63 protein-coding genes and 2 pseudogenes (1 of these 65 cut by a window edge) are annotated in these 57671 nt (G+C 34.2%); 5 read left to right on the top strand and 60 right to left on the bottom strand.

Annotated features, from left to right (window positions below):
- Positions 1 to 300 precede the first annotated feature (300 nt).
- Positions 301 to 1005, bottom strand: coding sequence for a cytochrome c biogenesis CcdA family protein (locus BN986_RS12790; protein WP_040980515.1), 705 nt, complete (start codon positions 1003 to 1005; stop codon positions 301 to 303).
- Between the two features lie 249 nt (positions 1006 to 1254).
- The gene (locus BN986_RS27650; protein ID WP_244444994.1) at positions 1255 to 1458 is read right to left on the bottom strand and encodes a redoxin domain-containing protein; all 204 of its coding nucleotides are present in this window, start codon (positions 1456 to 1458) and stop codon (positions 1255 to 1257) included.
- A 542-nt stretch (positions 1459 to 2000) separates the two neighbouring features.
- On the opposite strand from BN986_RS27650, the gene BN986_RS12780 reads away from it, so the two are divergent.
- The 3 genes from BN986_RS12780 (at position 2001) to BN986_RS12770 (ending at position 4438) form a co-directional block, all read left to right on the top strand.
- Positions 2001 to 2600, top strand: a complete 600-nt coding sequence (locus BN986_RS12780) for a YdhK family protein (protein ID WP_040980513.1) — start codon at positions 2001 to 2003, stop codon at positions 2598 to 2600.
- Between the two features lie 272 nt (positions 2601 to 2872).
- Positions 2873 to 3217: an AbrB/MazE/SpoVT family DNA-binding domain-containing protein gene (locus BN986_RS12775; RefSeq protein WP_040980510.1), complete on the top strand. Its 345-nt coding sequence runs from the start codon at positions 2873 to 2875 to the stop codon at positions 3215 to 3217.
- A 306-nt stretch (positions 3218 to 3523) separates the two neighbouring features.
- Positions 3524 to 4438 (top strand): C40 family peptidase, encoded by a 915-nt coding sequence (locus BN986_RS12770; protein WP_040980508.1) that lies wholly within the window; start codon positions 3524 to 3526, stop codon positions 4436 to 4438.
- Positions 4439 to 4666: 228 nt separating this feature from the next.
- Here the strand turns inward: BN986_RS12770 and BN986_RS12765 are convergent, their stop codons facing one another.
- The 21 genes and pseudogenes from BN986_RS12765 to BN986_RS12675 all read right to left on the bottom strand — a co-directional run bounded on the left by BN986_RS12765 (position 4667) and on the right by BN986_RS12675 (position 24231).
- Entirely contained in the window at positions 4667 to 5692 is a 1026-nt protein-coding gene (locus tag BN986_RS12765) for a flavin-containing monooxygenase (RefSeq protein ID WP_040980507.1), read from the bottom strand.
- Between the two features lie 34 nt (positions 5693 to 5726).
- Positions 5727 to 6344, bottom strand: coding sequence for a CadD family cadmium resistance transporter (locus BN986_RS12760; protein WP_040980891.1), 618 nt, complete (start codon positions 6342 to 6344; stop codon positions 5727 to 5729).
- Between the two features lie 117 nt (positions 6345 to 6461).
- Positions 6462 to 8633: a heavy metal translocating P-type ATPase gene (locus BN986_RS12755; protein ID WP_040980506.1), complete on the bottom strand. Its 2172-nt coding sequence runs from the start codon at positions 8631 to 8633 to the stop codon at positions 6462 to 6464.
- Positions 8626 to 8994 carry an ArsR/SmtB family transcription factor gene (locus BN986_RS12750; RefSeq protein ID WP_040980504.1) on the bottom strand — a complete coding sequence of 123 codons (369 nt, stop codon included), beginning with the start codon at positions 8992 to 8994 and terminating at the stop codon, positions 8626 to 8628. The genes BN986_RS12755 and BN986_RS12750 overlap by 8 nt, the downstream gene beginning before the upstream one ends.
- Before the next feature lie 494 nt (positions 8995 to 9488).
- Complete coding sequence (locus tag BN986_RS27035) at positions 9489 to 9626, bottom strand: hypothetical protein (RefSeq protein WP_157037079.1); 138 nt, start codon at positions 9624 to 9626, stop codon at positions 9489 to 9491.
- Between the two features lie 126 nt (positions 9627 to 9752).
- A complete protein-coding gene (gene ctaG, locus BN986_RS12745) occupies positions 9753 to 10655 on the bottom strand; it encodes a cytochrome c oxidase assembly factor CtaG (protein WP_040980502.1) in 903 nt (300 codons plus the stop codon).
- Between the two features lie 191 nt (positions 10656 to 10846).
- The gene (locus tag BN986_RS12740; protein ID WP_040980500.1) at positions 10847 to 11053 is read right to left on the bottom strand and encodes a hypothetical protein; all 207 of its coding nucleotides are present in this window, start codon (positions 11051 to 11053) and stop codon (positions 10847 to 10849) included.
- Positions 11054 to 11060: 7 nt separating this feature from the next.
- A complete protein-coding gene (locus BN986_RS12735) occupies positions 11061 to 12437 on the bottom strand; it encodes a HAMP domain-containing sensor histidine kinase (protein WP_040980498.1) in 1377 nt (458 codons plus the stop codon).
- The gene (locus BN986_RS12730) at positions 12430 to 13143 is read right to left on the bottom strand and encodes a response regulator transcription factor (RefSeq protein ID WP_040980497.1); all 714 of its coding nucleotides are present in this window, start codon (positions 13141 to 13143) and stop codon (positions 12430 to 12432) included. The genes BN986_RS12735 and BN986_RS12730 overlap by 8 nt, the downstream gene beginning before the upstream one ends.
- Positions 13144 to 13275: 132 nt before the next feature.
- On the bottom strand, positions 13276 to 14469 hold the full coding sequence (gene ccsA / locus BN986_RS12725; RefSeq protein WP_040980494.1) for a cytochrome c biogenesis protein CcsA: 1194 nt from the start codon (positions 14467 to 14469) through the stop codon (positions 13276 to 13278).
- Positions 14470 to 14520: 51 nt separating this feature from the next.
- Positions 14521 to 16161 carry a cytochrome c biogenesis protein ResB gene (resB, locus tag BN986_RS12720; protein WP_040980492.1) on the bottom strand — a complete coding sequence of 547 codons (1641 nt, stop codon included), beginning with the start codon at positions 16159 to 16161 and terminating at the stop codon, positions 14521 to 14523.
- A 31-nt stretch (positions 16162 to 16192) separates the two neighbouring features.
- Positions 16193 to 16768, bottom strand: coding sequence for a thiol-disulfide oxidoreductase ResA (resA, locus tag BN986_RS12715; protein ID WP_040980490.1), 576 nt, complete (start codon positions 16766 to 16768; stop codon positions 16193 to 16195).
- Between the two features lie 565 nt (positions 16769 to 17333).
- A complete protein-coding gene (locus BN986_RS26175) occupies positions 17334 to 18056 on the bottom strand; it encodes a ZIP family metal transporter (protein ID WP_040980487.1) in 723 nt (240 codons plus the stop codon).
- Between the two features lie 456 nt (positions 18057 to 18512).
- The gene (locus BN986_RS12705) at positions 18513 to 18926 is read right to left on the bottom strand and encodes a FixH family protein (protein WP_040980486.1); all 414 of its coding nucleotides are present in this window, start codon (positions 18924 to 18926) and stop codon (positions 18513 to 18515) included.
- 44 nt (positions 18927 to 18970) lie between these two features.
- Positions 18971 to 19297: a hypothetical protein gene (locus BN986_RS12700; protein ID WP_040980484.1), complete on the bottom strand. Its 327-nt coding sequence runs from the start codon at positions 19295 to 19297 to the stop codon at positions 18971 to 18973.
- A 23-nt stretch (positions 19298 to 19320) separates the two neighbouring features.
- On the bottom strand, positions 19321 to 19890 hold the full coding sequence (locus BN986_RS12695; RefSeq protein ID WP_040980482.1) for an SCO family protein: 570 nt from the start codon (positions 19888 to 19890) through the stop codon (positions 19321 to 19323).
- A gap of 301 nt (positions 19891 to 20191) precedes the next feature.
- Complete coding sequence (locus BN986_RS12690) at positions 20192 to 20761, bottom strand: SCO family protein (protein WP_040980480.1); 570 nt, start codon at positions 20759 to 20761, stop codon at positions 20192 to 20194.
- Positions 20762 to 20902: 141 nt separating this feature from the next.
- Complete coding sequence (locus tag BN986_RS12685; RefSeq protein WP_040980478.1) at positions 20903 to 21607, bottom strand: cytochrome c biogenesis CcdA family protein; 705 nt, start codon at positions 21605 to 21607, stop codon at positions 20903 to 20905.
- A gap of 217 nt (positions 21608 to 21824) precedes the next feature.
- Positions 21825 to 23482: pseudogene (locus BN986_RS12680) on the bottom strand (heavy metal translocating P-type ATPase).
- A gap of 66 nt (positions 23483 to 23548) precedes the next feature.
- Positions 23549 to 23896 (bottom strand): annotated as a pseudogene (locus tag BN986_RS28090) (cation transporter); the annotation flags it as partial.
- A 14-nt stretch (positions 23897 to 23910) separates the two neighbouring features.
- Entirely contained in the window at positions 23911 to 24231 is a 321-nt protein-coding gene (locus BN986_RS12675; RefSeq protein WP_040980476.1) for an ArsR/SmtB family transcription factor, read from the bottom strand.
- Positions 24232 to 24390: 159 nt separating this feature from the next.
- Here BN986_RS12675 and BN986_RS12670 point away from each other — a divergent pair, with 159 nt between their 5' ends.
- Positions 24391 to 25059: a DsbA family protein gene (locus tag BN986_RS12670; RefSeq protein ID WP_040980474.1), complete on the top strand. Its 669-nt coding sequence runs from the start codon at positions 24391 to 24393 to the stop codon at positions 25057 to 25059.
- Positions 25060 to 25277: 218 nt separating this feature from the next.
- On the opposite strand, the gene BN986_RS12665 is transcribed toward BN986_RS12670, so the two are convergent.
- The 12 genes from BN986_RS12665 to BN986_RS12615 all read right to left on the bottom strand — a co-directional run bounded on the left by BN986_RS12665 (position 25278) and on the right by BN986_RS12615 (position 34329).
- On the bottom strand, positions 25278 to 25553 hold the full coding sequence (locus tag BN986_RS12665) for an iron-sulfur cluster assembly accessory protein (RefSeq protein ID WP_040980472.1): 276 nt from the start codon (positions 25551 to 25553) through the stop codon (positions 25278 to 25280).
- Between the two features lie 66 nt (positions 25554 to 25619).
- Positions 25620 to 27389, bottom strand: coding sequence for an arsenical pump-driving ATPase (arsA, locus tag BN986_RS12660; RefSeq protein ID WP_040980470.1), 1770 nt, complete (start codon positions 27387 to 27389; stop codon positions 25620 to 25622).
- 18 nt (positions 27390 to 27407) lie between these two features.
- Positions 27408 to 27770 (bottom strand): arsenite efflux transporter metallochaperone ArsD, encoded by a 363-nt coding sequence (arsD, locus tag BN986_RS12655; protein ID WP_040980467.1) that lies wholly within the window; start codon positions 27768 to 27770, stop codon positions 27408 to 27410.
- A 41-nt stretch (positions 27771 to 27811) separates the two neighbouring features.
- Positions 27812 to 28231 carry an arsenate reductase (thioredoxin) gene (gene arsC / locus BN986_RS12650; protein WP_040980465.1) on the bottom strand — a complete coding sequence of 140 codons (420 nt, stop codon included), beginning with the start codon at positions 28229 to 28231 and terminating at the stop codon, positions 27812 to 27814.
- A 14-nt stretch (positions 28232 to 28245) separates the two neighbouring features.
- Positions 28246 to 29544 (bottom strand): arsenic transporter, encoded by a 1299-nt coding sequence (locus BN986_RS12645; RefSeq protein ID WP_040980463.1) that lies wholly within the window; start codon positions 29542 to 29544, stop codon positions 28246 to 28248.
- Between the two features lie 16 nt (positions 29545 to 29560).
- Entirely contained in the window at positions 29561 to 29905 is a 345-nt protein-coding gene (locus BN986_RS12640) for an ArsR/SmtB family transcription factor (RefSeq protein WP_040980461.1), read from the bottom strand.
- Between the two features lie 92 nt (positions 29906 to 29997).
- Positions 29998 to 30195, bottom strand: a complete 198-nt coding sequence (locus BN986_RS12635; RefSeq protein WP_040980459.1) for a hypothetical protein — start codon at positions 30193 to 30195, stop codon at positions 29998 to 30000.
- 56 nt (positions 30196 to 30251) lie between these two features.
- Positions 30252 to 31607, bottom strand: coding sequence for an NAD(P)-binding domain-containing protein (locus BN986_RS12630; protein ID WP_040980457.1), 1356 nt, complete (start codon positions 31605 to 31607; stop codon positions 30252 to 30254).
- Between the two features lie 39 nt (positions 31608 to 31646).
- Complete coding sequence (locus BN986_RS12625; RefSeq protein WP_040980455.1) at positions 31647 to 32693, bottom strand: flavin-containing monooxygenase; 1047 nt, start codon at positions 32691 to 32693, stop codon at positions 31647 to 31649.
- 52 nt (positions 32694 to 32745) lie between these two features.
- Positions 32746 to 33189, bottom strand: a complete 444-nt coding sequence (locus BN986_RS12620; RefSeq protein ID WP_040980454.1) for a MarR family winged helix-turn-helix transcriptional regulator — start codon at positions 33187 to 33189, stop codon at positions 32746 to 32748.
- A 220-nt stretch (positions 33190 to 33409) separates the two neighbouring features.
- Positions 33410 to 33508 carry a hypothetical protein gene (locus BN986_RS28190; protein WP_476739073.1) on the bottom strand — a complete coding sequence of 33 codons (99 nt, stop codon included), beginning with the start codon at positions 33506 to 33508 and terminating at the stop codon, positions 33410 to 33412.
- 263 nt (positions 33509 to 33771) lie between these two features.
- Positions 33772 to 34329 (bottom strand): Ada metal-binding domain-containing protein, encoded by a 558-nt coding sequence (locus BN986_RS12615; RefSeq protein ID WP_040980452.1) that lies wholly within the window; start codon positions 34327 to 34329, stop codon positions 33772 to 33774.
- 123 nt (positions 34330 to 34452) lie between these two features.
- Here BN986_RS12615 and BN986_RS12610 point away from each other — a divergent pair, with 123 nt between their 5' ends.
- The gene (locus BN986_RS12610) at positions 34453 to 35406 is read left to right on the top strand and encodes an arsenic resistance protein (RefSeq protein WP_040980450.1); all 954 of its coding nucleotides are present in this window, start codon (positions 34453 to 34455) and stop codon (positions 35404 to 35406) included.
- A 318-nt stretch (positions 35407 to 35724) separates the two neighbouring features.
- On the opposite strand, the gene BN986_RS12605 is transcribed toward BN986_RS12610, so the two are convergent.
- The 25 genes from BN986_RS12605 to BN986_RS12485 form a co-directional block, all read right to left on the bottom strand.
- On the bottom strand, positions 35725 to 35928 hold the full coding sequence (locus BN986_RS12605) for a hypothetical protein (protein ID WP_040980448.1): 204 nt from the start codon (positions 35926 to 35928) through the stop codon (positions 35725 to 35727).
- 375 nt (positions 35929 to 36303) lie between these two features.
- On the bottom strand, positions 36304 to 37314 hold the full coding sequence (locus BN986_RS12600; RefSeq protein ID WP_052400767.1) for a DNA primase: 1011 nt from the start codon (positions 37312 to 37314) through the stop codon (positions 36304 to 36306).
- A 114-nt stretch (positions 37315 to 37428) separates the two neighbouring features.
- Positions 37429 to 37833, bottom strand: a complete 405-nt coding sequence (locus BN986_RS12595; protein WP_040980446.1) for a hypothetical protein — start codon at positions 37831 to 37833, stop codon at positions 37429 to 37431.
- 133 nt (positions 37834 to 37966) lie between these two features.
- On the bottom strand, positions 37967 to 38116 hold the full coding sequence (locus BN986_RS27030; RefSeq protein ID WP_157037078.1) for a hypothetical protein: 150 nt from the start codon (positions 38114 to 38116) through the stop codon (positions 37967 to 37969).
- Between the two features lie 42 nt (positions 38117 to 38158).
- Positions 38159 to 38854 (bottom strand): PD-(D/E)XK nuclease family protein, encoded by a 696-nt coding sequence (locus BN986_RS12590; RefSeq protein ID WP_040980444.1) that lies wholly within the window; start codon positions 38852 to 38854, stop codon positions 38159 to 38161.
- Positions 38855 to 38902: 48 nt separating this feature from the next.
- Positions 38903 to 39457, bottom strand: coding sequence for a hypothetical protein (locus BN986_RS12585; RefSeq protein ID WP_040980442.1), 555 nt, complete (start codon positions 39455 to 39457; stop codon positions 38903 to 38905).
- A gap of 97 nt (positions 39458 to 39554) precedes the next feature.
- Positions 39555 to 40028 (bottom strand): single-stranded DNA-binding protein, encoded by a 474-nt coding sequence (gene ssb / locus BN986_RS12580; protein WP_040980887.1) that lies wholly within the window; start codon positions 40026 to 40028, stop codon positions 39555 to 39557.
- A gap of 55 nt (positions 40029 to 40083) precedes the next feature.
- On the bottom strand, positions 40084 to 40836 hold the full coding sequence (locus tag BN986_RS12575; protein ID WP_040980440.1) for a CHC2 zinc finger domain-containing protein: 753 nt from the start codon (positions 40834 to 40836) through the stop codon (positions 40084 to 40086).
- Positions 40837 to 40840: 4 nt separating this feature from the next.
- Positions 40841 to 42136, bottom strand: coding sequence for a recombinase RecT (locus BN986_RS12570; protein WP_040980439.1), 1296 nt, complete (start codon positions 42134 to 42136; stop codon positions 40841 to 40843).
- A 145-nt stretch (positions 42137 to 42281) separates the two neighbouring features.
- Positions 42282 to 42491: a type II toxin-antitoxin system HicB family antitoxin gene (locus BN986_RS12565; RefSeq protein WP_040980437.1), complete on the bottom strand. Its 210-nt coding sequence runs from the start codon at positions 42489 to 42491 to the stop codon at positions 42282 to 42284.
- A gap of 126 nt (positions 42492 to 42617) precedes the next feature.
- Entirely contained in the window at positions 42618 to 42887 is a 270-nt protein-coding gene (locus BN986_RS12560) for a type II toxin-antitoxin system RelE family toxin (protein WP_040980435.1), read from the bottom strand.
- Entirely contained in the window at positions 42871 to 43131 is a 261-nt protein-coding gene (locus tag BN986_RS12555; protein WP_040980433.1) for a hypothetical protein, read from the bottom strand. The genes BN986_RS12560 and BN986_RS12555 overlap by 17 nt, the downstream gene beginning before the upstream one ends.
- 1253 nt (positions 43132 to 44384) lie before the next feature.
- Positions 44385 to 45089: a hypothetical protein gene (locus BN986_RS12550; protein WP_040980431.1), complete on the bottom strand. Its 705-nt coding sequence runs from the start codon at positions 45087 to 45089 to the stop codon at positions 44385 to 44387.
- A gap of 10 nt (positions 45090 to 45099) precedes the next feature.
- The gene (locus BN986_RS12545; RefSeq protein WP_052400766.1) at positions 45100 to 45978 is read right to left on the bottom strand and encodes a S1 RNA-binding domain-containing protein; all 879 of its coding nucleotides are present in this window, start codon (positions 45976 to 45978) and stop codon (positions 45100 to 45102) included.
- Between the two features lie 68 nt (positions 45979 to 46046).
- Complete coding sequence (locus tag BN986_RS12540) at positions 46047 to 46283, bottom strand: hypothetical protein (RefSeq protein WP_040980429.1); 237 nt, start codon at positions 46281 to 46283, stop codon at positions 46047 to 46049.
- Between the two features lie 80 nt (positions 46284 to 46363).
- Positions 46364 to 48571 (bottom strand): type IV secretory system conjugative DNA transfer family protein, encoded by a 2208-nt coding sequence (locus tag BN986_RS25740; RefSeq protein WP_052400765.1) that lies wholly within the window; start codon positions 48569 to 48571, stop codon positions 46364 to 46366.
- Positions 48572 to 48779: 208 nt separating this feature from the next.
- Positions 48780 to 49100, bottom strand: a complete 321-nt coding sequence (locus BN986_RS12530; RefSeq protein WP_211198897.1) for a hypothetical protein — start codon at positions 49098 to 49100, stop codon at positions 48780 to 48782.
- 514 nt (positions 49101 to 49614) lie between these two features.
- On the bottom strand, positions 49615 to 50709 hold the full coding sequence (locus BN986_RS12520; protein WP_040980423.1) for a replication-relaxation family protein: 1095 nt from the start codon (positions 50707 to 50709) through the stop codon (positions 49615 to 49617).
- 275 nt (positions 50710 to 50984) lie between these two features.
- Positions 50985 to 51629 carry a hypothetical protein gene (locus BN986_RS12515; protein WP_148417115.1) on the bottom strand — a complete coding sequence of 215 codons (645 nt, stop codon included), beginning with the start codon at positions 51627 to 51629 and terminating at the stop codon, positions 50985 to 50987.
- Positions 51630 to 52010: 381 nt separating this feature from the next.
- Positions 52011 to 53150, bottom strand: coding sequence for a peptidoglycan DD-metalloendopeptidase family protein (locus tag BN986_RS27365; RefSeq protein ID WP_052400764.1), 1140 nt, complete (start codon positions 53148 to 53150; stop codon positions 52011 to 52013).
- Positions 53151 to 53231: 81 nt separating this feature from the next.
- Entirely contained in the window at positions 53232 to 53996 is a 765-nt protein-coding gene (locus BN986_RS12505) for a hypothetical protein (protein ID WP_040980419.1), read from the bottom strand.
- Positions 53997 to 54018: 22 nt separating this feature from the next.
- Positions 54019 to 54249 (bottom strand): hypothetical protein, encoded by a 231-nt coding sequence (locus BN986_RS12500; RefSeq protein ID WP_040980417.1) that lies wholly within the window; start codon positions 54247 to 54249, stop codon positions 54019 to 54021.
- 1 nt (position 54250) lies between these two features.
- Positions 54251 to 56632 (bottom strand): UbiA family prenyltransferase, encoded by a 2382-nt coding sequence (locus BN986_RS12495; RefSeq protein ID WP_040980415.1) that lies wholly within the window; start codon positions 56630 to 56632, stop codon positions 54251 to 54253.
- A 66-nt stretch (positions 56633 to 56698) separates the two neighbouring features.
- Positions 56699 to 57430, bottom strand: coding sequence for a hypothetical protein (locus BN986_RS12490; protein ID WP_040980413.1), 732 nt, complete (start codon positions 57428 to 57430; stop codon positions 56699 to 56701).
- A 23-nt stretch (positions 57431 to 57453) separates the two neighbouring features.
- Positions 57454 to 57671, bottom strand: the final stretch of a protein-coding gene (locus BN986_RS12485; RefSeq protein ID WP_040980411.1) for an ATP-binding protein. The gene runs 2374 nt beyond the window's last position; only the last 218 of its 2592 coding nucleotides appear in the window; its start codon lies beyond the right edge, outside the window — the gene reads right to left on this strand; its stop codon occupies positions 57454 to 57456.

Below are 57671 nucleotides of genomic sequence, written 5' to 3'. Positions count from 1 at the left end.
AATTCGGCTGAAGAAAATGCTTCTGAAGAGAAATCTTCTCAAGAAGCCGTAATGTAATAGCAAAAGATACAAAAGGAAAAAGTGAATGTGTTAAATCTGGTTGTACAAGAAATGGAGTGGAATTTGGGATCAGACAACACGATAGCTGCTTCGGACTTACAATGGCACCGTTCCGGGAGAAGAACTCTGTGTGTGAATGAAGGTGAAGTTTTTAAAGTCAACTTAACAAAAAATAGAAACAGTCACCAAGACGCAATGGGTGACTGTTTCTTTTTGACATTCTCAATTCTCGGAAAGACTTTAGAACCCTGAAAAACCAAACCATCCTGCTAAGAAGGCAGTTAACTTGGTCATCCAATCAAAAAATAGTGCGATTCCCATGAAAATCATAATGTACCCACCAACCTTAATTATCCGGACACTATGTTTTTTAATCCATTTTAATCTGCCTATAAAGAATGATAATACAAGAAACGGAATAGAGAATCCTAATATATAACTAATCATCATTATCATTCCAATATCTGGATTGGTTGCAGCCAGTGATAACACAATTGCCAAAATGGGGCCTGGACACGGTGTCCATCCTAATGCAAATGCCATCCCTATAAGAAAGGAACCAAAAAATCCTCCTGGGCGATTTTTAAATTTAATCTTTTTATCCTGCATTAGGAACTTAAAATTAAATACTCCCACAATGACAAGACCAAAGAAAATGATTAAAACAGCTCCAATTTGCCTGATGGAATCCTGATAGATTAATAGGAATTCAGATATAAATGATGCAGTAAAACCAATCATGATAAAGATACTTGAAAATCCGATTAAAAAGAAAATGGTATGTAAAAGTGCCCTTTTATTCATCCTTTTGTTTTCCTCTTTTATCTCACTAATGCTCATTCCAGTTATGTAAGATAGGAACGCTGGATATAGCGGTAACGTACAAGGTGAAATAAAGGATAAAAAACCAGCACCAAAGGCTAAAAATATGTTTATTTCATTCAAGACTTATCCTCCATTCTAAAATTATTACCTATTGTATTGGTTAGATATCATTCAGATATCCTTTTAGACTCTCCAATAATAGTGCCTCAGTTACAATGTGTTTAACTTTCCCATCAGGATTGATAAAAAGGTACTTAGTATGAGGCCGATTTTATATAGGTTGTCTCTGATTTCTCCGTTTTTGTCGTGTGAGATTGGAAATGTTAAATCATATTTATCGATCTACCACAAGCTCTGTGCTGTCAACACTTACAGCAACAATTTCAATACCTTCTCTTTGTATTCCGGATAGAGTTCCTGCATATATGGCATCTCTGCCTCACATGGCTTGCACCAAGTTGCCCAGAAATTCAACATGACACCTTTTCCCTCTAGATCGCTGAGCTGTATTGTTTCAGCATTATTGTTGTTACTGATCTGATTTAATTGGAAGTCAGGAGCTTTATCACCCACGCGATAAACAGTCTGATCAACCTACAAATTTAAGATAAGCGCCACTACAACTGCCCCCATTAATACAGATAAAATGGCTGTCTAAAAATTAAGCGATTTCTTTTTTGTTTTTCTTGTTTCTCCTGTGTTCCAAACTCATATCGTTACCTCATAAACAAGTGAAAAACCAACAAAAAAGGTGTGAAACGTTGACCACTATATATTTGATATTTTAGTACATACACTTTAAGTATAGAACAATAATGTGCAGAAACTGTGAAGAATGGCTGACATTCACTATAATGCAGAACTGAAAAGCTGATTTCCAATTTAGGAAATCAGCCTTCTAGATAATTCATATTAAGCGGCTACATCATAACCTTGTTCTTCTACAGCTTCGCGCATCGAATCTGCTGTTACTTTAGATTCGTCGTACGAGTCTTTTACATTACCTGCACTTAGGTCTACGTCTACAAATGATAACTTTAAACAATCTGCACATAATCTGCAAAAAAATAGGGTACTGTAACAATGAATCAGAATAATGAAAGGAGGAACATAAAATGGCGAATAAAAAAATGATAATAGGGTTAGTTTCTTTACTTTTAATCTTCATACTCTCTGCATGTGCGGAACAAACGGAAGATACAAATAACGATAATGACACAGAACAAAACCCTGAGGAAAGTACACAAGATGATATGGAAGGCATGGACCATTCTGAAATGCATATGTCTGGCTCTGGAGAGGTACCAGAAGATTTAAAGGAAGCTGACAATCCAACTTATGAAGTTGGCAGTCAAGCTATCATTGAAGCTAGTCATATGGAAGGTATGAAAGGTGCTGAGGCAACAATAGTCGGCGCCTATGATACCACTGTTTATACAGTTTCTTATACGCCTACAACAGGCGGTGAGAAAGTAACCGATCATAAGTGGGTCATCCAGGAAGAATTGGAAAACCCAAGCGAAACACCGTTAGAACCTGGTGATGAAGCTGTTATAAATGCTGATCATATGGAAGGCATGGACGGTGCGACTGCTGAAATTGATTCAGCCGAAGAAACCACAGTATATATGGTTGATTTTGTTTTAACTACAAGCGGAGAAGAAGTCACGAATCATAAATGGGTCACCGAAGATGAATTATCTCCAGTGGAATAAAATCAACATTAACTAGCATAGAGTTTCTAGTTCACTTTTCCATAGACAATCACCCTATTTAAGGACGGGCTACTCCTCCTTTTGGTGTATCATTAGAATAAATTAGAGAAGAAATCTTCTACAAAAGATATCTTCTCTAATTTTTTTCTTCATTTATTGAATCTGATAACTAAGTTGCTATTTGATAAGAAAGTTATTTTTTTATTCTGCAAAGAATCTCCATAAATTCCTGTTACTATTAAAAAAATCTATTCAAATGGAGTGTTCAAATAATGTATGATTCATACCTTCTAAATGAAAAAATTCTCCAAATAAGATCAACTGGTTTACTTTGTACGATAACCAATAGTTATTCTATTACCATTCCAAAACCTATTAGAGATATTTTAAATTTAAGTCCTGGGGATGAGGTTGTAATTTCAAAATCTCAATCTAATGAATTAGTAGTTCAAAAATTTAGTGGTAGTTCATTAGAAAATATAATGATATTGAATGAAAGAGGTTCATTCAGAGTACCAAAAGAATTTATTAGATTTTTATATTTAGAAAAAGGGGATACCTTTAATCTATATCTTAATAGCGAAAAACAAATCGTTTTATTAAGAAAACGATCATAAACATTTTGTTCAATCGTCAAGATAAAGACAACAATTTTAAAATACCCCCTCCTTTCATCCATTTTAGAAATTTACAAACCACATACAGAAAACGTTTTTACAAAAAATACTGTCGATTATTGTAATAAAACTTATTCAATCCTGTAATATTTAATCACATTCTGTAACCACTTTGTAAATTTATTATGATTTCTATTGTGATATCAACATGCTAAACTCTATCTAAGAGCGAAAAATCTATTACATAGAATTTTAATCTTATCTGTAAAACAACTAGCATTTTGAACATTAAAAGGAGGAACACTTATGGCAACATCCAATCTTAAAATGAAAAAATATGTACTTTCAAGTGCATTTACTGCTTCTATTGCATTAACTCCATTTTTAGGAGATAGTGTATTTGCAAGCGCAGGTGAAGGCTCTTCTATTGGTGATATCTCCATTGAAGAAAGCAACTTATCCAATCTTCAAGTAGAGCAACAAACACCAACTACAACTGAAAATGTAATCACATCCCTTCTCCGACAAGGCAGTACAGGACCTGAGGTAGAGAATTTACAAAGTACTCTACAAGCACTTGGTTACTATTCTTATAATGCGGATGGTATTTTTGGTGATATTACTGCACAAGCAGTGAGAGATTTTCAAGCAGATCAAGGGTTGCAAGAGGATGGTATTGTCGGGTCAAATACAAAGAACGCATTAGCATTACCCGCTGATACACCTTCTTTACCTCAAGACTCCTTATCTGAAACGAATGATGAAGAAATTGTTCTTGAAGAGACTGGAAATTCAAATGAATTAAATAGCACGAACATATCTAGTGAATCAAGCGAATCTGCAGCCATTTCCCCTAGTCAAGATAATATTGTTTCTGCAGCAGAGAGTGTTCTTGGAACACCTTATGTATGGGGAGGAACTACTGCTTCCGGATTAGATAGTAGCGGTTTTATTCAATATGTATTTAATCAAGTAGGTATTGATGTTGCTCGAACGCACCGTGATAATTGGGTAAATACTGGCGTGCGTGTTGACTCTCCTAATATTGGTGATGTTGTATTCTTTGAAGGTACTTATGATGTTCAAGGTGCCTCCCACAGTGGTGTCTATATTGGAAATAATCAAATGATTCATTCAGGAGATAATGGGGTTGTCGTAGCAGATATAAGCATTGATTACTGGCAAAGACACTATATTGGTGCAAAATCTTATACACCATAAATAACAATAAAAGTAAGCTAAGTCATCATAAAACAATACAATTCTATTCAAAAGGAGGAGCTATTCCCTCCTTTTGCATAACATCAACAGATAAAAAATAAGAAATCTGGCAAGAGCTGCTAAGGTGCAATCAAAAGCACCACACACATACATACTACTGTAAGTAGAGGAACAAAAAGATTGATCAAGAATAGATTCTTTATTTGTTAAGTATTGTTCTAATTTTGCTCATTTTCCACCTGTGATTTTTTCTGTAATCGTATTAGCATCATCACTTACCCCATAAATCAAAGCTGAACTTCTTTTATTTTGCCAACTTAATCCAAGAAAAAAGAGACCCTGTACATTCGTTACTCCAAATTTATGAATAGGTCTACCTCTATCATTTAAAACCCCTTTAATATCAAACCAAGAATAATTATTATGATAGCCCGTTGCCCAAATAATTGACTTTATATTCTTGGAAGGCGAATCTTGAAAGGTTGCAGTACCATCCTTGATCACTTCGACTCGACTAACTACTTCAACATGTTTTTTGACAGTTTCATAATCATCACCAATAATTGGATCTCTCTTTTGAATAAACTTTCCTGCCAATGAGTCCGGTTTTACTCTAGATACTCCTAAAGTTTCTAACCACCAAAATAAACTTTTCCCCGCAATTCTTTGTGGAATTCTTCTAATTGATTTACTTTTTGAAAGAGTAACTTCGTGTGTACCACTCAACTCAGCTGCAATTTGGGTACCAGTATTCCCAGCCCCGACAATCAACACATCACCTTTAGGAACTTGTTGCGGATTTTGATAATCCGAAGCATGAATCATAAAAGGAATGGAATCATCATAAATAGGCGGGATAAAAGGATGATGGAAAGCACCCGTAGCCACAACAACATAACAGGCAGTATAACATTGATTTTGCGTAACAATCCGGAATTTCTGATTACTTTCTTTTGATAGGTTTATGACTTTTTGGTTATAAATAACGGGTAAATTATTCACTGATTTGAATTTTTGCAAATACGAAACGACTTCATCTTTATGAGGAAACCCATTAGGATCACCTTCAAAAGGAAAATTATGCAATTGACTATAATTTCTAGGAGTAAACAACCTTAATGAATCATAACGTTTTTTCCAAGCTGCTCCTGTTTCATCATTTTCATCGAGAATAATGAAACTTATGTTATGTTGCTTGAGTGCAAATCCCATTGCTAAACCAGCCTGTCCACCACCAATTATAACAACATCCATAAAAATATCTCCTCTATGTTTAGGATTTAGCAATTCATGAAAGTAAAGTAATCAAAGCATGGAATGTACCATTCTCAGCCATTATATAAATCCCTAACCCTATAAATACAATTGGTACAATCCAGCGTTCATATTTCTCCATTTTTTCCGATATATATTTCATAGAAGCTAAGCGATAGCTGATATAGCATAAGACACCAACCATAATTAAAAAGACAATTATAGCAATCACTATTTCAATAGCATTTAATGCTGTGAAGTACGGTATATAAATCGAAAAATCATCTGCACTGGAAGCCAATACGATAAACGCAACTGTCAAATATAATTGCTTAAACCGATTGGATGAAAATAGTGATAAAATATTACTTTCGTCTGCATCCTCTTCTTCCTTAACCCAAATTTTAATTCCTAGATAAAGTGGAAGAAGTCCAAGTAATCCTATAACCCATTCTTGAGGAATTAAATTCGCCACCCCAAGAGCAACTAATAAGCTTACCGTTATAATAATTACAGTACCGATATATTGTCCTATCCAAACATGTTTTGCTTGTCCTTTTTTCAATTGTGAAAACAAAATTATTAATATAACAAGATAATCAATCCCTGTTGCCACATAAATAGCAGCAGCTGTTAATATAGTTACAATCATTTTTCCATCTCCAATGTTTTGTAGTAAGGGCTTTTCTTCCAATTGAAAAGCCCTTAGATTAAATCATCTATTAGGTTAGAAATTCTTGGTAGATGTGTTTTTAAAATTTCCTTTTAGTTATTCATCTTCCTTTACTCGCATAAGCCGCAGCCCATTTAAAGCAACTAAAAGGGTTGCCCCCATATCTGATAAGATTGCGATCCAAAGTGTTAACCAGCCAGGAATAACCAACAGTAGGGCCACTATTTTAATGGCAATAGCAAAAGTAATGTTCGCTTTGATGATATTTAAAGTTTTACGGCTGAGTTTAACAGTAAACGGAAGCTTTCTTAAATCATCGCCCATTAGAGCAACGTCTGCTGTTTCTAACGCTGTATCTGTACCAGCACCGCCCATTGCAATGCCAACAGAAGATGCAGCAAGTGCTGGAGCATCATTGACTCCATCACCAACCATAGATACATTACCATGCTCCGATCTCAATTGTTTAATATAGTCCAATTTATCCTGTGGCATTAATTCTGATTGAATATCAGATACGCCTACGTGAGTACCGATTGCAGCGGCTGTACCTTTATTATCACCAGTCAACATAATTGTCTTTTTGATACCTAACTGATGTAACTTTTGAATCACATGTTTGCTTGTTTCCCTTACTTCATCAGCAACTGCAATAATGGCAAGTATATTTTGTTCCGTTCCAATAATCATGGCTGTTTTCCCTTGATTTTGAAGGTTTTTAACCTTATCTTCAAACGCTTGGCTAAAATCAGGAACAAATAATTCCTTGAAGAGTTTAGGGCTTCCTATATAATAGGTTACTCCATTTACAATACCTTTTATACCCCGACCCGTAATAGAAGAGAAGTCATCCACTTGTACATCTGAATAGGGGATATTCTCTTGTTCTGCTTTTTTCATAATTGCTGAAGCAAGAGGGTGTTGCGAACGGTATTCAAGTGCTGTAATAATGGAAAGCAGCTCTTTTTCTTCTACCTGTTTATTTAATAAGTTAAAATCTGTTACAATGGGAACGCCTTTTGTGAGTGTTCCCGTTTTATCAAATGCAATGGCTTTTAAAGCCCCCATTTCTTCTAAATAAATACCACCTTTGATCAGAACACCTTTTTTTGCAGCATTCCCGATTGCTGAAACAATCGAAATTGGGGTCGAAATAACCAATGCACAAGGACATCCAACAACCAGCGTGGCTAAACCTAGGTACACCCAGTTCCCCCAACTTCCATCAAAGAATAAAGGCGGCACGATAGCCACTAATGCTGCAATGACCATAATGCTTGGCGTATAATATTTAGCAAATTTATCAACAAAAGCTTGAGACGGTGCACGTTCACCTTGTGCTTCCTCTACTAAATGGATAATTTTTGATATCGTTGTGTCTTCAACAAGCTTTGTAATTTTGACCTCAAGCATTCCCTCTTCATTAAGCGTTCCTGCAAACACTTCATCGTCAACAGCTTTTTCAACAGGAACCGATTCACCTGTTATCGCAGCTTGGTTAATAGACGAATATCCATTTACAATGACCCCATCCATGGCAATTTTTTGCCCGGGTTTAACCAGCATAATGTCCCCAATTGCAATATCATTTACATGAATAGTTATTTCTTGTCCATTCCGTCTGACAGTAGCTTCCTTTGGTGCAATATCCATTAACGAACTTATTGATTGCCTTGCTCTATCCATGGAAAACCGTTCCAATGCTTCACTAATGGCAAAGAGTATAACAACAATCGCAACCTCTGCCCATTCCCCAATAATAACACCACCGATTACAGCAACTGTCATAAGGGTTCTCATGTCAAACTCAAATCGAACTAAATTCTGTAACCCTGTTTTAAAGAGTGACAGCCCTCCAACAATCATAGATATAATAAATAGTAACGCTGTAACAACATTTTCATTTCCATTTACAAACATGGACAGAAAACCAAGTGCTATAAATAATAGCGAGTAAAGCAGGGTACTATGCTTTTTATAAAACGGCACTTTTTCTTTAAGTTCCTTTTTACCCTCATTGACTTTTTCTGAAGATTTCTCAGGCATTACTTTAAGATTTTCAAACGATCCTGCTTTTTCTAATTCTTCAATGGTTGTTTCACCATAAACGGAAATTTTAGATGCACCGAAATTAACTTTTGCATCCTGAATACCTGGAAGTTTTTTTACATTACTTTCGAATTTTCCGGCACAGTTTGCACATGAAAATCCTTGAACTCGATAGACATTTTTGTCTTCTGTAATTTGTTTTGCTTGTTGCTCAGACATTTACTTTCACTTCTTTCTGATGAACTAATGCTATCTTCATTATTTGCTTGATATGTTCATTATCTAACGAATAAAAAGCGAGTTTTCCTTCTTTTCTAAACTTGACAATCCCCTGCTTATGAAGTGTCCGTAAGTGATGAGAAGCATTTGCTACCGTAACCCCTATTATATTTGCTACATCACAAACACACAGTTCCTCTTCTTGACACAAAGCATAGGCAATTTTTGCTCTCCTATCGTCAGCAATAGCTTTTAAAAAATGGGCAACACTAGAAATATCAATTGTTTCTAAATCCTCTTGTATTCGATTTACCTTCTCTTCGTCATAACAAAAAGTTTCACAAGTATCTTTCTTATTCATTTGCCTTCACCTCAGTTTCATTCAAATTTTTATTTGAATATAGTATAACAAATTCTTCATTTTCATTCAAGTATTTATTTGAATAAAGAAACCAGTAATTCTTCTCCTTATCTGTAAATGATGAAGTGATTTACGATATTTACCGTTTCTACTCAAGCTTCTCACAATCTTTTTTCATACTGAGTAGTGCCTCTACAAGACTGGGACACAACTAACCAAAAATAAAGAAAAGAGGATTTCGCATCGAGTTTTGATGTGAAATTCCTCTTTTCTAAATCATCTATACATATATACGTAAAAAGACTGGTAAAGAGAGCTTTACTTTGGTCTAGATTATTGGACAATTATCTTCTGTGTCATTGCATCGTGATATTTATAGATGATTGCTTTAAAATCTCAAAATCAATCTTATAAGAAGCATGATTGAAAATATCAATGTCTCCTATTGAAAGATTAGCAACTCTATTCTTTTTTAAGCAATGCAGTTATTTTCTTCAATGGAGTCCATTAATTATATTGGCAGGACGCTCTAAGTCATACTTCACCATGATATCTTGAATCCAAAACCAGCCAACAGCTAAAACAACGATAGTAAAAATAGTCATAATAATTACCACTGTTTTCCCTTTCATCTTATGTACCTCCATACTTTATTAGACTATATAAGTTGAACGAAAGATTTTAACCTTGATTTTATGGTAACTATATGTGTTGCAAGTTGATAAAGTGAGAAATTTATATTCACTTATATAAATGAATTATTTTTTAACATTATCAGGTAAGGGATCAATTTTACGAATTTCCTTCTTATTAAACCATTTAAAGAAAATAGTTGTATAAATTGCTCCAAATATAACTTCCTGCATAATCTTCATGATGATTCCGCCTAATTGTTGATCTACAAGAGTTGTCATAGTTGTAAACATCTCTGGTCCTGATAGATTACTAGAAATATTCTGTAATACATTGTTGGGTACACATAAACTCAGTGCTTGTAACCATGCGCCATTTTGAGTATAAGCAGCATATAGCGGTACATCTGCAAAAATTATTATGACACATGCTGGTGTTATTAAAACACTGCCAGCTAAAATATATACAATTTTAAGCAAAGGGCTAAGTTTGTCCAATTCTTTTATAGGAGGGACAATCGGTAAAAGTAGAATAAATGCAGCTGTCAATAATATAATAGATATGGATGTATGTGCAGCCGGTACTGATTTAGAAAAATTAAAAATTACTGGGATATGATAAATAGAAAAAAGCGCGTTAAATAACACTAATGAAATAACAGGCCTTGTCAATAAATGAATAATCGATTTTAATACTGGTGTATAAATGATTTTTTTCCAAATCCATTTGGGTATCCCTTTTATAATAAGAATTGGGAATACAAATAAATAAACAGCCATTTGAATCATATGGGCAGTTAAAGTAATATGTGTCATTAAATCTACTGGAGACCCCTTAACAATATAGAGTAAGACCAAAGCAGAATAAAAGTAGATTTTTTGCTTTATACTAGGTGAACTAGTCCCGCCAAATTTATGTCTAAATGGTCCTGTTATTAAAAAGTAGAATAACCCCAGTATAAACACATACATCAGAAAATAAGGACTCCACAATGCCTGAAACCCAAATATTTGTAATTCTAACCACATAGTTATTCCCCCCTTTTACATTTTTTCAGTTTTTGCTAAAAGATTGTAACAAAAATCAAAATTCAACTTTTCTACTTTTCATCTCTCTTTTTGTATTATCTATTCATAAACCCTGTAGAAATAAAAAATACAGAGTTCAAAAACTTAACTTAAATTGCAGAGAAGATAGAGTTATATCAATACAATTAAAGCTAATCATTTTTTCTTTTTAAAAGAATTATTACATATAATATTCCGATTACTATTCCTGGTAAGCATGTCCAGAAACATACTTGTATAAGTGTTGTCATATACTGCTTAACTGTAACGTCTCCCAGCAGTGCTCCTCCAGAAACAGTTAAGCAAATTAATCCAATGATTATCAAAGATACAGCTAACAGCCATTCAATTTTTTTCATATCACATCTACCCCGCTTCTGGGAAGCTTAGGACAAACTTCGTACCCTTATTTAACTCACTGCTTACTGAAATCGTGCCATGTTGAATTTCAACTAGATTCTTTACAATAGCTAACCCCAAACCTGTTCCTCCCAGATCTCTTGAACGTGATTTTTCAACACGATGGAATCGTTCGAAAATTAATGGTAGTTCTTCTTTAGGAATTCCAATTCCAGTATCTTCAATACTTACATATACATTATTTTTCTTACTCCATAGCTTAAGATAAATGGAGCCTTTTTCCGTATATCTAATGGCATTCATTAATAAATTGATAATAATCTGATTTAAACGATTACCATCAGCTTCAATGAACGGGATGTGCCCATCTATCTCCGTCACTAATGTCAAACCTTTTTTTTCAATCTCTAAATTAACTTTTAAAACGGCAGTTTCTATCACTTCTGCAAGATCAACAGCTTCCATCTGAAGATCTATTTTACCTTCCTCCATTTTTGCTAGATCAAATAGTTCATTAATCAATCTCATCACACGTTCTGTTTCATCTTCAATTATAGTTAGATAATGTTGTTTTTCTTTTTCCGTTTCAAAAAGATCATTTTTTAATACATTTGAATATCCTTTTATATAAGAGATTGGTGTCCGTAATTCATGTGAAATATTTGCAAAAAGTTCTCTTCGATTGGTTCTATATCGATTTGTTTCTACAGCAAGATTATTGATTGCTGAACCTAGTGAGCCTAATTCATCATTAGGGAGAGTATTGACACGTACATCAAGGTTTCCTTTTGCTATTTCTTTTGTTGCTCGTTCCATTTCTAGTAAAGGATTTGACATTTTTCTAGCTAATAAAAACGTAAAGCCTAGTCCTAAAAAAAACGCTCCGACTGCTGACAAAAATAATAAATCTCGTATTTTATGAACTGGTGCGTGAGCATCCTCTACAGGTGCAAAAACAAAGAAGGAACCCTGAAACGTATCAGAAAACATTATAGGATAACCAGAACCAATGTAGGTCTCATTTGTTATCCTATCTTCAATGTTTTTTTGGATTGGGTTACCTTCAGATAATTGCTTAAGTTCTTCGGTACTTAAGGGATTGGTTTGAATATCCGTATCAGCGATGACCCTGCCGCTTTCATCTGTAATATAAATCTCTTTGTTCATAAAATAAGCCAAATTCTTATACATATTTAGTACCGTTTCATCATTCAATGACATTATTGAGTTTGCATATTTTTGAGATAGTTCCTGAATCTCTTCTTGAATTTGATTATAATAAAATTGGGTTAATATCCTATCAGCTACAAAGCCTAAAGGTAATAATACAGCCAATATCAAACTCATCATAACTACACCAAGCTTCAAGACAATTCTATTCATAGGAGGTTCTATCCTCTTCTGTATTGAAAAATCTATACCCCACTCCCCAAACTGTTTTAATAGGGCTTTGGTCTAATCCCGACTTACGAAGTTTTTCACGAAGGTTCTTTACGTGAGAATCAATTGCTCTCAGATCTCGAAATTCATTAGTCGACCAGATTTTATCCAATATAATATCACGCGTAAATACTCTCCTTGGTTGACTTGCAAATAAATAAAGAATATCGAACTCTTTCGGAGTTAATTCGATTGGGATTCCTTTTACCATTGCAGTCCTGCTTTCCAGGTCAATAGAGAGGTCTTTATAATTTAATATTGAAGTATTCATTTCTTTTTCAAACAATTTTTTCCGGCGAATCAAAGCTGTGACTCTAGCGACCAATTCTTCAGGAGCAAATGGTTTAGTTAAATAATCATCTGCTCCAATATTCAGCCCATATACTCTATCTTTAATTTCATCACGAGCTGTTAACATAAGAATTGGTAAGTTTTTTGTCTCTCGAACTGTTGCACAAACTTCCCAGCCATCAATATCCGGTAACATGATATCTAGAATCATGATGTTAAAAGAAATTTCATCTATCATCTGAAGGGCTTCTTTTCCTGTCTTAGCCTCCTCTATATCAAAATTCAATTTAGATAAATGAATCTTGATCAAATTTCTCATATTCCATTCATCATCAACTACCAAAATTTTATTCTTCATATACAAACCTCATTACATTAGTGGGAATTTTTAATTTTATTCAAAATGGTCTTAAGTACATTATTAACAGTCTTTGTCAGCTTTATATCTTTTCCTTTGTACCAGTAATCTTTTAACAGGTTTTATAATCAATTAGGCGTACGAATGAAGTCCAGCCAATACTAAGTTCACAACAATTAGATTAAACATAATAATAGCATATCCAATTACAGCTAACCACGCAGATTTTTCACCATGCCATCCTCTTGAGAGCCTTAAATGTAAGAAAGCGGCATAGAAAAACCAAGTTATTAACGCCCAAACTTCTTTGGGATCCCATCCCCAAAAACGTCCCCATGCTTCTTGTGCCCATATTGAAGCAAATATTAATCCTCCCAATGTAAATATCGGAAATCCAATCGCTACGGAACGATACATAATTTCATCCAACAAATCAGGTTTCACATTTTTTAATAATGGCTGTATTATCGCTCCAATTCGTTTCCGAAAAGCTAATCGAACAATTGCATAAAAGACTGTACCTGTAATGAATGACCAAATTACAGTATTAAATTTCCTCCCTGCATCAGCTCCCTGCATCCAAGTTGGTGCCTCGAACCATGGTTCCATGACATCTTCTGTTAAAAGAATTCCTTCATTTGGGCCAACAATCGGCGGAAGAAGGTAATCGGTTGTTATTCCAACTTCATTTCCTTCCGAAAACTCAAAAGATGCGTTGTAATTTACTCCGTTAAATATAGTTGTAATAGCTATAAACCCTATGAATAAAAAACTCGTATAAAGTATAATCTCAAGCCATATGTTTTTTGCAGTATGTCGAGTTTGATTTAGCTGTCTAATCAAATACATTAAGCCGGCCACCAAACTAATGAATAATATCCCTTGCCCGAGAGCAACAGTTGTTACATGAATGGATAACCAATGACTTTGCAAAGAAGGTACTAAAGGCGGTATATCCGTTGGAAACATACTTGCATACGCAATAATAATAAGTGTAATTGGAAGAGCAAATAATCCTAAGGACGGTAGATTATAATAAAAGTATATAATGATAAAACCTAACACCATACAAATTGAAAGAAATGTAATGAATTCAAACATATTACTTACTGGTGGATTCCCGCTTGCCATCCATCTTGTAATAAGGTATATAAGCTGAGCTATGAATCCGATAATGGTAAAGGATATACCTACTGTACCAATCTTTGTTTTAATTCTACGCTCACTTTGTTTCTGTCTAATTGTTGCACTAAATATAAAAGTAGCAATCAAGTATAAAATAAAAGCTGAATAGAGCATGGTACTGCTCACATTATATAATTCCATAATATGTTCTCCTCCTTATGATGAATAAATCCAGCTCTCTTGCATGAAGATTCATCTATCAAGTTCTTTCTGATCAACAACCATTTTTATTGATGTATTTTCAATAGATTTTTCAATATCTTTTTTGATACCAAACCAGTTTTTATTTGTATGAGCAGCTATTAATATTCCGTTTCCTTTAGCGTGAATCCATATTCTTCTGTGTTGCCAATACATCCCTTGAATAACCCCTATCATAAATATAGCGGAACCAAGTCCAAAAAGTGGTAAAGTATAATCTCTGCGCACTTGTAATCCACTTACATCATGCGATTCATAATCTTGTAAACCAATCGTGTAGTCATTTTCACCTGTTGCATCAATATTCATACCTATACCTATAAAACTGACTTCAGCAGAATCGCTATCAGGAGGAGAGACTGAAAAAACAAAAGCCGGATTTCTGGGATAATTTGTTTCAGAGGTTGGTGTTCCATCATCATTTAAAATATAGTCTGGATAATATTGTTCAACGTCAACTTTAAATCCGTTTTCCAAAACGTAATTTGATTCAGGATTTGTTAAATCAATCGTGAAAGAACCCAAAGAGGTTTCATCAGGATCATCTGACTCAAAAACCTTAAACTCCATATTGGTAAACTCGTTTAATTGATAGCCTGATTGATACAGCGTATATCCGTCAAATTTAGCAGGGTTATTCATTTGAATTGAACTCTCTAATATTGGTTCCAACTCTGGTTCTGCACCAGGAACATTATTATCATTATCTTTATAAATAACAACATCAGTCTGATAATTACTGGGTACCATACCTTCTTTTTCAATTGCATCTTTAAATCGTTCATCATTTTCATCATGCATTTCCATAATAAAATCTTGATTTTTAATGTAGTACTCCCCGTCTGTACCTGGAATAACCTTTTGTTCTCCTTCTCTAACCCATATGTATTCGTCTAAGTAAAGAAGAGGCGATAAACGTAAAACCGCTGCAAGTAAAATAATGATAAGACCAATATGATTGACATAAGGTCCCCATCTTGAGAACCTCCCCTTCTCGGCTAAAATATGACCATTTTCATCACGGACTTTATATCGCTGTTTTCGCAATTCTTTCTTCACTTTTTCTATCTCTTCTTGTGTAATGTGTTTTGTTTCATTGTATAATCGTTGTCTACTTAAAAAAGTTTCATGGCGTTTTGCTTTCTGTTTTTTCAGAGCCTTATAAAGAGGTACAAATCGATCCAAACTACAAATCACTAATGAAATACCTATAAGTCCAAGCAATATCATATACCACCAGGAACTATATAACTCGTATAAGCCTAACTGATAATACATTAGACCCAATATACCGAATTGATCTTCATAATATACAGCCGGATCACGTGATACTGCATTTTGTGGTATGAATTGAGCTTGCGGAAAAATTGTTCCAAGTATTGAAGCAAGCAAAGCAATGACAATTAACCAAATCCCTACTTTTACAGACGAAAAAAAACTCCATATTTTATCAATAATAGACGTCGTATATGTTTGAGAGCGACGTGCAATACCGTCATAACGCATGTTAAGTAACTTCTTTCCTTCATTACCATCAATATGTTGATTCTCGTCAATTGGCTTACCACATGCTTCACATAATACTGTTCCCTCTGGATTGACATGTCCACATTCACATTTTATTTTTTTCATTAAGCTCCCTCACAATCAAGATTTTACTCTTTTATTCCTGTGGCATAATATCCTGTAAGTAGCCTTCAAGGCTCTCTAAACTTAATGCCCCACTCACATATTCTTCAATTTCCCCATCAGGATTTATAAAAAAAGTACTTGGTAATGGTCCTACTTTATATAAATCTCTTATTTCCCCGGCCTGATCATGTGGAATAGGGAACGTTAAATCATATTTATCAACAAAACGATCAACGACTAGTTCGGTACTATCTAAACTAACAGCTACAATTTCAACACCTTTATCCTTATATTCTGGATACAATTCTTGCATATAAGGCATTTCTTCTTCACATGGTTTACACCAAGTGGCCCAAAAATTTAACATAACCCCCTTCCCTTCTAAATCACTTAATTGAACCGTTTCCAATTGATTATTTTCACTAATTTGCGTTAGTTTAAAATCGGGAGCCTTATCTCCAACCCGATATACCATATTATCATCCTTAGAATTTGAAATAAGTGCAAATACCACAGCTCCTACTAGTATAATTAATATAATCGATCTAAAAATCAGCCGATTTCTTTTCCTACTGCTCTTCACTTTTCTTTTCTGATTTAAACTCACTTATATCACTCCTCGAATACTAGTTAAGATAAAGATAATGAATAAAAGACTCGAATCCTTCCAAGGATATTAACCATGGGATAATTATTGTCATCATAGAAAAACGCAAAAGTATAAACACAACTACCTACCAATATGTACATCTAAGAGGACATTTTCACATTAAAAAAAGTCAAGTATTCTAAATGGATTTAAAAATTATATGTATAAATTTTTCCTTATTAATACTGCTTCCTAAAATATCTGGATTAAATATAGCAACAGATACAAGAAGACTTTTAGTGAAAAATCTTACCCCATGCCAAATATAAGGAATTTAGATTACCTGCATAAACTCCCTATTTAAATATTCCAACGTTAGTATAAATTATTTTTTTGTAGAAAGTATGTAGATTAATGGATTTAAAGTATAAACTAATTGACTTATACGTTTATTTCCTTTACAGCCCATATCATTTTCCTATTATCTTTAAAGTCTAAGAAAATTAAAAACCACTGATGTATTTAACATATCAGTGGTTTTATAAAAATCAGGAAATAAACGATTTTGAGTTTAGTTTGACGCTTATATCAAATTCAAATATAGATAAATAATTCCTAACCCTAATCCTCCAATAGCCAAACATGATATAACTGATGAATGCTTTACTGCTTCTCCAGATAACTCTTTTACTGCAACCATAAAAATAATTGAAATTGCAATATTTAAAATGAAAGCTAGTAGATATGAAGATTCTATTTCAAACAATTGTCCTAATAATGATCCTGCCGCTATAGGAATGCTAACTAATGTTGTGAATAGCAACCAAGAAAAAATGCCAAAACCAGCAAGCAGTAAAGGTGTAAAAATAATAATTCCTTCAGGGATATTATGAAGTAACAGTGTGGTTAGCATAATATTTTCAGTCTCTGTACCTACTGTGGATCCAAGGGCAATGCCAACTGGAAAGTTATGAATAGCTATGCTGATGGTTAACAGTACACCTGATCGAACAAAAATGTCTTTTTGATGATTATCTGTAATGATTGTAATTTTTCCCATCAATTTATGAATGTATTGAAATAACAGCCCTCCTATTCCTACACCAATGACGAAAGTTATCCAACCACCTAACTCCATACTCTCAGGAATCATTTCAAAAAAAAGTAATCCTATTATCATTCCCATACACAATGCATAAATAAATGCAAATCCTCGTTGAATATGTTTCAATACCCAAGCTAACCCACAGCCGATACTAATACCAAAAGCTGAAACTATTGCTCCAATCATCCACCCAATGGACATACCATCGCTCCTAAAAAACATTGTCCATATTATATATTATTAACAAAGATTAATTATACATTTTATTTATTATCATCAATACCTACACTATTTGTCCTTCTTTTTAATTAAAAGATATCTTGATCAACCAACAACAATAGAAATTTTAATATACATAATTGTTTAATATTAAACAAAATTTATGGATAAGCTCTGAAGTAAAGCCATTACTTATTCCAGCTACGATTTTTTATCTAGCAGGGGTTGGGATAGCTATATTATTCCATGAAGGTTCAATGCTGGTTATTGTCTTTAACGCTTTACGCCTTTTAATATTTAAACAGCGTACCCAATAAGCAGAAAGAAAGCAGGATAAAGATGATAAAATCCTATCCCGCTTTTTCGAGTGCCCAAAGTTGTTGATTTTGCTATTAAATTAATTATCATAATTAGATTGCCATTGATAGTAAATAAATGTTATTCAGAACCACTTGTTTCTGCCTCTACAGTCTTCAATGGCATTGTATGAAGTCCCTCAGCCGTTGTATGTGCATAAATGGAATATACACCTTCTTGTTCTAAAGTTATTTCAGCTGTATATGTACCATCTCCGTTATTTGTAGATTCTATTTCGGTACTGTTATCTTCATTTTCATCCAGCCAATATTCGAAACTTACATCATTAGCATCTTCTACTTTTTCATCACCATATGTAACTGTTGCTTCAAGCAGAATCGTTTCACCGACTTCTGCTGTTTCGGGTACTTCAAATACAACGCTCAATTCTTCTAATTCATCAAGATCATCTGATTCTGCATCACTATTTTCATTACACGCAGTCAAAATAAAAATTGCTAAAATCAATAAAAATACGGAAATCTTTTTTGTCATACACTTACCCACTTTCTATTATTAAAATATATATTTATTGTAACTCACCAATTATCCCATTTTTTATCTAAGACTCCAACGTCTTTTAATAAGCTGATAATAAGCGAATCTTTTTCATTTTTTAAACGGTCAATCGTACATGAATCATGAGCATCATAGTTTAAATTTTGAGCTTCTCCCAAGGTGGAATCCTGAAGAAAATTTGTTGGGTTTGACTGTTCAAAACACCCTGGCGCAATATATGTCTTATACGTATGTTCCAGTATAATTCTTGTATCAGAAGATGGTTTAGTTTCTTTCGGTATCATAAAGCCGATTACAACCAAAACCATAATAACAATAAGAATTTTAAGTAATCTTTTCTTTATCATAGGCCGATCCTCTCTTTGATTGTCTATAGCACTTTCTTTAAATCATCAATAATTGTTTCTACCTCATTCATATCAATACCATAATAATTTTTGATAACTTCACCTTCAGGGCTTACCAAAAAGAATCTAATTCCATGTGTTATTTGATCTGAACCAGGATCTTCATGAAGTTCAGAACGGAATGAGCCTTCCGAAAATTCTTTAATCGTTTCATAATCATAACCAGTTAAATAAGACCAGTTACTTAACTCGGCACCGTTTGATTCTGCATATTTTTTCAGCACTTCAGGAGAATCATTTTCAGGATCTACTGTAAAAGAAATTAATTGAACATCCATTCCTTCTTCTTGCAGTAAGTCTTGTAATTGTGACATATTTGAAGTCATAGGCAAACATACTGTTGTACAGTTTGTAAAGATAAAATCAGCAATCCACCACTTCCCCTCTAGATCATTTAAGCCCAATTTTTCATTATCTTGAGTGGTAAATTCAAAATCCGCAACATTTTCTGACATATTTGTCTCAATTTCATTATTACCGCAAGCAGCAAGAAATACGGTGAATATTAATAGACACCATTTAATATGTTTCACTTATTATTTCCTCCAATGCACTGAATTACCTTTAAAAGGTGAAAATTCTATAATTAGTTTTTTAGTATTATTATGTATAAGCTTATAATACTGTTCTCATTTAGCTTAGTTTATTAGAAATAATATTTACTATATATATCGTTTTATTTTTATCTTCTATAACCTTTACTTACTTTCATTTATTTTTCTATTGAATACATTCAACTTATTAAAGCATAGCATTTAATTTTGTAGAAAATGTGTAGATTTGTAATGTGCCCGCTTGTCTTATACTTCTATTAACCCGGACAAGATATGGTAACTAATTTACAATTTTAAGATCGTCAATTATCTCTTCTATGGACTGTGAATCTACACCACTGTATCGTTTTATAATCTTTCCTTCCGGGTCAATCAGGTAGAAGCTGGTACCATGCGTTACTTGATTAGAGTCTTCCGGTGGCGGCTCTACAATAGAGCGAAAAGAATTAACCGAAAACCCTTTGATGGTCTCAGGAGCATAACCGGTTAAAAATGTCCAATTACTAAAATCAGCTCCATAGGAGGATGCATATGCTTTTAGTACTTCCGGAGTATCAATATCTGGATCAACTGTGAAAGACACAAGGCTGGCATTAATATCTTCTTCTTTCATTTTCCGTTGAAGCTCAGCCATATTGGATGTCATAGGCAAGCAAACAGTGGTACAATTTGTAAAAATAAAATCGGCAACCCACCAGCTTCCTTTTAAATCTTCTAAAGAAAGTGTCTGGTTATCTTGCGTTATAAATTCAAAGTTTTCAACTTCTTCATCCATATTTGTTTCAATTTCTTTTCCACAAGCAGCGAGCAAAAACGTTAGTATGAGTAATAAAAACAATGATCGTTTCATTAAGATTCATTCCTTTAAATAAATTAGTAAAGTTTATATAACATGATGCAATTGTTTTGTGGCAGATTAATTTAGGCAAAATATTGATTAAATTCTTTGGTGAAGCAAAACTAGATCTGGTCATAATAAAATGGAAAATGCCTAGAATCCATAAAATCCAAACCATCCTGCCAAAAAGGCTGTGAGTTTTGTTAACCAATCAAAGAATAGGGCTACTCCCATGAAAATCATGACGTAACCGCCAATTTTTACAATTCGCGCACTATACTTTCTAATCCATTTTAACTTGCCAATAAAAATAGAAAGAATAAAAAATGGAATAGAAAAACCTAAGATATAACTAATCATCATGAGCATACCAACCTCTGGATTGGACACAGCTAACGATAGTACAATTGCCAATATAGGACCTGTACATGGAGTCCAGCCTAATGAAAATGCCATCCCTATAATAAATGAACCAAAAAAACCACTTGGTCTATTTTTAAACGTAATCTTTTTATCTTTCATTAAAAAATCAAAATGGAGTATTCCTACAATTACAAGTCCGAAGAAAATAATTAAAATAGCTCCAATTTGTCTTATTGTATCTTGATAGTTTAAAAGAAATTCAGAAATAGCGGATGTCGTAAAACCTATCATAATAAAAATACTGGAAAAACCGATTAAAAAGAAAATAGTATGTAGCATAGCTTTTTTATTGATTTTCTTATCCTCATCTTGCAATTCATTAACGCTCATTCCAGTAATATAAGATAAAAATACTGGATATAGCGGTAAACAGCAAGGTGAAATAAATGATAAAAACCCGGCTCCAAATGCTATAAATATATTAATTTCATCCATTGTTAATCCTCCTTATGTCTATCGAGTCCTCTACCATTCTTTAAAATCTCCTGCAGTTAATTTTCTAGGTTGTCTAATGGCAGAGAACTAACAACAACCCACTCAATAGTTCCTCCTTTACACTCTGGATATAACAGTTCCATATTTTTAAGGCAGATAAAAATCGAGAGCTGCCCTATTTAGGGAAATGCGTTCCAAATGGGCAACTCTCTATCAACTAGTCTTTGATTTTTAAAAGACGCAGTGCATTTAAAATAACAATTACTGCTGCTCCTGTATCACTTAGGACGGCCATCCAAAGTGTCAGCCACTCCGGAATTATTAATGTCAGTGCTACAAGCTTAATAAGTAAAGAGAACCAGATATTTTGTTTAATAATAGTTAATGCTTTTCTGCTCAATTTTACTGTATGTGGTAATTTTTCCAGGTTATCAGCCATTAAAACAATATCTGCTGTTTCCATTGCCGTATCTGTACCTGCACCGCCCATGGCAATGCCTAAATCCGAGGTAGCGAGCGCAGGCGCATCATTGATTCCATCGCCAACCATGGCTACCTTGTTACCCTCGTTTTGTAATTGCTTAATGGCGTCTACTTTATCCTCCGGTAATAGTTCTGAAAAATACCGGTTCACATTGGTATCTTTGGCAATCATTTTTGCTGTTCCTTCATTATCTCCGGTTAACATAACCAACTGTTTGACCCCTGTTCGTTTTAAACCTTCTAACGCTTTAGCAGTTGTTGTACGGATGGTATCAGCCACAGAAATAATTCCGGTAATTTCTGATTCTGTTCCGATAATGATAACCGTTTTTCCTTCTCCTTGCATTTTTTTAACAGAAGCTTTTACATGATGGTTCAAATCAGCATGTATATCTTCAAATAATTTGAGATTACCGCCATAATAAATTTCACCGTCAATGCTTGCCTGAACACCTTTCCCAGTAATATTTTTAAAGGCTTCTCCTATTTTCAATGGAATACCGTGTTCTTTCGCATAATGAACAATGGTTTTTGCTATCGGATGCGTAGAATACTCTTCTAACGTATAGACAATCGAAAGTAATTCCTGCTCTGTCGTTGTGAATGGGGTGATTTCAGAAACTTTCGGCTTTCCTTCTGTTAATGTGCCGGTTTTATCGAATGCAATCGCATTAATAACGCCAGCCTTTTCCAAGAAAGTGCCACCTTTGATAAGAACGCCGTTTTTTGCTGCATTACCAATAGCAGAAACAATGGCTACAGGTGTTGATATAACGAGTGCACATGGGCAGGCAACGACTAATAATGTAAGACCTTTATAAACCCAATCTCCCCAGCCTCGGATGGTGCCAATTCCATTAAGTTACTGATAGACTTTCTCGTCTGTTCGATAGAACGATTTTGAAGCACATTGCCAAGAGCAAACAGCCAGACGACAGTTGCCCCTTCAAACCATTCTCCAATCAGTGCAGCTCCAATAGCGGCGGCTGACATTAATACATTCATATCTAAAGATCGGCTCTTGATAGCGTAAAAAGCACTTTTGACTGGCTTATACCCGCTGATAACCATAGCAACAGCGTATAATATCGTTGATAACAGTGGAGATACACCATTATAAGAACCGATAAATCCAAGTAAAATTAAAATTCCGGAAAACGTAATAAGCTCATAACCTTGTTTCTTAGTACTTTTTAATTCATCTTGTATACTCTGTTTGGTATGCAAAGAAGCTGAATAGCCTATTTTTGATACCTCTTTTATAATCTCATCGACACTATTTTCATGGTCTACCGTCATTTTCCCCGTTGAAAAATGAACATTTACATGATGAACGGATGACATTGCATTTAAATGTTTTTCAATGCTTTGGGCGCAGCTGCCGCAATCCATTCCTTCTACATCGTAAGTTCTCCTATGTTTGTTGGATAGAATCGGTTCCACAGCAAAACCGAGTTTTTCCACTTCCTTTACGATAAAATCCGAGGAAACCCCTAGATCACCTGCCACTTGTAATTTAGCCGTATTATAATTCACTTTGGCTCCTTGGATATCCTTTAACTTGTTTAAAGCTTTCTCAATTGTTGAAGCACAGGATGGGCAGTCCATACCCTGTATACGGTATGTTGTGGTTTCCCCTTCTGCAAATGCGGTTTCATCTGTTTTTTTATCTTGCGTTTTACTGCAGCATCCTGCATTTTCCTCAGCCTCCTGACTGCAACAAACGTCTGTCTGATCAGGATCTTTTTGGTCCAACGCAGATGTAATATTTTCTTTTTTATTTGAACTGCAACATGTATTTGACACTTCTGGTCACACTCCTAAATGATATGATTTTCACAGCAATACATATCTTGTTCGACTTCCTCCAGAACGACGTCGAACATTGTCAGCAAATCCCGGACATGCTGGTTCCTTAGACTATAGTAAACATACTTTCCTTCCTGTCTGCCTTTAATGAGACCACAGCCTTTTAAGCAGGCTAAGTGCTGCGAAATATTAGACTGATTCCCTTCTAGGTCGTCTACGATTTGGGAAACAGTCTTCTCCTTTTCTTTAATACACTCTAATATTTGAATACGTGTTCTATGTGAAAAACCATGCAAGAATTCTACCTTCATATCCAGTTTTTTAACAGTCATTTCTTTTCCCCCTATTCATATTAGACAAAATGAATATGTTCTGATACCATCATATTAGCAGTAACGAATATGTGTGTCAAAAGGAAATAACAACAATTATTTTATTGATATCATTTTGCGTTTCTTTTAAATTACATAAGAATAAGGAGAGGTAATTGCATGAAAAAATCACCATTCAGGATAGTGGTAATTATTACATTGATTATTGTTGCAATAATTATTGCGCTAGTAGTTCTCGCAAATCGTACGCCTGAATCTACTCTTGGGAGAACGTTTGACGAAACACCATCAATAGAAGGACAACCTACGCTAGGTGATGCTGATGCTCCAGTCACTATTGTAGAGTTTGGCGATTTTAAATGCCCTGCTTGTAAAGTCTGGGGAGAAGATATTCTTCCGCAGTTAGAAAAAGATTATATAGACAATGGAAAAGTACAGTTTGCATATATCAATGTATTATTTCATGGCGAAGAGTCAAGGTTGGCTTCTTTGGCAGCAGAGTCTGTTTATCAGCAGCATCCTGAAACGTATTGGGAGTTTCATAAAGCACTTTTTGACGAACAGCCAAGTGAGAATCATGACAGCCAATGGGTTACAGAGGAAAAAACACGGGAAATCGCAGAAGGTATGGAGACTATTGATACAGATGAATTAACCAAAGCAATCGAAAATAAGACACTAATGAACGAGGTGGATAAAGATGAATCGTTAGTTTCCGATTTCGAAGTGGAAATGACACCGTCCATCATGGTTGATAATGTAATGATAGAAGATCCATTTGATTATGAAGCAATTGAACAAGCAATAAATGAAGCGTTAGGAGAGTAAATTGATAATTTTTATCAATTCTGGAAATGCTTAATCTGGGTGATACATATTGCACATGGACAATATGCATCACCCTTTTACTGTGGGTTTAATAATTTGACTATCTTCGTCTTGAACTTCGATTCCCACTTCCTACAAAACTATCATCAATCAAAACGCCTATCAAAATTCTTCCCGAAATTGATAGACGTTTTATATTATTAACTATTTTTTTATTTTTAACAACAGTTACTGGCTCCTAATAATACCAATCCTTCACCATTTTGATTTTCCTCTTTATCTAAGGTTAGCTCATCAGTTCCAGTAATCTGCGCATCAACAGCTACCTGTATTCCATTGATTGTTTCAACTTTATCATTTGCTTGAGGCGTATCTAAAGATAATGCAAATTGTGGTCCACAACAACCAGCTACTGAAGCCAGGCGTATACCCTCCGCATCATTTTCTGTTAACACATTTTCCAATAATTGCTTGGCAGCATCTGTAATTTTCATTAAGATTCCACTCCTGTCCTTTTATTAAATTACTCTTAATGCATCTACACTTTTATCTTATATTTATCACTTAACGTAATCTTTAATCTTTTCATAACCAACTTTTTCTTCACTAAGCCAAGGTATAATAGCACATCTATCAGCTAAATTTTGATTCACTTCTTGAATCCATTCACTTTCAGAAATAGCTTTTCCTTTTAAAACTGGATCAGTTGTATCAGTAGCAAATAAACTTTGATTAATTACCCACCACTTCGGAACGATATTCGCACGTCTTAAATCATCTTGTAATCTTGACGCTTCTAATACAGGGGTAGCTTCCGCTAAAGTTGTAATTACAACAGAAGTTTCTTTTGAATTTCGAATTTTAGGAAGTAATTTGGTCACACTTTCTGGCACTTCACCAGTGGACCTGGCTATTTCCTTACTATACGATTGTGCTGCATCTAATAAGAGTAGGGTATGCCCAGTAGGGGCAGTATCGATGACAACAATTTCATTCTCCGATTGAGCAACTACTTCGGCAAATGCACGAAAAACTGCAATTTCTTCTGTACAAGGTGAGTTTAAATCCTCTTGTAAATAAGCCAGACCTTCCTCATCTAAGTCCTCACCAGCATTAGCCAACACTTCCGCTTTATATTTTTCTACTTCATTTTTAGGATTAATACTACTAGTTGTTAAATTATGATTTAATTGATCGTTTTGGAATTGATACTGCAAGTGAGCAGCAGGATCTGTTGTTGTTAAGTGAACACGATGTCCTTTTTCAACCAAACCAACGGCAATGGCAGAGGCAACCGTAGTTTTACCTACACCTCCTTTGCCCATCGTAAAAATTATTCTAGTGTTACTTAATGAGAAATCACTTATTACGTCATTTAGGTTGGGGAGCCCCCCTATTTTATTCTCCTGATTTTCCTCTGATACAGGAATGACATGTTCATTAAATAAATAACGTAAATTCTCAATTCCTGTTAAAGAATAGGAAACAAATGGTAACGAATAACTTACGGTTTGTTTTAAATTAACTGGCATCTGATTTAAAGCATCTCTTTGCCTTTGATAAAAAGCTGTTGATACTTCATCACCCTTCATATAGTTTTGAAGAAGGCCATTAACAATAAGCGTTTGATTTTTTATACCAATCTCTTTTAGTTCTTTGGACGCCCGGTCTGCCTCCATTAAAGATGAAATATCAGGTCTTGTTACTAATATAAGTGTTGTTTTAGTTGAATCTGAAAGAACCTCAACGGTATTGGAATATAAATTCTTCTTATCCCCAAGTCCAGATAAAGGACCCAAACAAGAAGCACCATGCGTACTTTCTTCTAAGAATCCGTTCCAAGCTGTTGGCAGTTGTAACAGACGTAATGTGTGACCAGTTGGTGCTGTATCAAAAATAATATGGTCATATTCGTTTGTAATTTCTGTGTTTGTAAGCAACGTTGTAAATTCATCAAATGCAGCAATCTCGACTGTACAAGCTCCTGATAATTGTTCTTCCATTGTTGCTACAACGGAATCAGGTAACACCCCACGATATGGACCAACTACTTTTTCACGATAAGCACTCGCTGATGCCTCAGGATCTAAATTACTGGCATATAAATTTTCTACCGAAGGAACGGCTTTCGGAGAATTTGTTAAGTCAATCCCAAATACATCTTGTAAATTAGATGCTGGATCGGTGCTGATTAGTAAAACTTTATTTCCGTTATCCGCTAATTCTACGGCTGTTGCACATGCAGTTGACGTTTTACCAACTCCACCTTTTCCAGTTAAAAATAAAAATTGTGTCTGCACAACATCTTGAGGTTTGAAAGATGGAAACATATTTTCACTTCTTTCTTTTCATTGTTTTTTTAGATTTAATGAAAGTCGGACTTTCGGTTTTTCAGTAAGCTCTTCAGCTTCTACACCCAGCCAATCAGCAAGTTCTTCATTTGTTGGATAGGTTCCAACCTTCGCAACCTGTTCATCTACTAAAACAACAGGCAATGCATCCGGACCTTTTTCATGTAATACACGATTGACTGTTTGTGTTTGAGCAAATTTATCAGGATCATTCGTTAATTGATACCGTTTCACATCAAATCCTTTATTTTCTAAAGAATATACCGCAGACGCTACTCTGGTTAACTCTGGGTCAACTGATGGACCACATACACCTGTCGAACAGCACATGGCCGGGTCAAATATCTCAACTTTTTTCATCTAAAACCCTCCGTTTCATATGAAATAAACATTTGCATACATTATTCTCCTGTTTCCGCAAAACGTTTGATTCTTTCTCCTATTTGGTCACGAACGTTTTGGAATACCATCCATTTTTCCTCTTCATTCCCTTGAGCTTTGGCTGGATCGTCAAACCCCCAATGGTCACGTTTCACTTGCGGCGGCGTCATTGGACATTTATCCGCAGCATCCCCGCATAAAGTGACTACAAAGTCTGCATTGTTTAAGATTTCCGGGTCAATAATATCGGATGTTTGGTTAGAAATATCAATATCAACCTCTTGCATTGCCTTTACTGCATTTGGATTTAAACCATGTGCCTCAATGCCTGCACTTTTCACTTCCCATACATCTCCAAGATGTTTCTTCGCCCAACCTTCAGCCATCTGGCTTCTGCAAGAGTTTCCAGTACATAAGAAATAAATTGTTTTTTTAGACATAATCATTCTCCTTTTTAAAATAGAATCAGTGTTAAATATAGTCCTACTAATGTAATTAATAAGATAGGAAGAGTTAAAATAATACCTGTTTTAAAATAAGTCCCCCATGAAATCTTAACGCCTTTTTGCGATAATACATACAGCCATACTAACGTTGCTAAAGAACCAATCGGTGTGATTTTGGGACCTAAATCTGAGCCGACTATATTCGCATAAATCAGTGCTTCTCGCAGCACACCAGATGTATTTGTTTCCGCAATGGCTAATGCATCAATCATTACGGTAGGCATATTATTCATGATGGATGATAGAAAGGCTGCAATAAATCCCATGCCGACCGTTGCAACAAACAATCCTTGATCAGCAACAGTTTGAATAATACCTGCCAATGCTGATGTCAGCCCTGCGTTACCTAATCCATAGACCACCACGTACATTCCAATGGAGAAGAACACAATATTCCATGGTGCCCCTTTAATCACTTCTTTTGTATTAACTGCAGCACTGCGTCTTGCCATGATGATAAAGAAAATCGCAATGGTTCCAGCAATAATCGAAACAGGTACGTTGATAAATTCGCTCGTGAAATAGCCAATTACTAATAGACCAAGCACAAACCAGGATAGACGAAACATTTTTAAATCATTAATCGCCTCACTTGGTATTCTTAATTTTGATACATCATAATTTCTGGGTATGTTTTTCCGAAAATAAATGAGTAATACGGAAATCGTTGCTACCAGAGAAAATAAGTTTGGAATAATCATTCGTGAAGCATATTCCACAAATCCAATACCAAAGAAATCAGCTGAAACGATATTAACTAAATTACTAACAATAAACGGCAGGGATGTTGTATCAGCGATAAACCCACTTGCCATGATAAACGGAAAAATCATTTTTTCTTTAAAATTCAAATGACGTACCATTGCAAGGACAATCGGTGTTAAAATAAGTGCTGCACCATCATTGGCAAATAAGGCCGCTACAATCGCTCCTAAAATGCTGATATAGACAAACATCTTTATTCCATGTCCTTTTGCTATCCGTGCCATATGTAATGCTGCCCACTCAAATAATCCAATCTCATCTAATACTAATGAAATTAAGATGATTGCGACGAATGATAACGTTGCATTCCATGTAATATCAATTACTTCAAGTACATCACTAAATCCCACTACTCCTACGAGTAAAGCAATTACAGCTCCTCCCATGGCAGACCAGCCAATGTTTAAATTCTTCGGTTGCCAAATGACTAGGACTAGCGTTAAAACAAATATTAAGATAGCGAGTATAAGTGTTGCTGACAAAATAAGACCTCCAAACCTAACAACAAGAAATTCGTGTACCTTTCTCTTCTAGTTCTTTTAATTTATCATCTTGATCTGGTAATTGATCCAAAATCGGTTTGATAAATGAATAATACTCGCTCTTACTATTGACCGAATAAAATATCCATTGTCCTTTTCTTTCTTCCTTCACTAGCCCCAAATCTTTCAGTTTGCGTAAATGTTGGCTAATGGATGGTTGACTGGACTGAAATATTTCAACAAACTCACAAACACAACACGTTTGTTCATCAATTAATTTCAGCATTGTCAGTCTTGTTTTATCGCCAAGTAATTTTAAAATACTGGCAGCTTTCTCCAATTCGATTGTAGTTTGCAGCATTTATTTTCCCCCTTTTTTATAAAACAACAATATAAGTATATAACGATACACTTATATATTCAAATAAAAAAATTTAGTGCAAACTTTATTTCCTATTCTTTTAATTCCTCATAGGCTTCCATAAAATGTTGAAAAGAAATGTTTCCATACGTATTTTCATCGTTACGAAATAGGCGATCAAACGTAATTTCTTTAGCTTTTTCTAAAGTACATTGTCTGCTGTTCATAAGCAACGAAAAATATGCCATAAAGTATTCTTTGCTTAAATCTCCGCCTTTGTTAATAATCATCCTGTTCACCTCCAAAAAGGGAAAGTAAATGATACCTTCCCTTTGATTTTTAAATTTCAGCAACACGAATTGGCAGCATTTAAATTCGTACTACATACACCTGTTTCAGGTAATTCCAGTTCGACTTTCTTAGAGGCTTCATAATCACCTGATAAATAAGCTACAATGGATCGAACCTGTTCATGACCAGTTGCCATTAGAAATGTTGGTGCCCGACCATAACTTTTTGCTCCCACGATATAAAAATCTTTTTCAGGTTGTCGCAATTCTTTTTCTCCATGCGGGCGTACTGTTCCGCAACTGTGGATATTTGGATCAATTAAAGGTGCAAGATCTTTAACACTTTCTGTTGCTGTATCAATACTGGTTCTGATCTCATTTAAATTTGAGAAATCTGGACGATTGCCTGTATTGACAACCATTTCATCTATATCTGAAATAGCTTTTAACTCTCCTTGTGATTCTCCTATCAGCTCTATTTTGCCTTCTTTTTCATGTATACGTTGAATTCTAAAAGGAGTAATTACTTCAAATATATTTGCATCTACTAAGTTGTGTATATGACTTCCTAACGCTCCTCTTGCCTCAAGTGCATCCAGTTCTTCTCCTCCAAATGCCTCTTTTACGCTATTTTTTCTTAAAATCCATATAATTTTTGTTGTAGGATGTTCTTCTTTTAATTTTGCTAATTCTAATAACGAATTAATAGCAGAATGACCACTTCCAACAACAGCAACACGCTTGTTTAGATAACGGTCTTTATCTTCTCCAAGAATATCTGGAATGCCGTAGAAAATTTGATTTTTTATATCTTTTTCTTCTTTTAACCATATTCCGTTTGAATTTGCAGGATTGGGATTTCCCCAAGTTCCGGTTGCATCTATGACTGCTCTTGCTTCAAATTGTACCAGTTCGTTATCTTGTTCTGCATAAATCACAAAAGGTTGTTGATCTCGATTGGCTGTTTTCATTTTGTCCGTATTTTTGCGGCTAATGGAAATAACCTTTGTATTCACAAACAAGGACTTTTTGATTTCTGGTGTATTTGCTAACGGTTTTAAATACTGGTCAACTAACTCTTTACCAGTAGGCAATTCATCTTGATTCGGTACATTCCAATCTTGCTTTTTAAGAAATTTAAATGCAGTCTTATCAATATTATATTTCCAAGGTGAAAAGACTTGGACATGCTCCCATGATAAAATATTTTCTCCCACTTGGGAACCGGATTCCAATAAAATAAATGATTGTTCATAACTGGCTAAATGGGCTGCTGCGGCAAGGCCTACTGGTCCAGCACCAATGACTGTAATAGGTAAATGTTTGTTATATTGCTTATTACTTTCCTGTTGTAATTCTTCCTGCGGTTGGCAACAATTCGTTTTAATTTCTATACGTTCCATGTTCATCATCCTCCCAAATTTTTACTAACCAATGTTATTTTATCCTCTTTATAAATTTCTTCTTATATGCTTTATCACGAACTTACTATCAGAGCCAGCCCCTCTTAATGTTGCAGAAGAAAAAGAACGTTGCCCTTCAAGTCCAACATAATAAAGTCCGGAAGTATTCTGGCTGATACCAGCTCTTTGCAACGGTCTTCCGTCAACATCAAATTTTTCGATTGATTTTAGATACCCATAATCAGAGCGATACCCTGTAGCAAAAATCACAGTATCCACAGGCTCTTGGTCACCTTCTGACCAAACAACACCATCAGGATAGAAACGCTCGAACATCTTTTTTTGATTAGGGTTACCAATATCTAACTTTTCCTTGTATCCAGCCAAATCAACTGCTGAGCTGGGAATTGGAACTTCTTTTCCGAACCTCCAGAAAGGAAACTTATCGAAGCCGATTGCCTTCACCCAATAGTGTAAATCTATTCCTAATATTTTTTGTTTTACTAACTGCACAGGCTTTCGAACTGCAAGTGTAGTGTTACTCACTTCTGATAATTCCATAGCAATCTGAACGGCTGAATTTCCACTTCCAACAACGATTATTCTTTGACCTATATACTGATCAGGATTTTGATAAGATGAAGAATGAAGGTGATTGCCACGAAAAGTATCCATACCATTCATTTGCGGTATATATGGATTATGAAAAGAGCCGGTGGCGTTAATAATCGTTTTTGCTTCATATGATTTTCCATTAGAAGTTTCAATAGTAAATCCTTTTTGATTACGAGTAACTTTATAAACCCGTTGATTGATTAAGACAGGAAATTTAAACCGTTTGGTATAGGTATCTAAGTAATTGATAACATCTATTTTAGTCGGATATCCTCGTTTGTCTCTGTTCATTCTCATGCCGGGCAAAGAAGATAAACGTGCAGGAGAGAAGAGCTTTAAACTATCATAATAATAAGACCATGAACCAGTTGCTTGCGTATTTGCCTCAAGTATTAAATAATTCAATCCGTATTTTGTTAAGTAATACCCCGACGCAAGGCCAGCCTGCCCTCCGCCAATGACGATAGAGTCATAAATCATTTTGCTCCTCCTTTTACTTGCAAAATGCAAGTATTAATTTTTATAAATTTATCTATCTTGGAGCACAGCAAGAACCAATTTTACCCATTGTATTATTAAGTAGCTGAATAGAGCGAAGCACCGTTTCTTTTTCAAAATCAGTCATATGGGCAAATATTTCTTCTAAATAAGTATTCATCTGTTCATCAATAATTTTAGCTACATTCGTTCCTTCCTTTGTTAACTCAAGTGTATGAATGCGTCGATCATTTAGACTAGGTGTCTTATTAACTAAATTCATTTTTATTAAAGATTGTACTTGTCGACTAAAAGTAGTAATATCCGTCCCTAAGGCTTCTGCAACTTCTTGGACAGACGGAGCGTATTGACGATTGATTTCATAAAGAATATGGCTTTGAATTAACGAAATATCAATTCCATCTGCTGAACAACAATTTTTATTCAAAAGACCAAATCGACGTGTCATCATTTGAAAAAGGTCACGAGTATTTTCCATATATAATTCACCTCTTTAAATAGTTATACAATATTTATTTGTAAAATGCAAGTAACTAAAATTACTTGCATTTTAACTGATAAAAGATTAGCTACTATAGCTTGTATAATATAATTTATAAACTTCTGTAGTGATAGGGTATTGACTAAATTAACTATTACCATGCTTCAAAAAATATTTTCCCAGCTTCTGATGGTAAAAACACTTCAATATCATCCACTCACTGAACACCCGAATAAAGGTTATAGCTTCGAAAAAGTGTTGTCATGCGTCGGTTAATGGAACATTTTTCAAACTGGTCTTCTTCTGCATATTCCAAATTTCTAAATATTTTTCAATGTTTAGAATGACATATTTTAATTCTGTGATATATACCTATTTTCTTATTTTATTTTTACTGATGTGTCAACCTAAGAAATAAAGGCAGAAGCTGTAGAGAACGAACACGAAAGACATTCAACATTCTTTAAAAATCCGCCCTTAGTGTTGTCAGCCTAAAAAACGCCATCTGTCCAAACGACTTTTTAAGTGTATGTATTTGTTTTATAATAAAGGTTTATAATCCTATAAGGGTTCTGATTATTATTGTTGTTTTTCCAATAATGAATTTCTATAATTAGTTGGCGAGACTCCTTGATGTTTTTTGAACTTTACAGAGAATTGAGTACTGTCACTATACCCAATTTCTAAAGCAATATCTGTTATTGATAATTCTTTAAAGAAAAATAATCTTTTAGCTTCTTGTATTCTTAGTTGATGTATATAATTTAAGGGAGTTTTTCCCTTTATTTCTTTAAAACTACGTTGTATATAGTAGGGATTTTTATTCAAAATATTACCTAGCAATTTTAAAGTTATCTTTTCTTTATAGTGTTCTTGTATATATTTCAGTACATCTTTTGTGATTTCCTCTTTATATCCTAGCCAATCCATTTGATTTGACTTACATCTAGTACAAGGTCTGAATCCTTCGTTAATAGCTGAATTTAAATTTTTATAGATAATGACATGTTTTGGGTTAGGAGTTCTAGCTGTACAAGAAGGACGACACACTGTTTTAGTTGTCGATAAGGCATAATAAAACATACCATCATATTTTTCATCGTTATTTTTGATTGCTTTCCATTGTTCCTTGTTCAATTCAATCTCCCCTTCTAAATTCGAAGTCAATATCTATAATGCTGTATTTTTAAAGTTAATGTACAGTTAAAACTAAAGGTCGGTTGTGCACATCTACCTCTATTATGTGAAGGAGATTATTATATGAATTTTATTGAAAAATTTCAATCCGTAGTGATTTTGATAGCAGTAGGAGTAGGACTATTTTTAGGACAGTTTAGTATCTTTGAAAAGAATGCCGAAGCTTTTATTCTTCCATTTTTATTATTCATGCTGTACGGGTTATTTTTAACTATTCCATTACAAAACCTTAAAGTTGCTTTTAAAAACGTGAAATTCTTAGGTACAAGTACTGTACTTAATTTTGTATGGACACCAATGTTAGCTTGGGGATTAGGAGCAATTTTTTTGTCTGATCACCCTGCTTTATGGCTCGGTTTTATTTTGTTTCTAGTTACTCCATGTACAGATTGGTATTTAATCTTTACATCCATTGCAAAAGGGAATATGTCTCTTTCTACATCGGTATTACCAGTTAACTTAATTTTGCAAGTAATGTTGCTGCCAGTTTATTTGTTCATTTTTGCAGGCACAATGGAGACAGTTGGATTATCCACTATCATAGAAAGTGTCATTTTTGTCTTATTTGTCCCGTTTTTATTAGCCAATATAACACGTTATTTATTTAATAAAAAGAAAGCATTCTTAGAAAAGAAACTGATTCCGTTTTTTACTTTCTCGCAAATCGTATTTTTGTGTTTAGCTATTATAGCAATGTTTGCCTCGCAAGGCTATTATCTAATAAATAATTTAGGAGTGATCTTTTTAATCCTTCTTCCGCTTTTATTATTTTTCATAATAAACTTTATTGTTGCACAGACGGTAGGAAAAGTATTTAAGTTTAGCTATGAAGATACAGTAAGTTTAAACATGACAACCATTGCAAGAAATTCACCTGTCGCCTTAGCCATCGTAGTAACAGCATTCCCTGACCAACCATTAATTGCTCTTGCTCTTATAATTGGTCCATTAATTGAATTACCAGTATTGGCGATAGCCTCTCAAAGTTTATTGAGAATTAGAAAACTAGTAAAGTAAATGTCTCTATCTTAATGTAGAAAATCTTCTTTGCTCTTTTCCATCGTTGTATCCCATAAAAAAACGTGTCAGGTAAGAATTGCTAACAACACGTTAGAGTGTCGCGTTTATATCTATTAATTCATTTGGGAGAAGTCAAAATTCCAATCTCAAAACCTCACTTAAAAACGTCATCTATCGGTAAAATACCGCTCGATGACGTTTTAGGTGTGACTATAGATATATTTAATTGTGTTTACATTTTTTAAACATTTGGCTGACAATGACTATAGAGTAATGTTTATTTATACAAGTAAATTTAACTATATTAAAAACTTTTTAATATTTACTAAAACGACTACGTTTTCCTATCCCATTTCGTGCTGCAGTTGCATTATTGTTAGTTGTCCTCAGGTGGTTAACATTATGGATAGCAATATTTTCAGACATGGGGGTTGTATTTTCGGTAATCATGTATCTTAAATCATTATTATCCTTAGCTTGTTCTACATATATACTATAGTGTTCTTGATTTTCTTTCAAGAGTCCCTCCCGATAAATAGTTTACAAGAATTATACTGTATATGATTATTGTTACAAGTATATAATAGGGATTTTGTGGTTATTGTAAACTATACTATATCATTTACATAATGATAACAGAAGACATCAATACACATGATGTCACGTCTCGGTTCATTCGAATAGTCGATCATAAAAATATTATCCATCACATTGTTCTCCTGCCTCTTGACACGAATATAAGTTTGTATATTTATTTATACCCATTATACGAACGTATATTCCACATATTAAGATAAAATAGCATGTTAATATATGGATAAACAGTTAAACTTCAACCGAAATTATGTATAGCGCCTAATGGTAAAGGCGCTTTAGTTTCTTCAATAGTAGAAGTTATGTTCCTAAAAATCTTTTCACTTCATTATTAATTGTTTCAAGAGATACTCCTAATACCTCCTGCAACTTATTTAATGCTTCACGTTCATTAAAATTAGAGTTTAAAATAAATTTCAAAACCTCATCCGTATACTCATACCTGCTAATCGGATCTAATAGATTATAATCATTCTTTTTATAATTCATAAAAGCAGCAACTATAGGTTGTGCTTCTTTAACAATTTCCATAAATGAATCAACTCCCTCCGATATGATTAACTCATCCGGGTCTAAATCATTAGGAAAACAAGCAATACGAACATTGCAGCCAATCTCATCAAGTAGAGCAGCAGCATGAAAACTGTTCTCGTTACCAGCCTTATCTCCATCATAGGCAATGACAATATTCTTTGTTACGCTTTTTAGCAATAGTGCTTGATTTATCGTTAAAGCTGTTCCTAAACTCGCTACAGTATTTTTTACACCATTTTGAGAGGCAGTAAGTACATCAAAATATCCTTCAAGTAATATTGCATAGCCTTGATTTTGAATATCTTCTTTCGCAAGATCAAAACCAAATAAGCAATCTTTTCTTTGAAATAAATTACTTTCTTCAGAGTTTATATATTTCGGCAGATCATCTTTTTTAGATAAAAGTCTGCCACCAAACCCTACTGTATTATTTTGATAATCCGGAATGGGGAAAACAATACGGTCTCTAAACAGAGTGGTTAATTGGCCATTTCTATAACGATGAAGTATTTTTTTATTTACCAGGTCTCTGTAACTGAAACCCTTACTTTTTAGAAAAACCAGCGTATATTTTGTATTGGCCGGTACATAGCCAATGGAATACTTTCGCATGGTTTCTTCCGTTATATTTCTATTTAATAAATAATCTTTCGCTGGCTTACCTTCTTTTGTATACATCAAAATAAAATGGTAAAATCTTTTAAGCCAGTCGAGAGCTTTATAAAAATCATCCATGTTAGTATTTATTTCCTCTTGTATTTCTTGACGTGCTTCCATTACTTTTACCTCCCTTTACAGTGAAAACCCTTGCTTAAAAAACAAGGGTTTTCACTGAACTGTATTCTTTATGTGGATTGTATTTGGCGGTAATTTCTCTGCAGGTAATTTATATTATTTCCTCTTCAAAATAACCTCTGGAGGTGTAATCTCTTTGCATTCAAAAATGGATAATGAAACATACTTTTCAATACATTTGAAATTACTTTCAAATACTTCTAAGACATCTTCAATTGGTACCACATTTGTAATGCCTCCTATATTTAATTCTTGCTCTACATCTTCCAGAAGACGTTGATGAGATCTCTCTCCACCAATAAATAGATATAATTGGCCAGAGATAAATTTCTTTCTACCAATATTAAAAACTTCTGTTTCAAAGTTTTCTTTCACTTCAATTAACGCATATAAATCAATCATCGGATAATCCTTTCGGTTTGCTTTGTGAATGAAGCTATTTTTCACTTGTTTTTTAATAAATTCATTTTGAATTTCTACGATACTTTCCTGATATCCCATAATACGCTCCCCTTTCCTGGCAATTTTTATCTGTTCTCAGTCTTTAGCTGTGAACCGGATATTTTAGAAATACTCATCACGTTTGTATAGTTGGCAATAACTATATCTCTTAGTAATGAACATTTCGTAGTATTTACTTCCTTTTGATTGAATCATTTAAGTTTTTATAATGCTTATACTTATTTACAATTTCTTTTTCTTCATCTAAAAGGATATCCCATAATTTTTCCTGCTGGTCTTCATGCAAAACATGAAATACTGCTGCCCATTGTTCAGTAATCATCTTTATCATTCTCCTTTTTTAATCTGCTATTTAAATTCACTTTTATTGAAATTTTCTATAACAATTTGCTGCAAAAGGACAGTGTTTACAAAAGCGAGATGGTTTGGCTGGAAATATATCTTTATATTTGTCTGGATAAAAATGATATAGATCCAGCTTTTCATTGATTTCGTTGGCAACGTTTAGAGCCCATAATCGGGCTTCTTCCATCTCTTTCTCTGTAAAAAGGTAATTACTTTCTCTTCTAAATCTAAGGAAATAGTAACTCCCCCTCACCGCTTTAATATTTTTTATTTGACTGATTGCCCATGTATATAAAGGGACTTGATAACTCTCTCTCACATCATAAGGGATTCTGTTGGTTTTCCAATCCACAATAGAGCCTTTGGGCTGGACTACATCGATATATCCCTGAAGCATAGGTGCATTTTCATGCGACGATAAAGGCAGTTTAAAATAAGTTTCTGTTTCGCCCATGCCGACAGTGATTGGAGCTCTCCCTACCAAATCAGAAATATCGTCATAGTGAATCTCATGGTAAAAGTCTGCCTCTACAAAACCATTTGTAACGGCCTGGTCGTGGGGTATCCCTTTAATTTTATTATCTATTGCTTTATGAACAGCTTTTCCTAAAGCAAGCGGCTGTGTCATTGGTTCTTCTTTTCCAAGAACATATTTTTGAAAAAAACGATATGGACATTGATCATACAGATTTAATCTACTGAATGAAAATATCATTTTTATCACCCTTTTATTTCAGTGACGATAATCAAATGCCACCTCTTATTAACAAACTAAATAAACCAAATGATAATTATCAAAATCAAATTGATTGAGAATTTTCTTTAACATCAGCTGAGAATAATCCAATTCACAAATGTACCGTTGTTCATAGTTACCATTAAAGATTAAACCGTTTGGACTGGACTCAGAGTTGACTTCCCCCATCTCTATTTTTTTCGCTTCTAAAAACACAATAATATCCTCTAACAGATTTTGGATATCAGCTTCTGTCACAATTTTACCTTCATAAGAATTTTTTCCATCTAGAACATTTTCCAAAAACCAATTATGGATTCCTCTGGCTTCTCTCCAATAAGCAATTTTTTTCATAATGGAAAAGCCCCAGAAGCTGTCTTTTTCAATATAAGGTAATACTTCTGGGTAATTAACCAGATGATTAGAATCCGTCACGTGGTAATTTATAAAACGATTTAACAAAAATAGTCTTTCCACATTATCTTCTTGATGAATAGTAAAAGAAGATTTTTCTGTTCTCACTGTTTTCCCATTTGGAATGTCTATCTTTGGAACGGATAATAAATACATATCTAAACCCATTATTGAACACTCCTTTATTTTTTTAGATAGAAAAGACGTCTTAAAGAATTAAATCTTTAAAACGCCTTTATCAAGTGACTTGTTCAGTACTAGCTTGTTAGAAAGGTAGATCGTCATCTGAAATATCAATAGGTCCACTTTGACCATCAAAGGGATTATTTGACGGGTTGTTCTGCTTCTGTTTTTGTTGGTTTTGATACGGGTTTTTCTGATTTTGATTTTTACCTTGGTAAGGATTATTCTGATTACCATTACGGGTATCAAGAAATTCAACGAAATCAGAAACAACCTCCGTAATATATGCTCTGGTTCCATCATCTTTATCATACGTTCTAGTCTGCATCCTTCCTATTAAACCGACTTGCGAACCTTTTTTGCAATAATTAGCCAAATTTTCAGCTGGACGATTCCAAACAACGCAGTTAATAAAATCAGCTTCACGGTTCCCTTCTTGATTTGAAAAAGGTCTATTAACCGCAATCGTGAAGTTCGCTACAGCTTTTCCATTAGGTGTATATCGTAAGTCAGCATCCTTAACAAGACGACCAATTAACTGTACATTATTCATGATAAAATCTCTCCCTTTATTTGTTTTTATATTTAAAATTAGATAGAATATATCCAACTTAAATATTATTTTTTTGAGACACTCTCCTTTTATGAGAATGTATCTTTACTTTTTTATAGAAAAAGTCTGCCAACAAAATATTAATGAATAAATCGTTTAATTTAATATCCACTGTCTTAATTGAGACTTTCCAAGCAATACGTGCAACTTGTTTACCAGTGATTGCCCATTTATCAAGATCTTTATCCTCTTTGTTATGCTGGTTTATAATTCGTTCATACATTTTTGGTATTGGCAGTTCCCTGCATTTACCCACAAACCATTTCATCGCTTCTATTTTCTTAGCTCCGTTCAATTGGTTGATGCAAAGAAACAGCGCATAATATTTTACCAACTCTGTATACACATACTGATTCCAGTCGTTTTCAACCTGTTCTCGATTCTTTAAAAAATCCTTAAAGTTATTCCGCTTATATTTTTGCCATCCAATCCTGGAAAGCTGTTCTGCGTTAAGTTGATACGCTGGATGAAGTGATTTTTTATTTTTGCCAAAGTATTTCTCTTTGACTTCCGTAAACGATTTCTGCGTTAAATTTGCTTCAAATTTCAACACTCCGCCTTTTTCGCCACAGAAGAAACAACGATAGACTTGATCCTGAGTATTTAAAGAAAGATAAAATTTCTTTCTTTTTTCAGGCTTAGCATCTTCCTGGCAAAAGGGACATTTTGCACGCGTTTCCTTTTTGCCATACGTTTTAGAATCAATTTCAACATTGCAGGCCTGTGCAATATCTAAGATATTTGGCAGCATGTCATCAACCTGCCTTCTGCTCTTGGTCTAACCCCAAGAAGAATTGGAATCCATTTTCTTGAGTAACTTTAATGGAAACCTGTTCATTTTCTGGAAGGGTTGCTGCTTTCTCAACATTGGTATCTCCATGAGCTAATAATGGCAGTGTTTTTCCATCATTTGTTTTGAAAGACATTTTTACGAACTTGTTTTGACCTTTTTGTCCAGCTTGTTTTTGCTGTACAATTCCTTGAAGCACCTGATAATTCTTCTGATTATTGTCCTTCACTAGATTTTTCTTTTCCTCTGTATTGTCGTTATTAACAGCTAGTGTCTGTCCATCAACTGTATCTTCTTTAATCGTCTGCTCGATATAGTCAAGAAAAGTAAAGCTATTTTCTTTATAAATCGAAACAAAAAGCTCTGTTTCAGGCGAAATCTTCTCTAACGCTCTTATCTCTTCATTTCCTTTAACCATCATACTTATTGCTTTGTTTGATTTTGCTTCCACTACATCGCATAAACCATATTGATTACCGCTAGGGCCATCTTTAATAGAAAATGCTTTTAAAATCACTTTCATTTTTTGTGCATTATCGCCACCAATTGCTTCATTAGCATTACTTACTGTTGCTTGCTGCATATATTCTTTTGATGACTTATTTTTTTCTGTCTGCCCGCCGTTATTATTTTCAGATACTGGATTATCAGCGGGAGTATTTGATGATAATTCTGTAACATTTACGTTCATATCTTCTAAGGACATTTCTTCTTGAGTTTGTATCCCACCGAGTGGAAACTGTTTTTTTAAAACAAAAACCTCTGCCACTTTGGTTATCATAATAGACGGCAATGTATCCCAAACATTTTTTTTACCACTTTTTGAAGTGAGTTTGCCGCTGTTTGCTTGAAAGTATTCTGGAAAATCCACGAATATTGCATACGGATCGTATTTTTTATGTTTCAAAACCGCATAAGCTCCTAGAATTTCCCCACGTTCCGAACCAAATTTATGCCTGACCGTTCCCTCAGAAGGGAATATTTCAAACTCATCCCCTTTTTTAACAACTGCTGCAATAGGAGGACCGACATATCCAGGTTGATTTGTAGCCAATCGTAACAAGGCATCTCTTTTAGTGATAAATTTTGTTTTATTCCCCCATTTTTGGAATACGACATCATCTAAAAGAGGATTTAAACCAAGCTCTTCACAATAAGAAATAAAATGATTAGCTTCATCTTCTGTCCCGTATTCCGGCTGGACACACCGAGACCAAATTAAAGATTTCTCATCATTCGAAAATGTAAGCATTTTTTCCATTTTTATCAATCTCCTTGTCTAATTTTTAGAAACAAAAAAAGCCATCGTCCTACCCGTTAACCAGGTACACTAATGGCTTTTAATAAACTGTTTGTTTTAGAAACTTTTTTAAGGATTGATTTTCTTTTTATTTATAGAATTGTATTTATGGCAATACTACTTGCCCGATCAGAATAGTTTTGGGCTCTATATTGTTTCCAGAAACCGCTAAACACAAAGTGATATGCTCTTTAATATTTTCCATAGCTTCATCAACAGAAGCACCGCTTGAACGACAGCCTTCAATAGATGGACATTCCACGGTATAGATACCATCTTCATTCTGCTGAATTAAGACAGGAAATGTTTTAGACACTTCATCACCTCATGAGCCTTACATGGTATTCCCATGATGACTACCCCCTTAACAATAATTTAATAAAAAAAGCCATGGCATTTCCATAACTGGAATGTGAATGACTTTTTTATGAACAATTTAAACTTATAAGTTTTTGTATACTTGACCCCTGGGATGTATTAAAATTATTTTTAATTCATCATTTTCGTGATCTTGCTGAAAAATGATTCTGAAATCACCAACCCGACAGCGCATGCTATCGCTTTTACCTCGGAGCAATCGAACATCTCCCTCAGGTGGTACTTGCATCAATTTCTTAATTGCCTGAAGAATCCTGTCCCTGCTAGGTTTATCCAGTTTTCTCAAATACTTTTCAGCTTTTGAAGAAAAAGCAACATTAGCTAAATAACTCATCTAATTTATCTCCGCTTATTCTAGTATATTTACCTGCTTCCATTTCTTTAATTGCTGCTTTCAATTCTCTTTCTTCCTCTTCCGTCAATTCCTCATCATCCACAGGGAATCTAGAATAAACCATGGAACTTACTATCTTACTGAGTGCAGAGACTTCATCTGAATTCAAACGACCAATCAATAAAAAAAGTCTTTCTTTTTCAGTCATCTTATTCACCTCAGTATCATTATACGTAGCTTTCATGAAAATACACTCCTTTTTATTATTTTAACATGAAACTCCACATATGTGGATCAATCAAGATCCCTCCCTTTTTTAGAATTAGAGTATATAAAAAAAGCCAATTTACCCATGTTCTACATGAGAAAAATTGACTTTTAATAACTATATAATGGACATACATATCCTTTTGTGACCGAAGCCTGCCTAGCATTTCCTTAAAAAAACACGAGAATACAAAGGCAAAAAATTTATGCCGAATCTCCTTCTTGAATGAAGGTATGACGACTTCTGCTAAAATGCAGCTTAACAATTAATAATAAATATATGTCAATAGTAACAAAAGGATATTAATTGTCAAGAGGATTCCCGAAAAATGTCTAAAAAGAAAACAAAAGACATTTTAAACGCACATTTTATTTTAATTCAATATCTGCTGCTTAACCAATTCCAAAACTCTACAAGCAAAGTTTCTGGAGTAATTTTTTGCGTATAAACAGGGTATAATAATTATAAAATCACATATACTAGTAAAGGCTGCCCTTGTTTTATCACATAGAACGGTTACAATAAATCTACCTCCCGCTAAGAGGGGTAGCGCTATTTAGAGTCTTTAACCCCTTCACGCTTTCCAGGCATATGAGGGGTTATTTTCTTTCATTTTTATCGGACTTGATAAGAGTCACCAAGGCCCAAAAAGAGATCATCAGTGCCAGACTTCCGTAATATTCATTGCCATCTACCTCCTGTTGGGAAAATCCAGAAGAAGAACGGTGCACCACTCCTCATAATAAATGTGTTTATTTAAGGGAAGATAATGCTTAAACCATTTAATATTAGATGGTTTTCATGTAAATGCACTTAGATAAGGGTAATTATCATTGACAAAAACAAATAATAATCGTATATTATTGTTAGAAACCTATATAATAATAAAGACCGCCCCATGTTATCTCATGGAACGGTCACAATAGACGCACCCATTAAGAGGGGCGGCGCTTTGTTAGATTAAAAATAACCCCAAAAACGCCTGCTAAGCATATGAGGGGTTATTTTTTTGCATTATTTTCAGACATGATAAAAGCTACTAAAGCTCCAAAGGAGATCATTAACGCTAAAGTTTCTCCAATGTCCATAGGCGACACCTCCCTTCTTTAGGAGATTCCAAAGAAGGTAATCCGGTGCGCCACCCCTCATATGAAGTTAGTCTATTGTTAAAAATAGTATAACATAAAATTTTTAACAAAGAGTTTGATATGAAATATTTATAAACTTTCTTACTGGACTTCTTTCACCACATCCCCATCTCGATTCAACAAATAAAAAAGATCCTGCGAATTTTCTTCATTTGCTATTTTTTCATCTGTTGTGATTCGCATTTTTATACTTGCTGTATGCACCAATATTGGCTCGATATGCTTAAAACTCTCTGTGATGATAATTATACGTGTATTGAATGTATGCTTTTTCCATTTCAAAAAATTTATTAAATCATTCGTCTCTCCACGAATTACATATACAAACAGCGGATTATTATTTAATGAAATTCCTCCTACGAATGGATCCGGAGCCGGTATTATCTCCTCATCATAAAAAAATTGATACAAATTGAAAAATAAAATGCGTTTTAAAACATCTTCTATCCTATATTCCACCCAATAATTCGGTTCATAACAATCTGATAAATGTGTAATGATACTACCTGTACTGCCGAGTGTGTAGATAGGAATGATTTTATTTTCCAATTTGATTTCGTGTCGTACAAGCTTTTTCTCTCTTACCATCTTCTTTAATCTTTTTTTATCCAGATTGAAAAGACGGAAGAGCTGTCTTCCGCCTATAACTCCAATCTTTGCTAAAGCATCTAACGCTTTTCTTTCTTTGGGTGAATCGCACTGTATAAAATCCATTACTATCTCATTGGAAGGGACTCTTGACCAAAATAAACGCCATTCTTGTTGTAAAGAGTAGGCATTCTTCATCCGTTTACACCTACTTTACACTGGTAATCCGAGTACGAATTTGTTCTTCTTTTGTATCAATCGACTGAATGCGAACTAACACCTTGTCTCCTTTTTTTACATTCTGAAATTTCAAGTGAGTTGCAAGGGAGTCTACACCAGGTTCTAAATTGATAAAGATTCCATATTCGCGTACACCCGATACTGTTCCCATGTACTCTCCACCACGTTGGTAATTTTTTAGACAATCGGGCCAAGGATTTTTCTGAGCAGCTTTTGCACTTACCTTGACTACAGTTCTAGTCTCTTTTTCCGCTTCCGCTGTTTCTCCTTCTGCTTCTTTCTCTTCAATTTTCGTTACCTTCACTTTTAAAGGCTGCCCAACCTGAACTTCGTCTTGTAGGCTATCGATCCAACCATATCTGACTTCATCGATTGGAATACGGACAGTAATACCTCCGATATCTGCAATCACTGTTTTATCGGTAACATGACGGGCGACTGCCGGGATAATATCTCCCTCCGAAATCTTTCGTAACGTGATTTTCGCCATTTCTTCTTGGGCTTTTGTACGTGAAGCTGTAAAAAGCTCTGCTTCTCGGTCATAATTTAAAATCATAAAAGCTACTTCTTGCCCTGTCATTGATCGCAGCTGTCTTAAATTATTTGCACCAGTAAATTCAAGTGGAATAATACCTTTAATTCTTCCCACATGAACAATAGCGCAGGTTTTCTCGCTATCTCCTTCTCCAATTGTTTCAATTCCGGTAATAGTTCCTTGCAAAAACTTTTTATTTTGATAAGCACCATATACTTGTTCCCAATCCTTGTCGCTATAATCCACATTGTCATCCTGGAATTTTTCCGGGTCAAATCCTTCAATTAACACATTTTCTAAAATATCTGCCATTTTAAATCTCTCCTCTTTTAGTATTTGAATTATTAAAAGTACTTTATCTAAAGAAACATACACAAAGATTAACTATTTAATCTCTCCTCAATCCCTTTCAGGCCCTTTAAAATAAGATTTATTTTTTCGACTCTGTAGGCTGCTTCATAACCTGGAATAGTATCTTTAAACTCATAGGAATTAATTAAACCGATGATATCTTCAACTACATGACGTACATCAAAATCAGTAAAATCTTTAATCTCAATATCTAGGCTGGCGTTATAATACTTTTTTATGACATGATCTAACACAGAATTCGCCATTGCTGCTCACCTCCTTTAAATTGACGTAATATAAAAAGCCCTTATCTATTTAATGATTAGTTAAATTAGATAAGAGCTTATTAATCCCAAAATCCGTCAGATGATTGTGAAACTGGCTGACTTTTAGTTTTATCATCAGGATTATTATCATGTTGTTCAGATTGTTCTTTGGATTCATGTTCATGCGTTTTTTCCGAACTTGCTGTATCTGTAAATGATTTGTCATCTGAATCAACGTCGTTGTTTGACTGCGTGGAAGAAAGATTCGATTTGTGATTTGTATTGGTCATAAAGCTAAGTTTTCTTCTTGCTTCCCTGTTTGTTACAAAAGCTTCTTTTTGGACAGAATCCCTTTCTAAAGATTTGTCTTTATTTTCATTTTCATTCAGAAGTTTTTCCTCTGACTCAGAAATTGTTTTCCTTTCATTTAAAAGAAATTTCATTTTCTTCATTCCTCCAGTCCCTATTTGTAAGATTCTAATTAGCATATTTGATTTTTCCCATTCTTTCTTTTCCTTCCAATTTCTTGGTACAGGGTTTCCTTTTGCTAAAGATGGCTTCTGTACTTGCCCTTCATAAACAATTTTGTGAATATAACTGTAAGCGGGCAGCCCGTCCATAATGTCAGTAGCATCAAACCTAAACTCTTCCAACTCCGTATCCCTATATGAATCAGGAAATAAAACTGGCATAAAAATACGATTTTTATAGGTTGATTGCCTCATGATGACTTTATCTTTTCCAAATTCCTTCGCAAACTCTTCGGCATCATCTACACCGACGCCACCGTAAACAATTTTATTACGGCAGTTAATTAAGATAGATTGTTTCATCGCTTTAGCAGAGATTTTTCCACTCTCTAATTCTAGTTGGCCAGCGGATTGAACCGCAAAAATGCCAGCAACCATATAACTTCTGGCGATCGAGAGAAATCGCTCAATTTCAGGATTAATATAACGCGAATATTCATCAGCAATGAGAAAATGAGGTATTCTTATTTCCTTAGGGCCAGGTCGATTAAATGTTCCATTTTGCAGATGCATTATGATAAACTGCCCGAATGCATCGCCGGCTGTACCAAGTTTCCCCAGTTCTGTATTGACGATTAAGACGCCACCCTCTTCGAAATGCTTATGAATATTAACGTCACTTTTGCCTGTCATTATTCGCTTCAACAAGTCATTGCTGGTGATATTTTCAAGCTGTGCTCGTAAACCAATGACAAACTGACGATATTTTTCCGCTTGCTGGCCTAATAACTCTGATTCAAAAAAATGAACAAGATCGGTGACTCCATCACGTGCTTTTAATTCTTGTACTTTCTTTTTCAATTCATCGATATCACGCAGCTTATTCATCACATCTATGATATCCATGTCATCCCCGTGAAGTTCTTTCAATAATTTGGTGACGTTTCGGGCTGACAGTTCTTGAACCGTGGCAAAAAAAGCTTCTTGCTTACCGAATAATCCTTTAAGTACGACAACGGTTGCTTCTGCTACATCATTAATATCTCCCTCCATCGGGTTAAATTTATTTGTATCAGGGCTTAAAGGGTCAATAAAAATATATGGGATACCTATATGGTCACAAAAATTTTTTACTTCCAGAGCAAAGTCACGCTTTGGTTCAATAACCGTTAACCCTAGCTTTTTACCAATCTTTTTTTGGACCAGCAGCTGATACGCTATTGGCTCCAAGGTGGAAAATGTTTTACCAGAACCGGTTGCTCCAACAATGAGAGAATGAACTAAGAAATCTTTTTCTTTCAGTAATATTGGAGTATCTTTATGTTCTAAAGACTCTCCAATTTTTACAATGATTTCCTTGTTCTTTTTCAGATAGCCTTTCAGATCTTTTTTATATTTTGAATAGATCTCATCCAGCTCATTTTTAGGAGCATTTTTAATCCGTTTGTTTCCCCTTTTTTCCTTCAAATTCTTTGCGGCTCTTGAGTACATAAAGTTTACATAAAAGCCTATAGTTCCAAATATTCCTAGACAAATTTTCATCATTGTGAGATTGCTCACCAAACTATCCCACTGCCAATGTTGGTAAACTAAACTGCCCGCTATCATTACAATAAATAACGTATTAGCTAAGATAATCAATCGTTTATACGCTTTTCCATCAGGTTGTTTGAATAAAACAATCACAATTATTAGAGTTGATTGAATACCTGCTGTTATAACTATTTGGAATATAGTTGGAATATATAGGTTATTGAACATGAAGGTAATGCCTGCACCAGCAAACAATAAAGCAATCAGACTTACTATTAGATGCACTTTAAACACCCCCTTTTCTTTCCAATGTTGATGGCAACCATATGGAAATCTCTAATAGTAATCCATGCTTTCTGACTAGTTTCAGGCAATAAAAAAAGCACTGTCCACACGGAACAATGCAAAATAAAAAAGTTGTTATTACTTTAAATACTGCGTATTACCTAATATTTATTCTCAGCTGTCATTTTAAGATTTAAGATGATAATAATTATTTTTGCTGATTTTTACTTTTGCTATCATTTATTGCCTTCTTGATTCGATTTAACATAATGTCATCTTTCATATCTACTGGTTCTGCTTTTGTGATTTCCACACACCTTGTACCTTTTTCATTAAATAATTGATATTGAACTTCATAAAGTGTACCAGCTGCACGAAAAATAACACTAAAATCTCCTGTGTTTCTATAAGGTACATCCATTACCGCTGATTTCAAATCCGACATAATGTTATCTATCAAATCATCAATACCATTATATGCCAGTTTCCACTTCAACCATCTATCGTTCACAAAATTTACTGAATTCACTGATGGTTTTTTCCACTTAAACAAATTCAAAAGCATTATCCCTCCCTATCCTTTTTCCTCATCCTACTTTATTCAGCTTCCACTACCAAACAAATTATTTCATCTTCCTTTATTTTACACAAGCCCACATTCTCTTGACGGTTATTTAAAATGTCTTTTGTTTAAAGGAAATCATGAATCCCACCTATCTTCCTCTAATATTTTATTTATCCTCATACTTAATAATTCCTTCTGCTTTTCTTCTCTTACATTATAAAAAATATACAGAAAAACAATCAGTGAAATTATAGCACAGAGGAGTAATGAAAATTTAATGAAATTAGGCCAAGACAAATTAAAAGAAATAGCTGCCAATATACTAAAACCGGGATAAGCACAAATCATGCAGATTGATAGTTTTTCCCAATAGCCTACATGTTTTACTAATTGCTTCTTTCTTCTAGTTTCCATAATACTCACCCTTTATAAATAAAATGAAATGTCTTTCAAATGATGGAACCACTTACATTACTCTTTATTTAAAACGTCTTTCATTTGAATCTTCAACTAACACTCGCTTCCTATTTTCGATATAATCAAATATTTCTTGATGTTTGATAGAGTAAAATTCTATATGCTTGATTCCTTGTAACATTTTCCTGTGTTCTGCTGCTAAGCTATTTGTTGTTATAGCTAGTACTTTTCGTCCATCTAGTTGATATTGTTCTTTGCGGTATTGGTTAATATTATAAATGGAAACTAGGTCACTATCTAATAAATTGACTAGATATTTCTCCTCTTCTTCATGTAAAACGATGTTCGATAGTCCTTTATATTGCTTTCTTACCAAGGGGAGCCTTTCTTCAGTTACATCTACTATTTCTTTTTGCTTAATAAAATCTATAAACTTTGCATTATTGTAAAAAGCTCGAAGGTATTTTTTAGCAAATGACAGTGGAAATAGCTTTAAATGTCTCGATGTCAACATGGCGTCTTTGTAATGACTAAATCTATCCACAACCTGTTGATAACTATGTTGCCCTTGCACAAATATCATATAATTGTTGGTTAACCTTTGTTTATCCATAGGGTTAATAGCACTGTAACTCTCAATTTCTTTCTGAATCTTAACAAGTGTCGGCTCTGTAACACTTTCACGCAGCATATATATTAAAAATTCCTTACCATCTGGATCTCGCAGCATAGCTTGTAAACTATCACCACGGTTTAGTTGATACTCATTCTTAAGAGTACGACTGTCCTTAAACGTCCAGTCGAATGGTTCTAGGTCAATAATCAAATCATTAGTTAGCAGTACATATGGTAAGTGTCTTTTGGTTGGCAGCTGATGATGTGCCTTTCGTACAATTGTAATACCCTGTTTTCTCAAGCACGAAATTCCAATTTCGCTAATCCGGTGGTATACACCCTGACTTCTCTGTTTATTCTTATATCCACTAATAGGCTCTGTAATAATCCAACCGGTGTTTCTTAATCGAGCTATTTTTTTATAAGCGTACCACTCTGTTAAGTTATACCTCTTCCTGATTTGGTCTGTTGACATCACCCTCAGTTCATATAATCCTTTCAAAATTTCGATATCGCTTTCTTGTATTCTTTTTACAACCATCGTTTTGTATCACCCCCATTGTTTTGTGGTGGCTGTTATGTCTCCTCATTGTTGCACTGCTTGACACAATGGATCGTCATAACTTCTGTATTTTTTGAGATTTAATTAATTGTAAGAATATAACTGGAAAAAGGTTTAAATCAAAATTTTTATTAATATTTTATATCCAATCTATTGGATTTTTCATATCCAAATTAACCGTCTATAAAAACGCTTAAATTGGATACAAGTATATATTCAACTTAACATTGAATTTCATATCCAAATGAACTTTGTTATTTCCAAAAATCAGGGTCATATTCTAAAAATTTTTCCTCATTGTATTTAACAATCTCATCAAAAGGATAAGGTTTTTGAATAAGGTTATATCTGTTTTCTTCAAGATAATTTATAAAATCTAACTTATTTTCAGCTGCAACAACATATACTTGGACGTGATCCGTAACATCCCGAAAACCCGAGATATCTAAAGAAATATTTTTCCAATTGTCATCTAGAATAACTCTAGAATAACGCAACGCATCCAGAAGATATTTATGGTTTCTGTTGTCCAGATCTGAGATTACCCCGTTCGAGAAATAATGTTCAATGTAGATTTTTGCTTTTGAAAGCGGCAACTCACTATCACTTTCGTTATAAACGTTAAAAGTACAATGTTGAATATAAGCTTTAATCTTTTCAATCAAATCCTTATCACTCCAATCGTTTAAAGGAAATGACCCTTCAAAAGCGAATTGATATACCTTATACCCATTAATAGATTTGGGCTGATGATAAGGAGTGGTATCTTGTTCTTCTAGAAATTCATACTTCCTTGTTTTATGGACAGTTTCTAGCAGATGAAACTTAAATCTATCTAAATCTTTAATAATATTACCTATCTTATCCTCGTCTATATACATAATCTTTGTCTCCTTCATGAAAAATCATTTGTATACAAAATAATGACCATCAATCCCTTACAAAATAATGTATAAGAATAAAAGGTCATTAAAAATGTATACAAAGATATAGCATAAAATAATAAATTTCTTATCATGTATACATCATTAATTCTAGCTTGAACATATAGTTTGATTTATCAAGCTTTATCTTTCATTTTAAATGTATACAGGGAATAAAATAGCCGTATACAAGAAACAAAAAAATCTGCTCAAGTTGTTGTTCTAATAAGGAATGCATTTGTATACATTATGGCTCCTTTAAAAAGATGTCTTTTTAGCAATAAATAAAATGTATACATATAAGAAAAAAATGTGTAGAATAACTTAGTTTATCAACGCTTTCAAATAGTATACTTATTAAAAAGCGTATGCTTCGCAATTTGATCCACTTGGGTTAACATCCATATCAAAATCCTGTAAATAATCCATTGGGTTAACCGGATTACCATTTTCCCTGATCTCAAAGTGTAAGTGAGCCCCCTGACTGGCTCCAGAATTTCCGACCTTACCGATAACATCACCTGCTTTCACTTGCCTAACAACACTAATACCCGGTTCTAACAAATGAGCATAAAGAGTTTCAATTCCATTTCCGTGATCAAGCACAACAACATTTCCGTATCCTCCATAGCCACTTCCTTGTTCTCCGTACATGGACACAGATACAGTACCATCCATAAAGGCTACTACATCATAACCATTAACCTTTCCAGGCGCTCCTGCAGTTATATCTATTCCGTTATGATTTTTGCCCCACCTTGATCCATAACAACTGGTTATAAAATTAGCATTAGGTACAACCCAGGCTTTGTCGCCTTTTAAGGAAATATTGTTTCCTTGATTTCCCATATAATCAACCGCTACAAAATTGTTTTTATAGTTATTCATAAATCTTGTTACATCATTTACATATTTATCACTATGATTATATCCCAATATAGCTCCTTCTACAGTGCCCTTATCTTTATAATGTGATGCTAAAAGGTTAGCCATACTAAATATGGCATCTTCAATATCCCACATGTCAGCTACCCCATCACCATTTGCATCTACACCATATCCACCATTTTTTTCAATTAGTTCTACATCTTTCTTTTCACTCTCAGACATATTTCCTTCTCCCAGACCTTCACAAGTAGGGTGGCTCCAACCAACCCAGCTGCATGGCATAAATTGAGCATGACCTTCAGCACCAACGTGACTAATCATCGGATCTAATGTAGAAAAAACAGTCTCTACTCGATGTATTGCTGCTAGTAACTCCCAATCTAAATCATATTCATTTGCTGCTTCTTGATATAAAGGGATATATTGTGCCGGAACTTCATTGTCTGCAAACGAAGCTTCTCCACCCCAAGTGTATTGCCCGCCTCCGCCTCCCATTTCCGTCTCTTCTTGATCCATAAATAAAACGGCAAAAATGGTAATTAGGACAATTCCAAGTACGCCTATAACTATAATTACTAAACAACCACATCCCAAAATTATTTTTTTCACGGTAACTAAGTCACCTCATTTCCATCAAAGAATTAAAAAAGAAAAGAAGTCATTCAAATGAATACCTCTTTTCTAACTAATTTAAGTTGGAAAGTTAATAGCAAGATCATCAATGATATAATCGCCATCAACCTCTTTTAAACGGATAATATAAACATCAGTAACCTTTTCTTTTTCCCCATCATGAATGCTTTGTACTCCCTGTATTCTTGCTGCCCATGTAATTCCTTTCTCTTGTGACGGGTCCATTGAGCTGGGCTGATAGATCTCAAGACTTTCAAATTCTCTGTTTAAACCATATATCCAAGTCATTTTACCTTCATTGTATTCTTGCTCTAATCTTTCATAGAGCTCTAAAGTCATAAAATCTTTTGCTTCATCATAAAACTTCATTGGTTCATCACCATCAATATTGTAGATAATCTCAATAAATTCTTCAGTTGTATTTTGAGAAGCATATATTTCATCTTCTGTATAAATATCTTCATAAGAGGGCGGGCCTTCCTCATTAAACATATCTTCCTCTGATATATTTTCCCCATCTTTCGGATCTTCAAGCTCTTCCCATATTTCTCCTTCTTCTAACTGCTCCAATTCTTCCTCAGCCGGACTAGGTTCTTCCATAACATCATCTATTCCTTTATTTGGATTTTCTTCATCATATCTATACATATCATCAACTAAATCACCATTTTCTGTACTATCAGCTCTCTCTTGTTCATTTTCTTCATCTGAATTATTACTGACCCAACCGACAATGATACTAATAATAATTAAGAGCACAAGTAAGACCATTGCCGTATAAATAGCAATGGTCTTTGCTTTATTTCTATCTAATCCTTTCAATAGCCTCAACTCCTTCCTGTCTTTATTCCTGATTATCAAATCCTTCTTCATCAGGTGTATTCAGTTTAGTGTATGAATTTTCTGAATCATCGTAATCACTAGATTCTGATATATCAACTTTGTTAAACTCTTGACGCCTGTTTTCATATTGCTCCTTGGCCTCATGTTTTACCTGGTTATTAGACTGATTTGATTTGAAATCATTCAAGGAAGTTTCGTTGTCAGGTTTCGGCTCTTTAATAGATTCCTCCATTTTAAATTCCTGTGTTGCAGTCGTTTCCGGAGGAATATTGTTCTTTGCCCAAGCTTTTTTCTTCTGTAGTAAAATCTATATTATGATTATCTTCATTCTTGCTTTTCGAAGATTCATTTGAAAAATTTTCTAAATCGGAATAATGATATCTTTCATTTTCAGGTACATTCTCCATTTCATGATAATTACGTTTATAATTGTTATCGAAATCATCAGGATCACTTTCATTTTTCATATCTTGCAGATTTTCTCTTTCTTCATCCCTTGGCATATTTTCCAAATGTGTTAAAGTTGTATTATTTTCAGGCGGTATACTATCTTCCATATTAGCAGAGTAATTTTCTTCTTGCTCCAACAATGGCATATCCTCTGTATTTGTATATAGTGTATTATCCTGTTCTGTCATTTCATCCATATTTTCATATTCTAATCCATTATCATCCGGCATATCTTCCAATTGAAAATACGATAGATTATCAGCTAATTTTGTCTGTTGATCATTTGAATCTATAACCTCCTCTTTGGGATCATCACATGCACATGGGTTTTGACCACAAGTTGGACACTTTTCATCCTTATCATTTTTATCCGTACTGTTTTTATTACAGACACAAGGATTCTGGCCGCATTTCGGACATAGGTCTTCCTTATTATCAGTGAAATTATCTTTTCCAATGAAATCTTCTCCTTGCTGATTTTGTTTCTTTAGTTTGACACCATTACTTTTTTTATCATCTTGTTTTCCGTCTGCCATCTGAGAGTACATTTGATGCCTTCCAATGGAACCAGCCATTGCAGCATAGTCACTACCAGAAACATCACCAGTTGTACTTTTACCAATCAGATTGCCAGCTTGAGCACCCAACGCTGCTCCTTGCAAACCTCCTGTAGCTCCACCTACAGCTGCTCCTGTTACTGTTGCTGTATTTTGGATGCCCTTTTTTAGTGGGTCCGAAACTTGTCCAGCACCATCACGTACATCTGAAATAAAGCTATTGCTTTTAACGAAAATACTACTAATTCGTTTTCGCAAAATAAATATCAATGCAAATAGTACGAGGTTTGCAATTCCAGCAGCCAAATAATAGGCAAGTGGTGACCCCTGTCCAACTGTTTCATCTAATCTAAAGTTAAGTTGGAAAAGCACATCACTCATTGCAAAAACCATTAAAGCTCCAAATGATAATAAGATTTTTACAGCTAATGGAATCACTAATTCAATAGAATACTTTTTCAACACATTAAACATACCTGGTATCGCACCAAGTAAAAGAGCAAATGGTGCAAATAGAGCAATTAATAAAAACCAAAACTGTACTGCAATTAATGCAAACGCTAATCCCCATACAAAGAATCCCATCAACCCATTAATCCCAAGATAAATCGGAGTAAAGGCAATACGATTTGTTACGTTAGAATACGTAATAGCAGTATTCCCTTTTGCTTCAAATTCATCTTGTAAAATTGCTAATCTTTCATCGCTATTCGGTCTTTCCCTCAACAATGACCCTGCGCGTTCTTTAGTGAGTATATCGTCGCCAGCTTCATCTATATCTTCTATTAATTCTGTTTCCCCATACATCATATAAAGATATGGTCGATCGACAAACATGCCCCATAAATTATCTTGCATCTGAGTTTTTAATGTATCTTCAGATAAACCTGTCGGAGCTTCATCATCTTGTGGAACAGGTTGCGTTGGATCATGATATTCTTCTTCATTATCAGAAATACTCTCCCCTGATAATATTAAAGCGCTAAGTTCTGTAGTCACTTGATTTATCCCTTTTAGAAAAGGGGCATAATTTGTAAATAACAAGATTGCTAGAGTCAGACATAAAGCTGTTTGTAGTATTGTTCCTAAAGATTTAAACATTGATTTTTTAAATAAAAGAATAAACACTGCATATGCTATTGCCAACACAGTAACAAAAATAGCTAGATTTCCAAATACACCTGACGTTTGAAAATTTCCAGTAATTGAAATGCCTGATATATTTCTCATAACATCGCTTATTTCATTTATGATTATATTTACAAACTCAAAATCGTAAGCAAAATCAACTGCCCAAAGCATAAAATTGGTTAGCATAATATTAAATTGCAATCCAAGATTTGCGAACCAATTAAAAATAATTGTGATTTGATCTCCCGCTGCTTCCATCGTACTTGTTAACCAATCCCAAAATCCGTTTCCCTGTTCACCATCTTCAAAAAAATCACCTGGTTCATCGGGTACAATATCTAAATAATAATAGGTATAATCTTCATCTTTATATTCTCCATAATTAGTCGACTCCGCTGAAAAAGCTGATACAGAATGAGAGAAAAAAAAGAGACCTATCAAGATAAACAAAAAAGAAGCACTACAGTATTTTTTCATGGCAAAAAAAATAACCCTTGCTAATTAGCAAAGGTTAAATCTTTTTCCTCCTTTCATTATTAAATTTTAAAATCCATAATTATCTTCGTCTTCTTCGTTTTCTACAGGGTGAAGTCTAACACCGCTTTGTTCCATTTCTTCAGTCTCAGAAGGATCAATACCTACTTCACTACTTGATATGATACGAACTTTCCATTTGCCTTCGGGGCTTTGTTTTGTAGCTAGAAAATTATTAGAGTTGTTCCCAAGTTCATCTAACGGGGAAACATAATATATAACTTCTCCAGTTTCTTCATATGCGTTGGCAAGCCTTATCATATCGTAATCCTCGTTATCTTCAAAATTTCTAAAAATATCTTTGTCAAAACCAATACGTCCTTGTCTCGGTGTATCTTTAATTTCACCTTTATAGTTATCTTTAATTTCTAAAAATTTTTCTGAATCAATAAGTTCTTCTAAATCTTCATCTATAACCATAAATGCGATAGGTTTCTCTTTATCTGAGTTACCTAAACTTGCAGTTTCAAGAAATTCCTCTTGTTGCTTTGGAGGCAACATCTCATACAAAACAGGTACATTAAACTCGTAAAAAGCTTTATAAAACTCTAACGCAGCCTCATCTGCTTCAGCAAAAACTGTCTCTAAATCTTCTGTTTCTGAATCGGCCTCCTTAGTATTACTATCTGACACAGGTTCTTCATCCTCATTCGAATTTTCATTAGAAGTTCCACAACCTACTAAAAAGAGTACTAAGAAAATACAAGCTCCGTACTTGAATAAGCGTGATAATGAGTTCACATCTTATCCTCTCCTTTTTTAAATTAAGAGATACGTTCCTTTTCCCGTTCCCTTTCCTCCCGGGTAGCCGTAGAGGTATCAAAGGCGTCAAACAAATCTTGAAATACAGGATTAATTTTAACAACTGCACTTCTCCCATATATATCTTGGAATAAAGCTTCTCCACGTGGAAGTTTTTTAATTATTTTAACATTTTCATCTGTTACTGGCAAATTAAGATAATCCAGCATTTCTTCTGCTT

The sequence above is a fragment of the Oceanobacillus jeddahensis genome (genome assembly GCF_000750635.1).
Classification (GTDB): domain Bacteria; phylum Bacillota; class Bacilli; order Bacillales; family Amphibacillaceae; genus Oceanobacillus; species Oceanobacillus jeddahense.
The sequence above is the reverse complement of the archived record's forward strand: the minus strand, read 5'-3'. Positions and strand labels throughout refer to the sequence as shown.

What these genes read in the sequence shown, in the direction of transcription:
- BN986_RS12500 (WP_040980417.1), bottom strand. Translation starts at nt 54,249, where the DNA reads ATGGAGGAATCTATTAAAGAGCCGAAACCTGACAACGAAACTTCCTTG.
- BN986_RS12495 (WP_040980415.1), bottom strand. Translation starts at nt 56,632, where the DNA reads ATGAAAAAATACTGTAGTGCTTCTTTTTTGTTTATCTTGATAGGTCTC.
- BN986_RS12550 (WP_040980431.1), bottom strand. Translation starts at nt 45,089, where the DNA reads ATGAAGAATGCCTACTCTTTACAACAAGAATGGCGTTTATTTTGGTCA.
- BN986_RS27035 (WP_157037079.1), bottom strand. Translation starts at nt 9,626, where the DNA reads ATGAAAGGGAAAACAGTGGTAATTATTATGACTATTTTTACTATCGTT.
- arsD (WP_040980467.1), bottom strand. Translation starts at nt 27,770, where the DNA reads ATGAAAAAAGTTGAGATATTTGACCCGGCCATGTGCTGTTCGACAGGT.
- BN986_RS12590 (WP_040980444.1), bottom strand. Translation starts at nt 38,854, where the DNA reads ATGATATTTTCATTCAGTAGATTAAATCTGTATGATCAATGTCCATAT.
- BN986_RS12520 (WP_040980423.1), bottom strand. Translation starts at nt 50,709, where the DNA reads ATGGTTGTAAAAAGAATACAAGAAAGCGATATCGAAATTTTGAAAGGA.
- BN986_RS12765 (WP_040980507.1), bottom strand. Translation starts at nt 5,692, where the DNA reads ATGGATGTTGTTATAATTGGTGGTGGACAGGCTGGTTTAGCAATGGGA.
- BN986_RS12670 (WP_040980474.1), top strand. Translation starts at nt 24,391, where the DNA reads ATGAAAAAATCACCATTCAGGATAGTGGTAATTATTACATTGATTATT.
- BN986_RS12770 (WP_040980508.1), top strand. Translation starts at nt 3,524, where the DNA reads ATGGCAACATCCAATCTTAAAATGAAAAAATATGTACTTTCAAGTGCA.
- BN986_RS12690 (WP_040980480.1), bottom strand. Translation starts at nt 20,761, where the DNA reads ATGAAACGATCATTGTTTTTATTACTCATACTAACGTTTTTGCTCGCT.
- BN986_RS12635 (WP_040980459.1), bottom strand. Translation starts at nt 30,195, where the DNA reads ATGATTATTAACAAAGGCGGAGATTTAAGCAAAGAATACTTTATGGCA.
- BN986_RS12730 (WP_040980497.1), bottom strand. Translation starts at nt 13,143, where the DNA reads ATGAAGAATAAAATTTTGGTAGTTGATGATGAATGGAATATGAGAAAT.
- BN986_RS12760 (WP_040980891.1), bottom strand. Translation starts at nt 6,344, where the DNA reads ATGATTGTAACTATATTAACAGCTGCTGCTATTTATGTGGCAACAGGG.
- ctaG (WP_040980502.1), bottom strand. Translation starts at nt 10,655, where the DNA reads ATGTGGTTAGAATTACAAATATTTGGGTTTCAGGCATTGTGGAGTCCT.
- BN986_RS12755 (WP_040980506.1), bottom strand. Translation starts at nt 8,633, where the DNA reads ATGTCTGAGCAACAAGCAAAACAAATTACAGAAGACAAAAATGTCTAT.
- BN986_RS12630 (WP_040980457.1), bottom strand. Translation starts at nt 31,607, where the DNA reads ATGATGAACATGGAACGTATAGAAATTAAAACGAATTGTTGCCAACCG.
- ccsA (WP_040980494.1), bottom strand. Translation starts at nt 14,469, where the DNA reads ATGGAATTATATAATGTGAGCAGTACCATGCTCTATTCAGCTTTTATT.
- BN986_RS12705 (WP_040980486.1), bottom strand. Translation starts at nt 18,926, where the DNA reads ATGACAAAAAAGATTTCCGTATTTTTATTGATTTTAGCAATTTTTATT.
- BN986_RS12625 (WP_040980455.1), bottom strand. Translation starts at nt 32,693, where the DNA reads ATGATTTATGACTCTATCGTCATTGGCGGAGGGCAGGCTGGCCTTGCG.
- BN986_RS12610 (WP_040980450.1), top strand. Translation starts at nt 34,453, where the DNA reads ATGAATTTTATTGAAAAATTTCAATCCGTAGTGATTTTGATAGCAGTA.
- BN986_RS12560 (WP_040980435.1), bottom strand. Translation starts at nt 42,887, where the DNA reads ATGAGTTATTTAGCTAATGTTGCTTTTTCTTCAAAAGCTGAAAAGTAT.
- BN986_RS12735 (WP_040980498.1), bottom strand. Translation starts at nt 12,437, where the DNA reads ATGAATAGAATTGTCTTGAAGCTTGGTGTAGTTATGATGAGTTTGATA.
- BN986_RS12640 (WP_040980461.1), bottom strand. Translation starts at nt 29,905, where the DNA reads ATGCTGCAAACTACAATCGAATTGGAGAAAGCTGCCAGTATTTTAAAA.
- BN986_RS12620 (WP_040980454.1), bottom strand. Translation starts at nt 33,189, where the DNA reads ATGGAAAATACTCGTGACCTTTTTCAAATGATGACACGTCGATTTGGT.
- BN986_RS12555 (WP_040980433.1), bottom strand. Translation starts at nt 43,131, where the DNA reads ATGAAAGCTACGTATAATGATACTGAGGTGAATAAGATGACTGAAAAA.
- BN986_RS12600 (WP_052400767.1), bottom strand. Translation starts at nt 37,314, where the DNA reads ATGGAAGCACGTCAAGAAATACAAGAGGAAATAAATACTAACATGGAT.
- resB (WP_040980492.1), bottom strand. Translation starts at nt 16,161, where the DNA reads ATGAAAAAAATAAAATGTGAATGTGGACATGTCAATCCAGAGGGAACA.
- BN986_RS12595 (WP_040980446.1), bottom strand. Translation starts at nt 37,833, where the DNA reads ATGGGATATCAGGAAAGTATCGTAGAAATTCAAAATGAATTTATTAAA.
- BN986_RS12675 (WP_040980476.1), bottom strand. Translation starts at nt 24,231, where the DNA reads ATGACTGTTAAAAAACTGGATATGAAGGTAGAATTCTTGCATGGTTTT.
- arsC (WP_040980465.1), bottom strand. Translation starts at nt 28,231, where the DNA reads ATGTCTAAAAAAACAATTTATTTCTTATGTACTGGAAACTCTTGCAGA.
- BN986_RS12700 (WP_040980484.1), bottom strand. Translation starts at nt 19,297, where the DNA reads ATGATAAAGAAAAGATTACTTAAAATTCTTATTGTTATTATGGTTTTG.
- BN986_RS12750 (WP_040980504.1), bottom strand. Translation starts at nt 8,994, where the DNA reads ATGAATAAGAAAGATACTTGTGAAACTTTTTGTTATGACGAAGAGAAG.
- arsA (WP_040980470.1), bottom strand. Translation starts at nt 27,389, where the DNA reads ATGTTTCCATCTTTCAAACCTCAAGATGTTGTGCAGACACAATTTTTA.
- BN986_RS27030 (WP_157037078.1), bottom strand. Translation starts at nt 38,116, where the DNA reads ATGATTACTGAACAATGGGCAGCAGTATTTCATGTTTTGCATGAAGAC.
- BN986_RS12775 (WP_040980510.1), top strand. Translation starts at nt 2,873, where the DNA reads ATGTATGATTCATACCTTCTAAATGAAAAAATTCTCCAAATAAGATCA.
- BN986_RS12665 (WP_040980472.1), bottom strand. Translation starts at nt 25,553, where the DNA reads ATGAAAATTACAGATGCTGCCAAGCAATTATTGGAAAATGTGTTAACA.
- BN986_RS12780 (WP_040980513.1), top strand. Translation starts at nt 2,001, where the DNA reads ATGGCGAATAAAAAAATGATAATAGGGTTAGTTTCTTTACTTTTAATC.
- BN986_RS12570 (WP_040980439.1), bottom strand. Translation starts at nt 42,136, where the DNA reads ATGGAAAAAATGCTTACATTTTCGAATGATGAGAAATCTTTAATTTGG.
- BN986_RS12585 (WP_040980442.1), bottom strand. Translation starts at nt 39,457, where the DNA reads ATGGGTTTAGATATGTATTTATTATCCGTTCCAAAGATAGACATTCCA.
- BN986_RS12540 (WP_040980429.1), bottom strand. Translation starts at nt 46,283, where the DNA reads ATGGCGAATTCTGTGTTAGATCATGTCATAAAAAAGTATTATAACGCC.
- BN986_RS26175 (WP_040980487.1), bottom strand. Translation starts at nt 18,056, where the DNA reads ATGTCCATTGGGTGGATGATTGGAGCAATAGTTTCAGCTTTTGGTATT.
- BN986_RS12545 (WP_052400766.1), bottom strand. Translation starts at nt 45,978, where the DNA reads ATGGCAGATATTTTAGAAAATGTGTTAATTGAAGGATTTGACCCGGAA.
- BN986_RS12685 (WP_040980478.1), bottom strand. Translation starts at nt 21,607, where the DNA reads ATGGATGAAATTAATATATTTATAGCATTTGGAGCCGGGTTTTTATCA.
- BN986_RS12515 (WP_148417115.1), bottom strand. Translation starts at nt 51,629, where the DNA reads ATGAAGGAGACAAAGATTATGTATATAGACGAGGATAAGATAGGTAAT.
- BN986_RS12575 (WP_040980440.1), bottom strand. Translation starts at nt 40,836, where the DNA reads ATGCTGCCAAATATCTTAGATATTGCACAGGCCTGCAATGTTGAAATT.
- BN986_RS12740 (WP_040980500.1), bottom strand. Translation starts at nt 11,053, where the DNA reads ATGAAAAAAATTGAATGGCTGTTAGCTGTATCTTTGATAATCATTGGA.